At 62.2% G+C, this 56,266-nt stretch carries 53 protein-coding genes and 5 pseudogenes (1 of these 58 cut by a window edge); 36 read left to right on the top strand and 22 right to left on the bottom strand.

The window, feature by feature from the left end; all coding sequences use genetic code 11:
- From NWI01_RS06175 to NWI01_RS06190, 4 genes and pseudogenes are all read left to right on the top strand, one after another.
- Nucleotides 1–233 (top strand): annotated as a pseudogene (locus NWI01_RS06175) (hypothetical protein); the annotation flags it as partial.
- 9 nt (nucleotides 234–242) lie between these two features.
- Nucleotides 243–914 carry a hypothetical protein gene (locus tag NWI01_RS06180; protein WP_244613659.1) on the top strand — a complete coding sequence of 224 codons (672 nt, stop codon included), beginning with the start codon at nucleotides 243–245 and terminating at the stop codon, nucleotides 912–914.
- Between the two features lie 142 nt (nucleotides 915–1,056).
- Nucleotides 1,057–1,623, top strand: a complete 567-nt coding sequence (locus NWI01_RS06185) for a hypothetical protein (protein WP_141383048.1) — start codon at nucleotides 1,057–1,059, stop codon at nucleotides 1,621–1,623.
- Between the two features lie 24 nt (nucleotides 1,624–1,647).
- Nucleotides 1,648–2,352, top strand: coding sequence for a hypothetical protein (locus tag NWI01_RS06190; protein WP_141383049.1), 705 nt, complete (start codon nucleotides 1,648–1,650; stop codon nucleotides 2,350–2,352).
- Nucleotides 2,353–2,364: 12 nt separating this feature from the next.
- Here the strand turns inward: NWI01_RS06190 and NWI01_RS06195 are convergent, their stop codons facing one another.
- Together NWI01_RS06195 and NWI01_RS06200 are read right to left on the bottom strand one after the other, a co-directional pair.
- Nucleotides 2,365–2,610 carry a hypothetical protein gene (locus NWI01_RS06195; RefSeq protein ID WP_141383050.1) on the bottom strand — a complete coding sequence of 82 codons (246 nt, stop codon included), beginning with the start codon at nucleotides 2,608–2,610 and terminating at the stop codon, nucleotides 2,365–2,367.
- A 428-nt stretch (nucleotides 2,611–3,038) separates the two neighbouring features.
- Entirely contained in the window at nucleotides 3,039–3,341 is a 303-nt protein-coding gene (locus NWI01_RS06200) for a hypothetical protein (RefSeq protein WP_244613660.1), read from the bottom strand.
- Between the two features lie 1,222 nt (nucleotides 3,342–4,563).
- On the opposite strand from NWI01_RS06200, the gene NWI01_RS06205 reads away from it, so the two are divergent.
- Nucleotides 4,564–4,749, top strand: a complete 186-nt coding sequence (locus NWI01_RS06205; protein WP_141383051.1) for a hypothetical protein — start codon at nucleotides 4,564–4,566, stop codon at nucleotides 4,747–4,749.
- A 45-nt stretch (nucleotides 4,750–4,794) separates the two neighbouring features.
- Here NWI01_RS06205 and NWI01_RS06210 read toward each other — a convergent pair whose 3' ends face one another.
- The 3 genes from NWI01_RS06210 to NWI01_RS06220 are packed head-to-tail and all read right to left on the bottom strand — an operon-like array spanning nucleotide 4,795 to nucleotide 7,989.
- Nucleotides 4,795–5,799, bottom strand: a complete 1,005-nt coding sequence (locus NWI01_RS06210) for a tyrosine-type recombinase/integrase (protein WP_141383052.1) — start codon at nucleotides 5,797–5,799, stop codon at nucleotides 4,795–4,797.
- Nucleotides 5,792–6,757 carry a tyrosine-type recombinase/integrase gene (locus NWI01_RS06215; protein WP_141383053.1) on the bottom strand — a complete coding sequence of 322 codons (966 nt, stop codon included), beginning with the start codon at nucleotides 6,755–6,757 and terminating at the stop codon, nucleotides 5,792–5,794. The genes NWI01_RS06210 and NWI01_RS06215 overlap by 8 nt, the downstream gene beginning before the upstream one ends.
- The gene (locus tag NWI01_RS06220; protein ID WP_141383054.1) at nucleotides 6,754–7,989 is read right to left on the bottom strand and encodes a tyrosine-type recombinase/integrase; all 1,236 of its coding nucleotides are present in this window, start codon (nucleotides 7,987–7,989) and stop codon (nucleotides 6,754–6,756) included. Before NWI01_RS06220 ends, NWI01_RS06215 begins: the two co-directional genes overlap by 4 nt.
- Before the next feature lie 135 nt (nucleotides 7,990–8,124).
- On the opposite strand from NWI01_RS06220, the gene NWI01_RS06225 reads away from it, so the two are divergent.
- The 18 genes and pseudogenes from NWI01_RS06225 to NWI01_RS06310 all read left to right on the top strand — a co-directional run bounded on the left by NWI01_RS06225 (nucleotide 8,125) and on the right by NWI01_RS06310 (nucleotide 26,438).
- Nucleotides 8,125–8,496 (top strand): ArsR/SmtB family transcription factor, encoded by a 372-nt coding sequence (locus NWI01_RS06225; RefSeq protein ID WP_141383055.1) that lies wholly within the window; start codon nucleotides 8,125–8,127, stop codon nucleotides 8,494–8,496.
- Nucleotides 8,489–9,016, top strand: a complete 528-nt coding sequence (locus NWI01_RS06230) for an arsenate reductase ArsC (protein WP_141383056.1) — start codon at nucleotides 8,489–8,491, stop codon at nucleotides 9,014–9,016. The genes NWI01_RS06225 and NWI01_RS06230 overlap by 8 nt, the downstream gene beginning before the upstream one ends.
- An 8-nt stretch (nucleotides 9,017–9,024) precedes the next feature.
- Nucleotides 9,025–9,451 (top strand): annotated as a pseudogene (gene arsC, locus NWI01_RS06235) (arsenate reductase (glutaredoxin)).
- Nucleotides 9,452–9,460: 9 nt separating this feature from the next.
- Nucleotides 9,461–10,516, top strand: a complete 1,056-nt coding sequence (gene arsB, locus NWI01_RS06240) for an ACR3 family arsenite efflux transporter (RefSeq protein WP_141383057.1) — start codon at nucleotides 9,461–9,463, stop codon at nucleotides 10,514–10,516.
- On the top strand, nucleotides 10,516–11,238 hold the full coding sequence (gene arsH / locus NWI01_RS06245) for an arsenical resistance protein ArsH (protein ID WP_141383058.1): 723 nt from the start codon (nucleotides 10,516–10,518) through the stop codon (nucleotides 11,236–11,238). Before arsB ends, arsH begins: the two co-directional genes overlap by 1 nt.
- A gap of 384 nt (nucleotides 11,239–11,622) precedes the next feature.
- On the top strand, nucleotides 11,623–12,549 hold the full coding sequence (locus NWI01_RS06250) for a DUF3991 and toprim domain-containing protein (RefSeq protein ID WP_141383167.1): 927 nt from the start codon (nucleotides 11,623–11,625) through the stop codon (nucleotides 12,547–12,549).
- Nucleotides 12,550–12,914: 365 nt separating this feature from the next.
- Nucleotides 12,915–13,514 (top strand): DUF1419 domain-containing protein, encoded by a 600-nt coding sequence (locus NWI01_RS06255; protein ID WP_141383059.1) that lies wholly within the window; start codon nucleotides 12,915–12,917, stop codon nucleotides 13,512–13,514.
- 11 nt (nucleotides 13,515–13,525) lie between these two features.
- Complete coding sequence (locus tag NWI01_RS06260) at nucleotides 13,526–13,924, top strand: DUF3085 domain-containing protein (protein ID WP_141383060.1); 399 nt, start codon at nucleotides 13,526–13,528, stop codon at nucleotides 13,922–13,924.
- Between the two features lie 91 nt (nucleotides 13,925–14,015).
- The gene (locus NWI01_RS06265; RefSeq protein ID WP_141383061.1) at nucleotides 14,016–19,118 is read left to right on the top strand and encodes an Eco57I restriction-modification methylase domain-containing protein; all 5,103 of its coding nucleotides are present in this window, start codon (nucleotides 14,016–14,018) and stop codon (nucleotides 19,116–19,118) included.
- Between the two features lie 257 nt (nucleotides 19,119–19,375).
- Complete coding sequence (locus tag NWI01_RS06270; protein WP_141383062.1) at nucleotides 19,376–21,049, top strand: ParB/RepB/Spo0J family partition protein; 1,674 nt, start codon at nucleotides 19,376–19,378, stop codon at nucleotides 21,047–21,049.
- Between the two features lie 91 nt (nucleotides 21,050–21,140).
- Nucleotides 21,141–21,614, top strand: a complete 474-nt coding sequence (locus NWI01_RS06275) for a hypothetical protein (protein WP_141383063.1) — start codon at nucleotides 21,141–21,143, stop codon at nucleotides 21,612–21,614.
- Entirely contained in the window at nucleotides 21,611–22,486 is an 876-nt protein-coding gene (locus NWI01_RS06280; RefSeq protein WP_141383064.1) for a DUF7007 domain-containing protein, read from the top strand. The genes NWI01_RS06275 and NWI01_RS06280 overlap by 4 nt, the downstream gene beginning before the upstream one ends.
- A 3-nt stretch (nucleotides 22,487–22,489) precedes the next feature.
- Nucleotides 22,490–22,693, top strand: a complete 204-nt coding sequence (locus tag NWI01_RS06285) for a hypothetical protein (protein WP_141383065.1) — start codon at nucleotides 22,490–22,492, stop codon at nucleotides 22,691–22,693.
- Nucleotides 22,690–22,941: a hypothetical protein gene (locus NWI01_RS06290; protein ID WP_141383066.1), complete on the top strand. Its 252-nt coding sequence runs from the start codon at nucleotides 22,690–22,692 to the stop codon at nucleotides 22,939–22,941. The genes NWI01_RS06285 and NWI01_RS06290 overlap by 4 nt, the downstream gene beginning before the upstream one ends.
- The gene (locus NWI01_RS06295) at nucleotides 22,938–23,261 is read left to right on the top strand and encodes a hypothetical protein (protein WP_141383067.1); all 324 of its coding nucleotides are present in this window, start codon (nucleotides 22,938–22,940) and stop codon (nucleotides 23,259–23,261) included. Before NWI01_RS06290 ends, NWI01_RS06295 begins: the two co-directional genes overlap by 4 nt.
- Before the next feature lie 389 nt (nucleotides 23,262–23,650).
- Nucleotides 23,651–24,238, top strand: a complete 588-nt coding sequence (locus NWI01_RS06300) for a hypothetical protein (protein WP_141383068.1) — start codon at nucleotides 23,651–23,653, stop codon at nucleotides 24,236–24,238.
- Nucleotides 24,239–24,526: 288 nt separating this feature from the next.
- Nucleotides 24,527–25,453, top strand: coding sequence for an ArdC family protein (locus tag NWI01_RS06305; RefSeq protein ID WP_141383069.1), 927 nt, complete (start codon nucleotides 24,527–24,529; stop codon nucleotides 25,451–25,453).
- A gap of 631 nt (nucleotides 25,454–26,084) precedes the next feature.
- Complete coding sequence (locus NWI01_RS06310; protein WP_141383168.1) at nucleotides 26,085–26,438, top strand: DUF736 domain-containing protein; 354 nt, start codon at nucleotides 26,085–26,087, stop codon at nucleotides 26,436–26,438.
- 111 nt (nucleotides 26,439–26,549) lie between these two features.
- On the opposite strand, the gene NWI01_RS06315 is transcribed toward NWI01_RS06310, so the two are convergent.
- The 9 genes from NWI01_RS06315 to NWI01_RS06355 all read right to left on the bottom strand — a co-directional run bounded on the left by NWI01_RS06315 (nucleotide 26,550) and on the right by NWI01_RS06355 (nucleotide 37,239).
- Entirely contained in the window at nucleotides 26,550–26,738 is a 189-nt protein-coding gene (locus NWI01_RS06315) for a hypothetical protein (RefSeq protein WP_048758110.1), read from the bottom strand.
- Nucleotides 26,739–26,840: 102 nt separating this feature from the next.
- Nucleotides 26,841–27,344 carry a type II toxin-antitoxin system YhaV family toxin gene (locus NWI01_RS06320; RefSeq protein ID WP_141383070.1) on the bottom strand — a complete coding sequence of 168 codons (504 nt, stop codon included), beginning with the start codon at nucleotides 27,342–27,344 and terminating at the stop codon, nucleotides 26,841–26,843.
- A complete protein-coding gene (locus NWI01_RS06325; protein ID WP_141383071.1) occupies nucleotides 27,341–27,682 on the bottom strand; it encodes a type II toxin-antitoxin system PrlF family antitoxin in 342 nt (113 codons plus the stop codon). The genes NWI01_RS06320 and NWI01_RS06325 overlap by 4 nt, the downstream gene beginning before the upstream one ends.
- 119 nt (nucleotides 27,683–27,801) lie before the next feature.
- Nucleotides 27,802–31,587: an AAA family ATPase gene (locus NWI01_RS06330; RefSeq protein ID WP_141383072.1), complete on the bottom strand. Its 3,786-nt coding sequence runs from the start codon at nucleotides 31,585–31,587 to the stop codon at nucleotides 27,802–27,804.
- A 3-nt stretch (nucleotides 31,588–31,590) separates the two neighbouring features.
- Complete coding sequence (locus NWI01_RS06335) at nucleotides 31,591–32,823, bottom strand: exonuclease SbcCD subunit D (RefSeq protein WP_141383073.1); 1,233 nt, start codon at nucleotides 32,821–32,823, stop codon at nucleotides 31,591–31,593.
- A gap of 171 nt (nucleotides 32,824–32,994) precedes the next feature.
- Nucleotides 32,995–33,714 (bottom strand): DCL family protein, encoded by a 720-nt coding sequence (locus tag NWI01_RS06340; RefSeq protein WP_181410391.1) that lies wholly within the window; start codon nucleotides 33,712–33,714, stop codon nucleotides 32,995–32,997.
- A complete protein-coding gene (locus NWI01_RS06345; protein WP_244613661.1) occupies nucleotides 33,715–36,198 on the bottom strand; it encodes an AAA family ATPase in 2,484 nt (827 codons plus the stop codon).
- Entirely contained in the window at nucleotides 36,191–36,592 is a 402-nt protein-coding gene (locus NWI01_RS06350) for a hypothetical protein (RefSeq protein WP_141383074.1), read from the bottom strand. The genes NWI01_RS06345 and NWI01_RS06350 overlap by 8 nt, the downstream gene beginning before the upstream one ends.
- Nucleotides 36,589–37,239 carry an alpha/beta hydrolase family protein gene (locus tag NWI01_RS06355; RefSeq protein ID WP_141383075.1) on the bottom strand — a complete coding sequence of 217 codons (651 nt, stop codon included), beginning with the start codon at nucleotides 37,237–37,239 and terminating at the stop codon, nucleotides 36,589–36,591. The genes NWI01_RS06350 and NWI01_RS06355 overlap by 4 nt, the downstream gene beginning before the upstream one ends.
- 279 nt (nucleotides 37,240–37,518) lie before the next feature.
- On the opposite strand from NWI01_RS06355, the gene NWI01_RS06360 reads away from it, so the two are divergent.
- From NWI01_RS06360 to NWI01_RS06370, 3 genes are read left to right on the top strand one after another with little or no spacing between them, the layout of a single operon-like run.
- Nucleotides 37,519–38,523, top strand: coding sequence for an ABC-three component system protein (locus NWI01_RS06360; RefSeq protein ID WP_210242945.1), 1,005 nt, complete (start codon nucleotides 37,519–37,521; stop codon nucleotides 38,521–38,523).
- Complete coding sequence (locus tag NWI01_RS06365; RefSeq protein WP_141383077.1) at nucleotides 38,511–38,996, top strand: ABC-three component system middle component 2; 486 nt, start codon at nucleotides 38,511–38,513, stop codon at nucleotides 38,994–38,996. Before NWI01_RS06360 ends, NWI01_RS06365 begins: the two co-directional genes overlap by 13 nt.
- On the top strand, nucleotides 38,993–40,864 hold the full coding sequence (locus tag NWI01_RS06370; protein ID WP_141383079.1) for a hypothetical protein: 1,872 nt from the start codon (nucleotides 38,993–38,995) through the stop codon (nucleotides 40,862–40,864). The genes NWI01_RS06365 and NWI01_RS06370 overlap by 4 nt, the downstream gene beginning before the upstream one ends.
- A gap of 61 nt (nucleotides 40,865–40,925) precedes the next feature.
- Here NWI01_RS06370 and NWI01_RS06375 read toward each other — a convergent pair.
- Nucleotides 40,926–41,620 (bottom strand): annotated as a pseudogene (locus tag NWI01_RS06375) (IS5 family transposase); the annotation flags it as partial.
- A 99-nt stretch (nucleotides 41,621–41,719) separates the two neighbouring features.
- On the opposite strand from NWI01_RS06375, the pseudogene NWI01_RS06385 reads away from it, so the two are divergent.
- Nucleotides 41,720–42,988 (top strand): annotated as a pseudogene (locus NWI01_RS06385) (IS256 family transposase).
- A gap of 29 nt (nucleotides 42,989–43,017) precedes the next feature.
- On the opposite strand, the pseudogene NWI01_RS06390 reads toward NWI01_RS06385, so the two are convergent.
- From NWI01_RS06390 to NWI01_RS06410, 5 genes and pseudogenes are all read right to left on the bottom strand, one after another.
- Nucleotides 43,018–43,203, bottom strand: a pseudogene (locus tag NWI01_RS06390) (transposase); the annotation flags it as partial.
- Nucleotides 43,204–43,306: 103 nt separating this feature from the next.
- Entirely contained in the window at nucleotides 43,307–44,074 is a 768-nt protein-coding gene (locus NWI01_RS06395; RefSeq protein WP_141383081.1) for a hypothetical protein, read from the bottom strand.
- A 122-nt stretch (nucleotides 44,075–44,196) separates the two neighbouring features.
- A complete protein-coding gene (locus NWI01_RS06400) occupies nucleotides 44,197–45,306 on the bottom strand; it encodes a nucleotidyl transferase AbiEii/AbiGii toxin family protein (RefSeq protein WP_244613662.1) in 1,110 nt (369 codons plus the stop codon).
- Nucleotides 45,303–46,148 carry a DUF6088 family protein gene (locus NWI01_RS06405; protein ID WP_244613663.1) on the bottom strand — a complete coding sequence of 282 codons (846 nt, stop codon included), beginning with the start codon at nucleotides 46,146–46,148 and terminating at the stop codon, nucleotides 45,303–45,305. Before NWI01_RS06405 ends, NWI01_RS06400 begins: the two co-directional genes overlap by 4 nt.
- 99 nt (nucleotides 46,149–46,247) lie before the next feature.
- Complete coding sequence (locus NWI01_RS06410; RefSeq protein WP_181410394.1) at nucleotides 46,248–47,438, bottom strand: RHE_PE00001 family protein; 1,191 nt, start codon at nucleotides 47,436–47,438, stop codon at nucleotides 46,248–46,250.
- Between the two features lie 547 nt (nucleotides 47,439–47,985).
- Here NWI01_RS06410 and NWI01_RS06420 point away from each other — a divergent pair.
- The 9 genes from NWI01_RS06420 (at nucleotide 47,986) to NWI01_RS06465 (ending at nucleotide 55,449) form a co-directional block, all read left to right on the top strand.
- Nucleotides 47,986–48,264, top strand: coding sequence for a type II toxin-antitoxin system Phd/YefM family antitoxin (locus NWI01_RS06420; protein WP_141383083.1), 279 nt, complete (start codon nucleotides 47,986–47,988; stop codon nucleotides 48,262–48,264).
- On the top strand, nucleotides 48,261–48,680 hold the full coding sequence (locus NWI01_RS06425; protein WP_141383085.1) for a type II toxin-antitoxin system VapC family toxin: 420 nt from the start codon (nucleotides 48,261–48,263) through the stop codon (nucleotides 48,678–48,680). Before NWI01_RS06420 ends, NWI01_RS06425 begins: the two co-directional genes overlap by 4 nt.
- A gap of 81 nt (nucleotides 48,681–48,761) precedes the next feature.
- Nucleotides 48,762–48,995: a DUF433 domain-containing protein gene (locus NWI01_RS06430; RefSeq protein ID WP_141383087.1), complete on the top strand. Its 234-nt coding sequence runs from the start codon at nucleotides 48,762–48,764 to the stop codon at nucleotides 48,993–48,995.
- Entirely contained in the window at nucleotides 48,995–49,363 is a 369-nt protein-coding gene (locus NWI01_RS06435; protein WP_141383089.1) for a DUF5615 family PIN-like protein, read from the top strand. Before NWI01_RS06430 ends, NWI01_RS06435 begins: the two co-directional genes overlap by 1 nt.
- Nucleotides 49,363–50,538, top strand: a complete 1,176-nt coding sequence (locus NWI01_RS06440) for a site-specific integrase (RefSeq protein WP_141383091.1) — start codon at nucleotides 49,363–49,365, stop codon at nucleotides 50,536–50,538. Before NWI01_RS06435 ends, NWI01_RS06440 begins: the two co-directional genes overlap by 1 nt.
- 237 nt (nucleotides 50,539–50,775) lie before the next feature.
- Nucleotides 50,776–51,999, top strand: a complete 1,224-nt coding sequence (gene repA, locus NWI01_RS06445; protein WP_141383093.1) for a plasmid partitioning protein RepA — start codon at nucleotides 50,776–50,778, stop codon at nucleotides 51,997–51,999.
- Nucleotides 51,984–53,006, top strand: coding sequence for a plasmid partitioning protein RepB (repB, locus tag NWI01_RS06450; RefSeq protein WP_244613664.1), 1,023 nt, complete (start codon nucleotides 51,984–51,986; stop codon nucleotides 53,004–53,006). Before repA ends, repB begins: the two co-directional genes overlap by 16 nt.
- A 261-nt stretch (nucleotides 53,007–53,267) precedes the next feature.
- Nucleotides 53,268–54,500, top strand: a complete 1,233-nt coding sequence (repC, locus tag NWI01_RS06455) for a plasmid replication protein RepC (RefSeq protein ID WP_141383094.1) — start codon at nucleotides 53,268–53,270, stop codon at nucleotides 54,498–54,500.
- A 616-nt stretch (nucleotides 54,501–55,116) separates the two neighbouring features.
- On the top strand, nucleotides 55,117–55,449 hold the full coding sequence (locus NWI01_RS06465) for a single-stranded DNA-binding protein (protein WP_141383095.1): 333 nt from the start codon (nucleotides 55,117–55,119) through the stop codon (nucleotides 55,447–55,449).
- Nucleotides 55,450–55,523: 74 nt separating this feature from the next.
- Here the strand turns inward: NWI01_RS06465 and NWI01_RS06470 are convergent, their stop codons facing one another.
- A complete protein-coding gene (locus NWI01_RS06470; protein ID WP_024584973.1) occupies nucleotides 55,524–55,895 on the bottom strand; it encodes a transcriptional regulator in 372 nt (123 codons plus the stop codon).
- 109 nt (nucleotides 55,896–56,004) lie between these two features.
- Nucleotides 56,005–56,266, bottom strand: partial view of a helix-turn-helix domain-containing protein gene (locus NWI01_RS06475; protein ID WP_141383096.1) — the 3' portion only. Its footprint extends 50 nt past the window's final position; 262 of the gene's 312 nt are visible here — the last part of the coding sequence; its start codon lies off the right edge, out of view; the stop codon is at nucleotides 56,005–56,007.

Consider the following 56,266-nt stretch of genomic DNA (forward strand, 5'->3'; position numbering starts at 1 on the left):
AACAGACCGCGCGCGTGACACGCTACCGGGGCCCTGTCGTTCACTGTGCAACGGATTTTCTGGATGGCTCCGGACGGCGACTACACCGCGAAACCGCGAATTTTTATTACTACGCCTCAGTGTGGAACATGCAGTCCGTCTATCCGCCGCGTGTCGCCGCGTTGTGGCGCAATCGCGAACGGTCGCCCAAGGACTTCTGGTGGTGGGTGCCCGGCCGGCCTCGCTACGAATAGGAGGGGGGCGTGCGCGACGCGCTGACATCGATAAAACAAAGGCACTATATTAGATGTTGGCGCTTTTTGTGCGCATTTTTCCGAGATATCAGACGGCGCTTTGTACGCGCCTTGATCGCGATGATAATGATGGTCGATCTTTCCACTGGCGTTCATGCGCAATCGCTAACGCCCGACCCCGGGGCCTGGCGGCCGATGTCATATGCGGACCTTCAGAAGCCGTCACCGCAGACCGCGACCTATCTGGACATTTGGAAAGACGCCATCGACGTCAACAATCGCGCCTACAAGGCGCGTGGCGACCAGAGATTCACCGATGGTAACGCGCCCGCCACGGAAGCGCATTTCGTAATCTGGAGCTCCACGAAATCCGTTGTACTTTCAATCCTCAACACTGTCACCGGCTGCACGCTCAAGGAACTGCGCGCGGCCGCCGGCGCGACCGTAAAACTCTGCCCGCTGCGGATCGCCATCTACGAAGGACTCCAGGTCCGCACCCTCGACGGTGGCCGAGCCTGCTTTCTCGAACTCACTTCGCGCGGGGTCGGCACCAGCGGTGACGCGCAAGCTGCTTCCTATGCTTCCTACGATGCCGTCACCAAGACCGTGAAAACCGGTCTGATCATCGATCGCCAGGCCGTGGATGGCTGCTCACAAAAGATCGCTCTGTATCCGCAATGAAACGCTGCCCGCCTGTCCATCATGGTGTCCCGTCCGCTGACGGCGCCGTCAAGGCGACCCTCCGGGGCGCGCTGGCGCGCGGCCTGGACCGCGCTCGCGGCCGTGTCATGCTGGTCGGCCATCTCAGCATCAGGAGGCTTCGATGCTATTCAGGTTAACCCTTCCGATCATCGCGCTACTCGCGATTCCTTGGGTCGCAGCCGCGCAGGATCAAGCTGCCGGTCGTTGGCAGGCGATGAGCTATTATAGTTTCGAGACCCCATCGACGACCGACCCGTTACAGACGCTGGTCTGGCCCGACGTCATCCGCGAGGCCAACGCATACGTGACCACCGAGCTCAGGCGGCCCCTCGGCGGCAAAAACGCGCTGGTGACCGCGCTCGCCTCGACCTATCGCGACGGCAACCGGACCATCATCGTCAGCACGGCGCTATCGCGCGCTTGCGATAGCGGCGCCAATGACAAAGGGGCCGAGATCGAGCCGTCGAACTGCCCTCTGCGCATTGTCACGATCGAGAGCGGAAAGGTGATGTCCATTAAGTCGGACACCGGCTGCTACACGGATCACGCGGATCCCGACCTGCCGGCGAAGAACCGCAACGATAATTCCTACACACGCTACGATCCGGCGACCGGCACGATTAGCTTCCGCACCACGATCGGTGGCCATGACGTGCCAAGCTGCGCACGTGTCTATTCGCTCAAATGACGCTCTAGGATGCGGAGGAAATCCATGTTCACGCGCCTTAGCGGTCTTATGTTCTTCCTTTTTCTTTGCGCGAGCTTCCTGTGGCTCGGAGACGGTCAGGCAGTGGCGGGACAGTATTGCGAACGCACCAATTACTCCGCACAAGATATCACGGATGCCGTGAGAAACTCTCCATTGCGCGACGATCTTAAAGGGACGTCCTGCTCGCTTGGCGGATTGGGACGGTTCGAGTCGGGCGGCAACAAAGGCAACTACAATGGCAGCTGCTGCACCGGCATCTTCCAGCTCAACAATGCCAACGTCCAAAAATACGCCGGGACTGATCGGGCGGGCTACGGCTGTATGTCGCTGCAGGACCAAGTCGGCGCCTGGGCCAAGCTGACCAACGACGGTTACAATTCACCCGCCGTCAGACAGCTGGCCTCGATGACGACCTTCGACGGCCAGAAGGTCGATGCCAGCTTTATTGCCGCCTGCATTCAGCTCGGCACCGGCAATTGTCAGAAGATGCTGAATTCCGGCAAATGCTCCGGCTTCGCGGATATCAATGGAACCACCATCTGCCGCATGGCTAATAATGCGCGCGCGATGGCAGATCCAAATTGCCAGGATGGCCAAGCCGTCTGCGGCCCCTCTGGGCCAGGCGACTTTCCGACCTCGACGGGCATCGCCGCCAATCCGCCGACAGCTTCGAGCGCATCGATTATCGTCAACCCGACAGATGTTTAGGCGGCCGCGCGGTCAATTGACCTCGGACGGCTCGCGGATGATGAAGGGCGCGAAGAAGTTCAGCTGCTCCTCGATCGCGGCGCAGAGATCGCCGCCTCGGTAGTGCGCATGCACCAGCGCCCAAAACACGACCTCGTCCGAGCGGCCCGCGAACAGCGCTTTCTGCAGCGACCTACCGATCAGGGTGATCGCTCTCAGGTGGTCGTAGCGGGCGTGCAGCTCTCGGGCAACGATTTTGGTGTCGGCAGTCCGTATCACAGCCATTTCCTCTTTTTCGCACTCGTTTCGGTCATCGGGTGCGGGGCCACGCTGCGTCCGAAAGGCGGGTTTGCCCTGCCGGCCTGGATCGCGTCGAGTGTCTCGCGATTTAAGGATATCGGCAGCGCGACGACCGCGCCGCGCCGATGCGCTTCGCGAATCGTCGAGCTGTCGCGCTCGAGCCGTCCTCCTCCCGTCCCTTCTCTTCGACGAAGACCGCGTGGCGAAACGAAAAGCCCGGTCAATCAGCGCAACGTGACGGCAGATGTCCGGGTCGGGAATGACCTGAGCATCGGTGACTCCTGGGCTTGTTAGACAAGACGACATGGCCACGCATGACACGGTGCCGGTATGGTCAGAAAAGACCATTGCCAGCGAGAGTTCCGTATTGCAGACGCCGTGCCAAAGACCGCAAAGGCAGGCTTGGGCTAGCCGGCGCCGGAGGCCGATGGGCAACCCTCAGGCGGAAGAGCGACGCCGTGGCCGTCGGGCAGGTAGCCGAGCTCGTCGCATAGATCGCGGAAGACAACGCGCCGGCGCTCCTTCACGGCCTCGGCAGATGCGCAACGGAGAAGGTGCTGCTCCTCGGTTGTGCCCTCGGGCCAGCAGGCCGGGCAACTCGCTGTGTGGAGCGCGCGCTCCCATGACGCCAGCGCCTCGACGTAGGCGCGGTGGGCTGAGACCGCCTGCGACTCGAGCGCGCTGTCGCGTCGCTCCCCTGCCTTGGCCACTCGATCTCTCCCGGCGAAAACAGTGTCTGCGGTACGCCCCCGCAAACAAACTCGGTGACTCTTGGTGATCGGGGAGTTCGAAAACCGCTGTTACACGGCCCCGTGGCCTTTAGTTCGGGTGAACCTGTTGCATACGCCACAGGCTCCCCGACCCTAAGGTCAAGGAGTGCGGTGCCGTAACGGCCGGCACCAACCGGTAACAGAGGGGTTTCGACGCCCCAGGGCAGCGCGTACTGCCCCGCACGACTCATAACCCCTTGTGGCGGCGTGTTCCAGAGGGATTCGCTGAACAATCTGCCGCGAAGCGGATGCAAGCGCTTGAACCGCTAGAAGAATTAGTCGCGCACGGACGCAATGGATGCGCAACTGTTGTTAAGAAAGGCCCCGCGCTGGGGTCAGCAGGCTGCACCGTGATGCAGCGCCTCCCCTCGCGGCCAGTAACACCTCGACGACTCCGGGAGTGCGACGACGGGCATGATTTGATCGTGGCTGCGCTCGCGTCGGCAATTTCCGGCGCCGGTGGTTCCGATTCTCCGGCAGGCGTGGAGTGAGCACCGTCAAGAGCACGCAGCGCTTGGCGTGGTGCGAGATAGTCGCGGTGTGGCTGTGGCAGCCGCGCTTACGCGCGGGCGCGCGCTATCTTCGGCCGGGAAAGCCGGCCTCAGACCGAACCCGCGGCAAGCGGTTTCGGCCCATGCGGGTCACGATCGCTCTGCCAGAAGCGAGTAGAGCTTATGTCTAGCTTGGCCATCGCCATCAGCGGGAAGCCGACAGGTTACCCCATGGTGTGCGCTTGTTTTGTCTTTCCTGCCGAAGCTAGCGGCCATAGCGATCGGCAGAGCGCCAAAGCTCCCACCGGAAGACGCGAGAACGTCAGTCTCGTGTAATGTTGCTCGGCGTCAGGACAAGTGGCGCCCGGCGAGCAGTTGTCGACACAGCGAAGACACCACGAGGCACGCGTCGTTGCGCGTGAGTGAGGCAGCGACAACCTCGGGTCGGGACCGCGGCATTCGATTTGGCATGCGTCCGGGGAAGGACCACCCCGCTCTCAAATGGGCTTTCCTTGGTCCGGGTCACGGCCTTCCACGATCAACCCACGAGGGGTTCGCTACGCAAGCGTGCGACCTCTCCGGCTTCGCCTGCGAGGTGACCGCGGCCGCGCCCGGACACGTCGGCGCCTGTCGAGCGGGGATGGTCCCCGCCCCAAGACGGGAGCCTCACGATGTCGCAGAATCTCAACCTCGCCCAGGAGAACGCCTTCAATCTCGCTCGCACGCTGATGGTGCCCGTGGTGCTGTTTCAGGTCGACGAGGCGTTCGGCGTGATGGTCTCCAGCGAATACGACGGCGACGAAGACACCATCGTGCACGATTATGATCCGTGGGAGATTATGAGCAGCTCGGACTGAGGAAGCCGGATTCACGCAGCCCGACCGAGATCGGGCTGCGCATAATCATAGCGATTGCAGGAAGGCCATGAGTTGGTCCGGTGGCCGATACCGCATTGGCGCAGTGACGATCGGCTGGAGCCGGCTCAATGCCTGCTCCTTCATGGCGAGATCGGCCTCCATGTAAATGTGTGTCGTGCTCGGATGCTCATGGCCTAGCCACAGCGCGATGACCGTGATGTCCACGCCTGATTGCAATAGGTGCATTGCCGTGGTGTGGCGGATGGTGTGAGGCGAGATCGGCCGGCCGGCAAGAGCCGGAAGCGTGCACGCCGCGTGGGCAACTGCCTGTCCGAGCCGCTGAGTCACGCTCGATCGGGACAGTTGTTGGCCACGCCCGCTTGGGAACAGATGCGCCCGAGGGCTGGCATCTGCCAGGTGGGGTAGCCAGTGCCGGATCATGGCCGCGGTCGACTTCCACAGCGGCACGCTTCGGCGCTTTCTGCCTTTGCCGTGCAGGTGCGCGACCGGCGAGACATCGAGCACCACATCGCAGACCTTGAGGTCGATCGCCTCAGAGACCCTGGCACCAGTGTTGTACAAGAGCGTGAACAGCGCTTGATCGCGCCGGCCAGCCCATGTCGTGCAGTCGGGGGCTGCTATGATCGCCTCCATCTCGGGGCGGGACAGGAAGCCGAGCACGGCTCTGTCGTGACGCTTCTGCGGGACGGCCAGGCTGCGCTCGATGACCGCGAGCGCGGTCAGGTCTTGGTGAGCGGCATACTTCAGGAACGATCGGATGGCGCACAAACGCGCATTGCGGCTCCGAACTGCATTCTTCCGCTCGCGTTCGAGATGGTCGAGAAAGGCGAGGATCAGCGTTGCGTCAAAATCGGCCAGGGCGATATCGGTCGGCGTCTTTCGAAGCTGCTTCTCCGCAAAGGCGAGCAGTAGCGTGAACGTGTCGCGGTAGGCCGCGACTGTGTTGGAGCTGACGGCGCGTTGCTGACGAAGATAGTCGACGAAGAACCGCTGGAGCAGCATCGGGAACGAAGGTGTCGCCTCAACCATGGCGCGCCTCCCTGCGATGCGACGAGAGCGTCTCGAAGCGCACTCCCGCCAGCGCCATGATCTCTGGGACAGCCTGCATGTACCAGTATGTGTCGCCGAGATTGACGTGGCCGACATAGGTCGAAAGCGCCAGCATTGCATTGTCGATATCTGTACCGTCGGCCTGCCAGAGCATCAGGCGACGGCAGATAAAGGTATGTCGCAGATCATGGATGCGGATAAACCGATGTCCGCCGCGCGGTACGATGCCGAGGTCTCCCGTCAGGCGGAGCCACGCTCGACGCACGGCTGCGTAACGGAGAATCTCCCCGCTTCGCTCATCGAGGAAGAGTGGCGCGGAGCGGTACGTCGAACCGAGCCTTGCCCGCGCCCGGAGATATTCTCGCAAAGCCACCGCCGCCGTTGGATGCAACGGCACAATGCGTGTCCGCTCAAATTTGGAGCGTTTCACGGTGATGTGGGTGTTCAGATCGCTAAGATCGCCGCACCAAAGCCGCAGCGCTTCGGAGATCCGCAGGCCGGTTGCGGCAAGCAGTCCGAGCAATGTCGGGAGCGTGGCCGGGCCAGCACCAAACACAGCTGGAAGAGTGCCCGCTGCTGCAATGAGCCCGTTTACCTCGGCTGGTGTGAAGATATGTGGCGCAAGCCGGCGCTTTGACCGCCCGAATGGTGCGCCCTCCGGGAAGCCGGTCCTTGGCTCTGCGTCGGCTAGGTGGCGGGCGAACGGCCGGAGGACATTGAGCCGCTGCGCCCAAGTGAACGGGTCGGCATGTACCGCTTCCTCCTTCACCCATCGCAATACGATGGCGCTGGTGAGCGGACCTTCATGGCCGCTTCCATCGGCGAAGCGAGCGAACGCCAGCGTGAGACTGCCCGATCGATCCAAGACGAAGCCGAGCCGGCGGCGCTCGGAGAGGTAAGCCTCGGCGCGCGCGAGCATTGTAGCCGGCGCGCTCATGCGATTTCTCCCGGCCAAGGCAATGCGACGGATGACAGCCGTGCGACGTCAACCCTCGCATATGTCGCAGACGTGACGATGCTGCGATGGCGCAGAACGTCGGCGACCTGCTTCATCGGCACGCCGGAGTTAACCAGCCGACTTGCAAGCGTGTGCCGGAGGATGTGGACGCGGGTTCGGTCCCAGCCGAGCCGAGAGTAGGCTGCATGCAGGGTTTTCTGCACGACGCGCCTCCCGACCGGCTCGCCGAGAGGGGCAACATGACGAACGAACACCTCGCGCCGGGCTGTCGCTGGCCGCTCATTGACGATGTAATCGACGATCGCTTCGCCGGTCGACGGCGAGAGAGGAAGGATGTCGGATCGCCGGGCTTTCCCTGCCGGGACTTTCACGATGCCTTCTGTCCAATCGATGTCATCGAGGGTCAGTCGGATGACCTCGCTCGAACGCAAGCCGAGATCAGCCAGGCAACGCACGATGGCGTAGCCGCGCCGTCGCGACGGGCACGGCTTGTCGAACGCAGAGAACAATTGTTCGACGTCTGCCGCCGACAGAGCCTCCGGCAGGTTTGCAGCACGCCAGAACGCGGGCCGCGGCACCGCTTTGCCGAGGTGAGCGATATCGTCACCCATCAGCGCGCGATAGCGGAGATAGCAACGAACCGCGCCAGCCATGACGCGGACCGTGCTGGTGCTTCGGCTCGCGTCGCCAAGCACGAACGCCCTAACGGCGTTGCGGCTGATCGCACCGAGCTCAATCGGCCCGGTGCCGACCTCTTGCCGCAGCAGACGTCGGATGATGCGTCGGCGGTGATCGCGCGTGCCTTGGGTCAGCCCCCAGACGTCCCTCATCTTGGCATCGAACCGGACAAGCTCCAGCTCGATAGCGTCGGGTGCAGGTGCAGCGGCGATGTCATGCGTGCGCAGCACGCGCAAAAGATTGTTCAGCGCCGCCCTGTTAAGGATGACGCCGTGTGGGGTCGGATGATCGCAGGAACAGTTATGCAAATGGCTCGTGAGGAAGCGGCCAATGAGAACCTCGTCAATGTCACCTGGCCCAGCGCCAAGGCTTTGTAGCCAGTCGCCGAAGTGGAGAGCTGAGGCGGTATAACGGCGACGGCGCTTAGCTCCGTAACGGCTACGCGTAAGATAGTCGGTGTAGAAGCCTATGACGGGCCAGAGAACATTATCTGGATCTTGGATCTTCAACTGAAGGCGTGGGGGCGTCGGCATGCTCGATCTCCATTGTTGGGATCTCGAGCAGGACTCCGCATTATGAGCAGTTCAACGTTAGTTTGACCGTGGATGGGTCTGTCCGCACGACCAGTGCCCCTTGCGTTGTCTCCATATGTCTAGTAGTCTCGACATATGGAGACAAATGAAGCCATCCTCGCCTTTTCCGCGCTCGCCCAGCCGACCCGCCTGGAGGTGTTCCGTCTCCTCATGGTGCATGAGCCCAGTGGCTTGCCTGCCGGCGAGATCGCGCGCCGCCTAGCCGTGCCGCACAACACCATGTCGACGCACCTCGCGATCTTGACCCGGGCCGGGCTTATCGAGGCCGAGCGAGAGAGCCGATCTATCGTCTACCGCGCGCAGCTCGAGGCGGTGCGAAGTCTGGCCGGCTTCCTCGTCAAGGATTGCTGCGGCGGCCGACCAGAGTTGTGCGCGCCGCTGATCGCCGATCTTTCGCCCTGCTGCTCACCCCAAACGACCCCGTCGAAGGAAGTCATCCATGGCTGACCGTATCTATAACGTGCTGTTCCTTTGTACGGGCAATTCTGCCCGATCCATTCTGGCCGAAAGCATCTTGCGTAAGGATGGCGCCAGTCACTTCCGTGCCTTCTCGGCCGGAAGCGATCCGAAAGGCCGGATAAATCCGCTCGCGCTGAAGGTGCTCGACAGCTTCGACTATCCGACCGACGGCCTCCGCTCCAAGAGCTGGGAGGAGTTCGCCAAGCCCGACGCCCCGACCATGGATTTCGTGTTCACCGTTTGCGACAACGCCGCTGGCGAGACCTGTCCCGTTTGGCCGGGTCAGCCGATGACGGCGCATTGGGGGATCGAGGATCCGGCTGCGGTCGAAGGCTCCGACGTCCAGAAGGAAGCCGCCTTCGTCACCGCGTTTCGCTATATGAAGACGCGCATCGGCGTGTTCGCGGCGCTGCCGCTGGACAGCCTCGACAAGATCGCACTCGGCACGAAGCTGCGCGAGATCGGCCAAAGCGAAGGCACGACGTCGCCTCGCACGAGCGCCGCATGAGGCACATCATGGACGTCATCATCTACCACAATCCCGACTGCGGGACCTCGCGCAACACGTTGGCGATGATCCGCAATGCCGGTATCGAGCCGCATGTGATCGAGTATCTGAAGACGCCGCCTTCGCGGAGGATGCTCGAGCAGCTCATCGCGCGCATGGGCATCTCATCTCGCGCGCTCCTGCGCGAGAAGGGCACGCCCTATGCGGAGCTTGGTCTGGGCGATCCGAACCTTACGAATGACCAACTCCTCGATGCGATGATGGCGCATCCGATCCTGATCAACCGGCCGATCGTTGTGACGCCCCAGGGCGTTCGGCTCTGCCGTCCTTCCGAGGAAGTGCTCAATCTGCTGCCGCCGCAGCAGGGGCGAGTTCATCAAGGAGGATGGAGAGCGCGTGGTGGACCAAGACGGCCGCCGCGTGGCGACGGCGTGAGGAAGAGCTATGTCCACATTTGAACGGTATCTCACCCTCTGGGTTGCTTTGTGCATCGTCGTTGGCATCGCGCTCGGGCACGTCATGCCCGGCACATTTCAGGTGATCGGTGCTGCGGAGATCGCCAAGGTCAATCTGCCCGTCGCCGTGCTGATCTGGCTGATGGTTATTCCGATGCTGCTGAAGATCGATTTCGCCGCGCTCGGCGAAGTCGGCCGCCATTGGCGCGGGATCGGCGTCACCCTGTTCATCAATTGGGCGATCAAGCCATTCTCGATGGCGCTGCTCGGCTGGCTGTTCATTGGATACCTGTTCCGACCGTACCTGCCGGCCGGCCAGATCGATAGTTACATTGCCGGACTCATCATCCTTGCCGCCGCGCCCTGTACGGCAATGGTGTTCGTCTGGTCCAACCTGACCAAGGGCGAACCGCATTTCACGCTGAGCCAGGTAGCGCTTAACGACGCGATCATGGTCGTGGCCTTTGCGCCGATCGTCGGCTTGCTGCTCGGGCTCTCCGCGATCACCGTGCCGTGGGGCACGCTCGCCCTGTCGGTGGTCCTCTATATCGTCATTCCGGTGATCATTGCGCAGCTTCTCCGGCGCCAACTGCTGGCGACCGGCGGGCAAACCGCGCTCGACCGGCTGTTGGCCAGGCTCGGCCCGGTCTCCCTCGTGGCGCTGCTGGCAACGCTTGTGCTGCTGTTTGGCTTCCAGGGCGAACAGATCATCGCACAGCCGCTGGTGATCGCGCTGCTCGCCGTGCCGATCCTGATCCAGGTTTATTTCAATGCTGGTCTTGCATATCTGTTGAACCGGATTTCGGGCGAACAGCACTGCGTTGCCGGCCCCTCCGCTCTGATCGGGGCCTCCAACTTCTTCGAGTTGGCGGTCGCTGCCGCCATCAGCCTGTTCGGCTTCCAATCCGGCGCGGCGCTGGCCACCGTGGTTGGCGTGCTGATCGAAGTGCCGGTGATGCTGACTGTCGTCTGGATCGTGAACCGCTCGAAGGGGTGGTACGAGCGCGGCCAGCCAGCGCCTCGTGTCATCGAAGAGGCGCGTTGATGCCCGCTTCTAAATTATCGGACTTACCGAACATCGATCCTGTTGCTTTCGAAGCTCCAGCCGCAGACGAACTTGGTTCGCAACCGCCCGCGCACCCACCGCGCATCCTGCTGCTTTACGGCTCCCTCCGCGAGCGCTCTTTCAGTCGGTTTCAGGCACAGGAAGCCGCGCGCCTGCTGAAGGCCTTCGGCGCCGAGACCCGCATCTTCAACCCCAGCGGCCTGCCGCTTCCGGACGATGCGCCCGTCGATCATCCCAAGGTCCAGGAACTGCGCGAGCTGTCAGCTTGGTCGGAGGGGCAGGTCTGGTGCAGTCCGGAGCGTCACGGCGCCATGACGGGCATCATGAAGGCCCAGATCGACTGGATTCCCCTTTCTATCGGGGCAGTCAGACCCACACAGGGCAAGACGCTCGCGGTCATGCAGGTGAGCGGCGGATCGCAGTCCTTCAACGCCGTGAACCAAATGCGCGTTCTCGGTCGCTGGATGCGTATGATCACGATCCCGAACCAATCCTCAGTCGCCAAGGCTTATGAGCAGTTCGATGAGGACGGCCGGATGAAGCCGTCTCCGTATTATGATCGCGTCGTTGATGTCGTCGAAGAGCTGATGAAGTTCACTCTGCTGACGCGCGGCCCCTCCGCCTACCTCACCGACCGCTACAGCGAGCGCAAGGAAGCGGCGGAGAAGCTCGCCGCGCGTGTCAAACTGTCGGCGATCTGAACTCCACCTCCTGTGGGTGATGGTCGGTGATGCGTAGCGCAATATGCGCGCTCGACCATCGCTGCCGCTTCGGTCGAGCGCCAAGCAAAGCTGCTCAACTGTCCATAATCTCCCACGGATCATAATCGTGCTTATACGCACCTGCTCATAATCACGAGTATGACCCGTGGTCACCGGCTCATTGAGCCGGGCGACCGGTGCCGCTGGCGCTGTGCCGGATGCAAGGGAAGCTGCGCCGCGGCCGAAGCGAAATCATCGCAATGACTTGCCAGCGCGCCCTTGCATCCGGCACGCTTCGCGGCAGGCGGGTGGCGTCCCGTCGCGGTGTGGCGATGGGCACCAACCGAAGAAAGGACCGGGCGGGATGCCCGCGTGGTGAAGAGCATGGAGAAAAGTGAAATCGAAGAATTGAGAGACAGGGTCGGCTGTGCCGCCCTGCTGGAAGACGACGGCTGGAAAGTCGACGTGAAGGAAAGCACCCGACGCGCGGTGAAGTACCGCCGCGATGCGAAGATCGTCATCGTGATCCACGACGGTCGCGGTTGGTTCGATCCGTTGTCCACGGCGAAAGGCGACGTGTTCGACCTTGCCGAGCATCTGGGCGCTCATGGTTTCCCCGAAGCGTCCGCCCGCGTTGCCGCCCTCGTGGGTTTCGTTCCCGAAGCGCCCGCGTGGGAGCGGCAGAGCCGGCCGGCGCCGGTCCATTCCGTCGCCGACCGCTGGGGACGTCGCGCCAGGCCTCGGCCCGGTTCGGCGACCTGGCGTTACCTGACGGAAGAGCGCGGAATCCCCGAATCGATCGTGGCCACGGCAGTCCAGCAGGATCTGCTGCGCGAAGGACCGCACGGCAGCATGTGGGCAGCACACCGCAATGGCGACGGCGCCCTTCTCGGCTGGGAGGAGCGTGGCCGGCAGTGGCGCGGCTTTGCCACCGGCGGCGACAAGGAGCTTCTCCGGTTTGGTCCATCGGCGGCGCCGCGGATCTGCGTCACCGAGGCAGCAATCGACGCCATGAGTCTCGCGGCAATCCAGGTGCTGCGCCCGGACACGCTCTACGTCAGCACAGGTGGCGGCTGGTCGCCCGCAAGCGAGAAGGCTATCCGCCGGCTCGCGGAGCGGCGGGGAACCCGTCTTGTCGCCGCGACTGATAATAACCGACAGGGCGACGTCTATGCCGACCGCATTCGCGCGATCGCGGAGGAGACAGGCGCCGGGTACGCACGCTCGCGACCGCGTGCCGGCGACTGGAACGATGACTTGAAGACGCTCCTCGCGCGCATCGAAAGCGAGCCGTTGGCCAAAGCGGGATGACGGCGCCGGACGTCTCTGTTGCTGGCGGCGCGCGTCTGACCAAAGAGCGTGGACAGGAAATCGCTTGCATCCTGCTCGCTCGCTTGCGGCGGCGCCACGCTCATCGATCCGCCAACCTGTGGCTGGTGAGGCGGACACACACATCGCGGATCGGACGGATGTGGAAGGAGGAAAATAAGAAAGGAGCTGAACCCTGCTGCCGCATGCCCGACCGTCGCGTCAAGGGAGGCTTCGCCCGCTGCGCGGCCCTTGACCCGCCGGACCGGAGAGGCGGCCGCGAAGGAGGGGTCTGAAGGGCTGAAGAGGATGGTGAGCCGAAGGGGTGAGCCGCGCTCCGGCCCGACGAGGCTGAAAGGAGCCCGCTCATGACCCCCTTATCCGTCCGCAAAGTCTTTCAAGGAATCGCCGACCGCCGGCAAATGTTTCGGATGTTCGATCGGCACGCGCAGCGCCCGAACCCTTCACCAGACGATGCACATCTTTATCGCGGGGAGTGGTTCGAGGTCGGTCAGCCCGAGCACAACTACATGTTCGAGATCCTGCCGCCGCTCTGGATGCGTGGCGATGCATTCGCAATGCGCGAATACCTCACCGGCAGCATCACCAGCGTCTTCTTCGCGCTGACGGTCGACAACAATCTGCGTTTCTTCCACGCCTATTGTGACCTGTCGGATCGCGCCTCCTCAGAGCGCATGCGCACGGCGATCGCCGAGCGGGAATCACGGCCCGTGAAAGCGATGACGCGCGAAGAGCGGCTCGAGCACATCTGGTCGAGTACGCACGACGACTATCGCGGTTACGCCGGCGAGCGCTTCTCCAAGCATCTGTGGGGCAAGCGCACGGTGCTGTTCTACGGCGGCCAAAGGGGAACCGTGCTGAAGCTGCTCGACCAGCTCACCGATACGGAGATCTTGGCGAAGCTGCCCGTGCATCTGCGATATCTGCCCGATGCGATCGCTGCGTAAGGGAGGTGACGATGTTCACGTTCCCCATCCCGGCCGTCCGCACGGTGATCGAGCGCGGTCAATCCGATGCCGCCGCCAATGGCGGCTTCCGCAATCCCTATTACGGCCTCAAGCCCGGCGAAGGTGAGAAACCAGGCCTCTGGCTGGTCGGCGACAGCGGTGTCTACATCATGGCGAACGGTAAGCTCGCTAATGGCAATCGCCCGCTTGTCGTCTATTCCGAGGAATGTCATCCAGTCGGCAACCCGGACTGGTTTGACTACAAGCGCCGCCATTTCGGCGGTGACGACGGCATCGAGTTTCTTGATGCCGAGCAGATCCTTCCTCTCATCAAACGTGACTTCCGGTTCACCCATCTGCGCGTGCAGCTGAGCGAAGCCGAAGTCTCGCTTTCGCTCATCGCGCGCTAGCGCCCCTTCAAACCGCATCACCGTGATCATCAACGCCGCCGCCCCAATCGGCGGAAGGATGACGCGCGCCCTCACCACAAGGAGAACTTCCATGGCGCAAGACGATCCCTTCACCCTCGACCTTTTCGGCAACACGGCGCTCTCATCGGGCCTCGGGTTCGGCGTCACCGCGTTCGCCGGCGGTATCATCGCCGAGCAAGCCGATGACGATAATCCCGATCCGTCGTCACCTTCCCCCGCGCTTTCGGTCGCGGCGGTGGCGCGGTACGGATCAACTGCTGGTCGAGAGCGAGGAACGAACTTCCACCTCGTCGGCGATCGCGCTCTGGCGAAGAGCTGGAAGGAGCGTGCACGCGACAACATCGCCGCGATCCGCCTCGCGGCAACCATCCAAGCCGAGGAGCGGCCGGCCACCGTCGAGGAGCAGGAGCGGCTGATCCGCTTTCTTGGTTTCGGCGCTTCCGAACTCGCCAACTTCGTCTTCCGCCGCCCCGGCGAGGCAGAATTCCGCCAAGGCTGGGAAGTGATCGGCGAGAACCTGCAGGATGTGGTCGACGACCTTGACCACGCCTCGCTGGTGCGCTGCACCCAATATGCGCACTTCACGCCGGAGTTCATCGTGCGGTCGATCTGGGCGGGGCTCCGGCGCCTCGGCTGGCGCGGTGGCCACGTTCTCGAGCCTGGTATCGGCACCGGGCTGTTTCCGGCGCTGATGCCCGAGGAGTTTCGCGAGGCCTCGTACGTCACCGGCGTCGAGCTCGATCCGGCGACGGCGCGCATCGCACACCTCTTGCAGCCGCGTGCACGGATCATCACCGGGGATTTCGCGCGCGCGGAGTTGCCGAGGAGTTTCGATCTCGCGATTGGCAATCCGCCTTTCTCCGATCGAACCGTGCGGTCAGATCGCGCCTATCGGTCGATGGGCCTGCGCCTGCATGATTATTTCATTGCCCGGGCGATCGACCTTTTGAAGCCAGGCGCGTTCGCCGTCTTCGTGACGAGCTCGGGCACGATGGATAAGGCAGACACATCGGCGCGCGAGCACATCGCGAAGACGGCCGACCTTATCGCCGCGATTCGCCTGCCCGAGGGCAGTTTCCGCGCCAGCGCCGGTACCGATGTCGTCGTTGACCTCCTGTTCTTCCGCAAGCGCAAGATCGGCGATCCGGAAGATGATCTGTCTTGGCTCGAGCTCGATGAGGTGCGGCCGGCGACCCCGGACGAGAGCGCGATACGCGTCAACCGATGGTTGGTGCGCCACCCTGACTTCGTGCTCGGCACGCACGCGCTCGCATCGGGACCGTTCGGCGAGACCTACACATGCACACCGCGTGAGGGCGAGGAACTCGAAACGACGCTCGCCGCCAGGATTGGTCTCCTTCCGGAAACGGTCTACGACGGCGAGCCCGAGGTGATCGACATCAATCCAGATGATGACGGCGACGTGGCCGACCTCGACCTGCCTCAAGATGGGCATGTGCGCGAGGGCAGCTACTTCTTCGACAAGGCGCACGGCTTGATGCAAGTCCTCGACGGCGAACCCGTTCCGGTGACGGCGCGAAAGGGGCGCAGCGCCGACGGCATCCCGGAGAAACACGTCCGGATTATCCGCAAGCTGATCCCGATACGCGACGCCGTCCGCGAGGTGCTCAAATGCCAGGAGCTCGACCGGCAGTGGAAGGACGCGCAAGTCCGACTGCGCATCGCATGGTCGAACTTCGTCCGAGACTTCGGCCCGATCAACTTCACGACCGTCTCCATGACCGAGGAGGAAGAGACGGGCGAAGTGCGCGAGACGCACCGCCGGCCGAACATCCAACCTTTCCTTGACGACCCCGACTGCTGGCTCGTCGCCTCGATCGAGGACTACGACCTGGAGACGAACACCGGGAAGCCCGGACCGCTTTTCACCGAGCGGGTGATCGCGCCGCCGGCGGCGCCTGTGATCAACAGCGCGGCCGATGCGCTCGCCGTCGTGCTCAACGAGCGCGGTTACGTCGACATCGATCACATCGCCGAACTTTTGCATCGAGACCCTGAGGTCGTGATCGCCGAACTTGGCAGCGGTATCTACCGCGACCCGGCGGATGGATCGTGGCAGATGGCCGACTCCTATTTGTCCGGTCGTGTGCGCGAAAAGCTGAAGACGGCTGAGGCCGCCGCGGCGCTTGAGCCGGAGTACGAACGCAATGTCAACGCGCTCGCCGCCGTGCAGCCCGCCGACCTCAAGCCGTCGGATATCACCGCGCGTCTAGGTGCGCCATGGATACCAGCCTGCGACGTTGTCGCCTTCGTCAAGCAGACGATGGATGCCGAGATAAGGATCCACCACATGCCGGAATTGGCGTCATGGACCGTCGAGGCGCGGCAGCTCGGGTGGACCGCTGCGGGCACGTCGGAGTGGGGCACAGACCGCCGGCATGCGGGTGAGCTCCTCGCGGACGCGCTGAACAGTCGCGTCCCGCAGATCTTCGATACTGTCAAGGACGGCGATAGCGAGCGGCGCGTGCTCAATGTCGTCGACACCGAGGCCGCGAAGACAAAGCTCCAGAAGATCAAGGATGCCTTCCAGCACTGGATCTGGTCCGATCCCGACCGCACGGATCGACTGGCCCGTGTTTATAATGACCGCTTCAACAACATCGCGCCAAGAGCGTTCGACGGCTCCCATCTGAAGCTTCCGGGCGCCTCTGGCGCCTTTGTTCTTTACGGGCACCAGAAGCGCGGCATCTGGCGCATCGTCTCGGCCGGGTCGACCTATCTCGCCCACGCTGTCGGCGCCGGCAAAACCATGACGATGGCGGCCGCCGTCATGGAGCAACGTCGGCTTGGCCTGATCGCCAAGGCGATGCTTGTCGTCCCGGGGCATTGCCTGGCGCAGGCAGCCCGAGAGTTCCTCGCTCTCTATCCGAACGCGCGCATCCTTGTCGCCGACGAGACCAACTTTTCGAAGGACAAGCGGCATCGCTTCTTGTCGCGCGCGGCGACGGCGACATGGGACGCGATCATCATCACGCATTCCGCCTTCCGCTTCATCGCGGTGCCCTCGGCCTTCGAGCAGCAGATGATCCAGGACGAGCTGGAGCTTTATGAGACGCTTTTGACCAAGGTCGAGAGCGATGATCGCGTGTCGCGTAAGCGGCTCGAACGGCTGAAGGAGGGTTTGAAGGAGCGGCTGGAATCGCTGGCGACCCGCAAGGACGATCTCCTCACCATCTCAGAGATCGGGATCGACCAGATCATCGTCGACGAGGCACAGGAATTTAGGAAGCTCTCCTTCGCGACCAACATGTCGACCTTGAAGGGCGTCGATCCGAACGGGTCGCAGCGTGCCTGGGATTTGTTCGTCAAGTCGCGCTTCGTCGAGACGAAGAATCCCGACCGCGCGCTCGTCCTCGCCTCCGGCACGCCGATCACCAACACGCTAGGCGAAATGTTCTCCGTGCAGCGCTATCTCGGTTACGCCGCGTTGTTCGAACGTGGTCTGCACGAGTTCGACGCATGGGCCTCGACCTTCGGCGACGTCACGACCGAGCTCGAGCTTCAGCCGTCTGGCAAATACAAACCGGTGACGCGCTTCGCCACCTTCGTCAACGTGCCGGAGCTGATCGCCATGTTCCGGTCCTTCGCCGACGTGGTGATGCCGGAAGATTTGCGCCGATACGTCAAGGTGCCCGCGATCTCGACCGGCAAGCGCCAGATCCTCACCGCGAAGCCGTCGGATGCCTTCAAGCGCTATCAGACCCTGCTCGGCGAGCGCATCAAGGCGATCGAGGAGCGCGACCGCGCGCCGGAGCCCGGCGACGACATTCTGCTCTCCGTCATCACCGATGGCAGGCACGCCGCGATCGATCTACGTCTGGTCGATCCAGATAACGACAACGAGGCCGCCAATAAGCTGAACATGCTTGTCAGCAACGCTTTCCGTATCTGGAAGGAGACGGCCGAGAACGGATACACGCGTACGGACGGCAAGCCGTTCGACTTGCCCGGCGCCGCGCAAATGATCTTCTCCGATCTCGGCACGATTAGTGTCGAAAAGAGCCGCGGCTTCTCCGCCTATCGCTGGGTTCGTGATGAGCTCGTCCGCATAGGCGTGCCTGCGTCCGAAATCGCCTTCATGCAGGAATTCAAGAAGTCCGAGGCCAAGCAGCGCCTGTTCGGCGACGTGCGTGCTGGCAAAGTGCGTTTCCTGATCGGCTCGTCCGAGACGATGGGCACCGGCGTGAACGCGCAGTTGCGCCTCAAGGCCCTGCACCATCTCGACGTTCCGTGGCTGCCGTCGCAGATCGAACAGCGCGAAGGCCGCATCGTGCGCCAGGGGAACCAGCATGACGAGGTCGATATCTTCGCCTACGCGACCGAAGGCAGTCTCGATGCGCAGATGTGGCAGAACAACGAGCGCAAGGCTCGCTTCATCGGCGCCGCGCTCTCGGGCGACACATCGATCCGGCGGCTCGAGGATATGGGTGAGAGTCAGGCCAACCAGTTCGCCATGGCCAAGGCGATCGCGTCAGGCGACCCGCGTTTGATGCAGAAAGCGGGCTTGGAGGCCGACATCGCGCGGCTGGAACGCTTGCGGGCCGCCCATATCGACGATCAGCACGCCGTGCGGCGTCAGATGCGCGACGCCGAGCGCGACGTTGAGCTCTCGATCCGGCGCATCGGCGAGATCGGACAGGATATCGAGCGGCGCACACCGACGTGGGGCGATGCCTTCTCCATGGCAGTCGCGGGCGAATTGTACGCCGAGCGCAAACTCGCTGGCCGTGCGTTGCTGAAGGAGATCCTGACGATGGTTCAGCTTCAGCAGGAAGGCGAGACGGTCATCGCCTCAATTGGTGGCTTCGACATCGAGTATAGCGGCGAGCGGATCGGCCGCGACGGCTATCGCTACACCACGATGCTCCTGCGAACCGGCGCCGAATACGAGATTGAGTTGCCCGTGACGGTGACTCCGCTCGGAGCGGTCGCCCGTCTTGAACACGCGGTGGACGATTTCGAGGGCGAGCGCGAACGCTACCGCCAGCGTCTGGCCGACGCTCGCCGACGGCTTGCGTCCTACGAGTCGCGCGACGGCGATGAATTCAGCTTTGCTGGGGAGCTTGCCGAAAAGCGCCGCCAACTCGCCGGGGTGGAGAAGGCCTTGTCGGAGGAGAGTGAGGGCGCAGGAGAGATGGCTGTGGCTGCCTGAACCAAAGAGGGAGGAATGAGAAATGAAAAGGTCCGCTCGCAGAGCGGGCGGACCGCCGACGCGAGGGCTCAACCGCCGCCTGCGCGATCCCGGCCCGTCGTCCTGCGCAGGGCTTAGGCCCTGCTCGTCCTGCCGGGCAGGGATGCTCGGCCGCAGTTGCACCGGCCCGCCCGCTCCGCGGGCTGGGGGACGTCTTCGGGAAGAAGACGAGAAAAGGCCGGCAGTGCCGGTCCACAACCCCCAACAGGAGCAATCCCATGCAACTTCTCAAGGTCGATCCGCGGGCGCTGAAGGAAAATCCCGACCGCACGCGCCAGACGAAATCCACGCCGCAGGCCGATGCGCTGCTGCTCGCCACGATCAAGGCCGTCGGTATCGTACAGCCGCCCGTGATTACACCGGAATCCGGTGGCGGCAACGGCTACGTCATCAATGCAGGCCATCGCCGGGTGAAGCAGGCCATCGCCGCCGGCCTGGAGGAGATCGACGTGCTCGTCGACGAGGCGGCAAACGATAATGGCGCCATGCGCTCGATGATCGAGAACATCGCCCGCGAGGCGCTGAATCCGGTCGACCAATGGCGTGCGATCGAACGCCTCGTCGCGCTCGGCTGGACCGAAGAAGCGATCGGCGTCGCGCTCGCGCTTCCGGTGCGCCAGATCAAGAAACTCCGCCTGCTCGCGAACGTCCTGCCGGCGATGCTCGACCATATGGCGAAAGGCGACATGCCCGACGAGCGTCAGCTGCGCACGATCGCGGCGGCTTCGCCCGACGAGCAAAAGGAGGTCTGGAAGAAGCACAAGCCGTCGAAAGGTGATCCGCAGGTTTCGTGGTGGAGCGTCGCGCAGGGATTGCAGAAGACGCGGATGTATGCGCGCCACGCCAGTTTCGGTGACGATCTCGCTCAGGCTTATGGCATCCAGTGGGTTGAGGACCTGTTCGCTCCCGCCGACGAGGACAGTCGCTACACCAACGATGCCGAGGCCTTCCTCGGCGCGCAGCAGGAGTGGATGACGGCAAATCTGCCGAAAAAGGGCCTCATCGCCGAGGTGACCAACTATGGGGAGGTGAAGCTGCCGCCGAAGGCGGAACGCGTCTACGGCAAACCGGCGAAGTCCGACTGTACGGCGATGTATCTCGATCGTGACGGCCGCGTACAGACCGTTCACTTCCGCATGCCCGTGGCGAAGAAGCCGAAGGGAAAAGGCGCGGCGGCTTCGGATAGCGGCGCCGACGACATCGGTGTCGTTTCGAAGACGCGTCCCGACGTCACGCGCAAGGGCGTCGAGATGATCGGCGATTACCGCACCGATGCGCTGCGCGAAGCGCTCGGCCGCGCACCGATCGAGGACGACATGCTGATGGCGCTCTTGATCCTGGCCTTCGCAGGTCAGAACGTCTCGGTGACGGCGGGCGGCGGCGGTGTCTACTACGGCCATAGCCGACTGGCGAAGAACGCGGTGGTGCTGTTCGACGCCGACGGTAAGCTCGCCTTCGACATGGACACGCTGCGTGTCGCGGCGCGCACGATGCTGGTGGACGTGTTCTCGTGCCGGGAAAACGCCACCAACAGCGGCATCGTCGCGCGTGTCGCCGGCGAGACGATCGGCGCGGATACCTTCCTGCCGAACATGGGCTCGGAAGACTTCCTCTCCTGCCTGTCGCGTCCTGCCCTCGAAACATCCTGCAAGGACACGCCGGTGCTGCCGCGCCAGCGGGTGAAGGACACGCGTGCCGCGCTCGTAGAGCACTTCAAGGAGGGACACTTCGTTCATCCTTCCGCGCTCTTCGCGCCTGATGCTTCAAAGCTTTCCGAATGGTTGTCGTCGGGCGCGACGTCGGCAGACGACGAGGCTGAAGACGACATCGCGGCCAACGGTGATGACCTCTCCGACCAAGAAGCCGAGGCGTTCAGGGAGGCAGCCGAGTAACGACACGCACCGTTCCTTCCGAACCGTTCGCCGCCGCCGGTCGTCCCGGCGGCGGTTTCGTTTCCATGCACGCGCACACAAGGAGGACTCGATGTCCGCGCACACCATCATCGACAACGCACCCATCGGCTCGATCGTCACCTGGTCCGACGGGACGCCGCAGCCACCGACGCGCTTCAGGAAAAAGCTCGCCTCGTGGCAGACCAACAACAGCCGAGGCCGTCTCATTCGCAAGCAGGGTGGTCGCAGCGTCGGCTGTGTCCCCCTGTCGGGCTGTTTTACCCTGCACGAGGCGGACTACGGCGCCGGCGGCGTCATCGCCATTCGTGTCCACCGGTCGTTCTCGTTGGACTCGAAGCTTCAGTTCACAATCGTCGAACGTCCGGCCATCGGTTGGGTCCGCGTGTTCGACCGCGCCGGCGACGACGCCGAGCTCGTCTATCTCGCGACGAACGAACGCGACGCAAAAGAATGGCTGACACGCCACGGTTATCCGCACGCTGTGCTGGAAGAAGTGACGGCCGACGAGGTCGGCGCAGATGCCGTCGAAGGGAGGGCAGCATGACCGCCCCCTTCCCCGCTGAAAGTTCGGCCGCGCAGGCTGACCCGTTCCCGAGAACTGAATTCGGCCGCAGCGGCGACGGACTTGTCGTCGCGTGTGTCGCCGATACCGCCTTTGCCATGTTGCCGGCGCGTGACGGCCGGCATTATCTCGCGACTGCCTGGCGCATCGGCCGGGCGTTGACGGAATGGCGGCGCTCGGATTTCTACGGTCATTCCGGTGAACTCGCCGACGAGGCGGCGTTCCGTACTCGCGTCCTTGAAAATGCCGAGCACCAACGTGAGCGCAAGATGCTGGCTCGCGTCGAGCAACACTCGCGCGCGCACACGCCTTGGGGTGCCTCGCAGTGTGCGACGGTCTACGCCGAAGGCGTCACGGCGCACTCCACTGCCGGGCATGGCGGTTTCAAGCTCTCGGCCGAGCGGAACCGCAAGGTCCACCCCATGCTGCGCGCGACGGGCGGTTGGTACGAAGAGGACGCCGCATGGGCGATTGTCGCGACTACCTTTCCGCATCTCTTCACATCCTTCGAGCGGCGCTGCGCCGAGCGAACCGTCAAGGACAGCTGGCCGGACGCATGGGAGACGATCTCAGGCACAATCCTGCAACCGGGCGAGTCCCATGAGAAAGACCGCCGCGCCTTTGTGAAGGCGCACGCGCAGGACTGGATCGTCGTGTCGGCGATCACCTCCAAGCACGTAGGCGGCTTCGTGGAGACCGTCGCCACACCTGGCGGCAAGCGCGGCCCGGGGACCGAGGAGCGCCGCTTCCTCGTCCCCGTCGACGAATACGACGTCGGCCGCTTCGGCTTCGTCATCGACGAGGCGCGACACCAGGTCTACGGCGGTCCCTCCGACTTCATCGGATGGAGGTGAGCCATGCCCTGGCGCCTCATTGCAAAAGCCTTCGGCTGGCAAACCGCCACAGATGGGGACGGCGAAATGCCGTTCCTCATCGTCTGGCATCCGCGGTTGAGACGACATTTCGCCGGCTCCGGCGCCTGGAGACGCGCCGTCCGCCTCTCCATTCACGCGCCGAACTCTTATCCCCCGGACGCCGGCAGAAAGGAGGTCCAGACATGAAAGCCTATCTCGTCGCCGTGAATCTCCTGGTGCACGCACACCACAATGCTGAGAGCGCCATCGCCGATGCGCTCGAAGGCATCCTCACGCCTGACATGCGCAAGAACGCCGGCGCCGATTCCGCACTTGTCGACTGGGCGATCGCTGGTGACGACATCGCCTCTTCGATTGCAGCGGTGCCTCTCCAGGACGACTACGTACCGTATGAATTCCCCTTTCCGTTATGGCCTTGTGGGCTGGTGCGATGAGTCAATCCTGGGATCGGCGTATCCTCACGCGCATCGAAGCGGCGCAAGCCCAGACACTGCGCCACCTCGGCGTCATCGAGCGTCAAATTGCGGCACGCGCCGCACGGCTGACGATCACTGATCGTGTCAAACGCAGGCAATTCGGCCGCAGCGCGACGCGTTGGACGAATGCGGATGAGCGGCTGTTTCAGCAGCATGTCGCGGAACTCACCCTTGCACGATGCGGTGAGATCGACGCCCTCTTGTACAAGCTCGATCGGCAGGAGCGGACGATAGCCGAATTTCGGACGCTCAACGACGGTTCTTCTGCGGGGCCATGAGCGACGAAGGGCCTGTCTGATCGCTGGGAGCGGGAAGCAAACGCCGGGTCCCCACGTGGTGTGGTTGGTGGATTTGGTGTGACCTTCCAGGGTTTCGGCAATGGACTGTCCCTTATCCGTCACTCCCTCGGTTTGTGCTGCGGTCTGAACCGTCCGCGAACCGCTTCAAGGGCAAGTCGCGAAGCGATCGGCGGTCGCCGTCTCGCGATAGGAAGGATGCGTCCTTCGCAGGCCTGAAGGCCCGCTCGCCCGCAACCCTCCCATGCTCGTCCTGGCAACCGCCGCCCCCTGATGCGGCCCGCTGGGGCCGGTTCTGGTCGACCGCACCCGAGGGAGCAACGGCAAAGGGCCAATCGCTTCCCAAGGTGAAACCGAGAAAGGATCTCATCATGACCAAATCCGCCCGCTCCCCTCGCGCCGCCGCCCGGGTTATTCCGCTCCGCCGCGGCACGACGCTCGAAATGGTTCGCCTTGCCTGTCCCGACTCCGCGCAGACGTTGCGCATCTCCGAGAGCTTCGGTCTTGCGATCCTCGACAGTGACGGCATCCGCGAATTGCACGAGCGGCTCGTCGTCGAGACCGCCGACGCGCTCAAGGACGGACTTAGCGAGCGCGCGATGCAGATCCACCTGCAGCGCATCGTCGGCGCCTATGTCGGCTCGGCCCATGGAGCCGGCCAATTCTATTCGAGGGCCGTGACCGAGGCACGTGAAGTCACCGCCAAGCTCGCCAACGATGTCCGCGACGAGGACCTCGACGGCCCCGTGGGCTTCGACAGCCAGGCGCAGCGCAAGCGGGAGTTCGCGGCCGACATGGGGCTTCAGGCGCACGGATTGCGCATGGCGGCCGAGGGTGCCGTCGCTGCTTACGAGCAGGTCATCGGCGAGGCCTGGAAGCCCTTCGAACGACCGGTCGAACACGCCGGTGAAACGGTTTCGAAAAAGGCCGCCGCGGTCCAGATGGCGGCTTTCGGATAAGCCGCGCGGCGGGGCTTCGGCCCCGCCTTGGACATGCTGTCCCTGTGGGGCCGGTCGCGCGACCGGCCCTTTAGCGTGTTGACGGCAAAACCAACGCAAAGAGCGTCGCGCCGCGCCAGCGGCCCCTCCCGGTTCGTGGTCCATGCGGCCGGATACGACGCACGCGCAACGGCTACGCCGTCCTCCGCTGCGCTGCGGCCCGAGCGGGTGCGCGAGCGCGAGATACCGCCTCTCCGGACGCCGTGAGGGGCCACAAAAGGCGCGGCCTCCGAGATGGAGTTTATAGAAATGAGCAGGAAAGAAGAAAAGCCGCGTGCCGACGTTTACGCGCGTATCACCGATCGCATCGTCGCCGACCTGGAGCGCGGCGTGCGGCCGTGGGTCAGGCCGTGGAATGCGGCCAACGCCGCCGGGCGCATTACGCGACCGCTGCGATATAACGGGATGCCCTACCAAGGCATCAACGTCGTGCTGCTCTGGTCCGAAGCCGTGTCGCGTGGTTTTGCGTCGTCGACATGGATGACCTTCAAGCAATCGCTCGAGCTCGGCGGCCACGTCCGCAAGAGCGAGACTGGAACGATGGTGGTCTACGCCAACAAGATCACCAAGACCGAGACGGACGACAAGGGCGACGATGTCGAGCGGACGGTGCCGTTCCTGCGTGCCTACACCGTGTTCTGCGTTGACCAGATCGACGGCCTGCCGGACCAGTACTACACATCGCTCGCTCCAAGCACCCCGCCCGAACGACGCCTCGCATACGCCGACGCATTCTTCGTCAACACCGGCGCGACGATCCGGCATGGCGGCGACAAGGCGTACTACGCGCCGTCGCTGGACCTCATCCAGATGCCGCCGTTCGAGAGCTTCCGCGACGCCGAGAGCTACACCGCGACGCTCGCGCATGAGTGCGTGCACTGGACGGCGCCGGCGCATCGCGTCAATCGCGACCTCAGCCGTTATGCGAAGGACCGCAGCGAGCGCGCCCGCGAAGAACTTATAGCCGAACTCGGCGCATGCTTCCTCAGCGCGGACCTCGGCGTCGTGCCTGAGCTCGAGCCGCGCGCAGATCACGCGAGCTATCTCGCCTCGTGGCTGGAGGTTCTTTCCAATGACAAGCGCTTCATCTTTTCGGCGGCCGCGCACGCGCAGCGCGCCGTGACGTACTTGCACGATCTCCAACCGAAGGCGATCGAGATCGGCGAAGCGGCGTGACGCGCACCAACATCCTCGCGATCGACGCTTGCGTTTATCGCCCGCTTTCTTCGTCATACGTAGGCCTCGTCATTAGGCGGGACCTTTCTCGTGTTTTTCGTCAAACGCGTGCTAGCGACCGGAGGCAGGAGGGCCTTCCTTCCGCCTTTCGGCCGCGGCGCCAAACGGGCCGAGTGCGGGTCGCACGGCTGTGCGAAATTGCAGTTCGTTGTTAGGAGGGCAATCTTCCTGTGGCCGTCGTGACGCGCGCGCCGCGATCTTGTGTCCAATTGTCCTGTCCTGATCACCGACAGGGAAGGCCTTGGACGGTGTGGGCGAGTCTACTTCCCAGGTTGTGCGCAGAACACTGCCGCGTGGTATGGCTTGCCGATCGCTGCTGCCTTTCCTCATCGTTCGGTCTGACGCGTCCACTGCGTCCTCGATTTGGCATGTCTATCCGAAGGCCGGCGTTCGCTGCGCTCCTTCTCGATCTCAAGACCGCAACGGCCGTTCTCGGCTTTCTTCCCCTGGCCGCTGCGCGCCCATTCCTCGCGCGACAAGAAAGCCTCGCCCTGTCCGTCCTCCACTGCGTTGCGGCCCTTCGGGTGATCGGTCCGATCGCCTCCGGCTGACGACAGCCATCGAGGTCGCGATGGTCGCGGCCCGAGAAACGAAAGAGGACGTGAACATGGCTACCATCGGCAACTTCACCGCGAACGGCAACGGCTTCGTCGGCACCGTCAAGACCCTCGCTCTCGGCACCGTCAAGACCAAGATCGTCCCGGCCGAGCGGACCTCGGACAAGGCCCCGGACTACCGCATCTTCGCAGGCGCGAACATCGAGTTCGGCGCGATGTGGAAGAAGAAGTCCCAGGACACGGGCCGCGAATACCACTCGGTCAAGCTGGACGACCCGAGCTTCCCGGCGCCGATCTACGCGACGCTGGTCGAAGTCGAAGGCGAGGAAGGCTTCTCGCTCATCTGGTCTCGCCCGAGCCGCGACTGAGATGGTCGCGACGAAGGCCTCGCCTAATGGCGAGGCCTTCGAGCATGAGCGGAAAAAATGCGGACCGCGTGTCACGGCGATGTCGTCGTCGACCTCGCCAACGGGCTCTGATCAACCGCCCGTTTGATCCAATCTTGCAAGGCGTTCAGGCATGTCGAGCAGTTTCATCGCGGCGGCGGCAATGGCTTCGCCGATCGTCGGATAGGTTTCCGCCGAGTTGATCGAGACGCCGTCAGGAAACGTTACCGTGGCCTGATAGCCGTTGCCTTTTGGCGTGGCCGAAAGCTGGATGGTGGGCATTTCGCGGGTACTCCCTGTCCGATGACATCTCCCGTTGAAGTCTGGCGGCGCCGCCGTGAATTATATCCATCGGCGCTTGTGGTGGAACGGCAGCGGCTGACCTCATCTCCCGCGTGTTGAGCGCGACAGGCGCCGCCTGGATTCGCCACTCGAGGCTGCCGATAGGAGTTCGTTCCACGTGTCTGGCGGGTTTCCACGGTCCAACATCTTCGTAAATACTGCGTAGGCGTCGTTCGAGCTCTCGTAAGCGCGCAGCGTCGAGTCATCGTTCACCCATGCGAGAACGATGATCTTGGCGTCTGCTGATTGCTGGTAGCGGAAGAATAGGCGGAATTGCTGAAGGAATTTGGCGCGGAACCAGTGTTTGTAATTCTCGCCGAGCGTGCTTCCCTGCCGGTAGACGTCGCGCGTCGGGTCACTTGGGATGTCTTCGAACGCCACCTTCAGCACGGCCGCGAGTAGCTTTGTCGCGCGCTTCCTTTTGTATCTTGTTGGGTCCGTCTTACGCGCCTTCTCGACGGTCTCGATCATCGACTCGAGTTGATCGAGAAAGAGGGGATGCGCGTAGATCGTCCAACCGTTGATCTCAAGGATGTCGTCGCTCACGCCTCATCGTCCGAGAGAGCTGCGTCGAGGTCGATCTTAACGCCCTTGACCAGCGCCTTGCCGCGTGTGAGCGTCGATTTCGACACCGGCCGAATCCGCGCAGGCTCTTTCGCCATGTCGCGCGCCAGGAAGTCGAGGAACTTGCCGATCACGGGATCGTCCTGGTTCTCGCGCGCCTCCTTTTTCGAGATCATGACGGTGCCGTCGGCCAACCCGCGGAACACGACCTGGTCGCGTTTGCCAAGTGCAAGCATCTTGCGGATCGCTGCGGGCACGGTGGTCTGGCCGCGGTCCGTGATGGTCGCGGGGATCTCGAGGATTTCAGCCGTCTTGGCCATCGGAGACTCCTTGCGTCGTCATGCCATCCTATGTAATGCATTTGCATTGTAAGTCAAGGCTTGCCCTGATCCCGTAGTTCTCTTCCGACTTGAACACTCCGAGGCCACTTCTCCTGATATTATTGCGCGCTACTCGGCGCAGGCCATGCGGCTTCCATGCCCTCGGAAACTCCAATCTCCGATCGCCCACCGCCACGCTTTTCTACGCGAACCTGCACGGCGATCCGCTCGATCATGGCGGCCACATGCGTGATGACGCCAACTTTCTGACCTTTGCTCTGCAACGTCTCCAGCGCATCTACTGCTAAATCGAGCGTCTCCGCATCGAGCGATCCAAAGCCTTCATCGATAAACAGTGTGTCGACAAAGGACGATCGGCCTTCGAGACCCGACAGCGCAAGCGCAAGCGCAAGCGAGACTAGGAAACGTTCACCGCCTGATAGGCTTCGGGTCCCACGGACCTCGTCGTCCATGTCGCTATCGACGATATGCAGCGTAAGATCGGACGCGGTCCCCCGCGCGAGCCTATAGCGAGGGGTCAATGCGTGAAGGTGGTCATTCGCCAGTTGCACCATGTGGTCGAGCGTAATGCCCTGCACAAAGCGACGGAAACGATCACCGCTGGCTGAGCCTATAGCATCGTCGACTGCTTGCCAGATTACGAGTTCGGCTTTCGCAGTGTCGATTTCCGCAGATAGGCTTGTCGCCGCGCGGCGCGCCTCGTCGTCTCGCGCAAGCGCAGCGGACAGCACGCCTATACGCTGTTGCAAGTCGCCGATTTCAGTCGCCAGCGCGGCAATGACCGCGGTCAACGCATCGGCATCGGTGGTCTCGTCGAACCCTGCCAACGCTCGGTGTAAGTCATTCTGACGCAGAACGACCGCAGCGCCGGCATCGTTCACACCCCGATCGATCTCCTGAAGTCGGATCCGCAACGCTCTGCTCAACGCTGGGTCGGTTTCGATCAGAGCGGCGACCTGATCCGACGAGCGGGCAACATCCAGGCAGGCCGCGTTGAATGTCTCTTCGGCTGAAGCGTTACGGCCGTTGGCCGTCTCCAATCCGTCGGCAGCCTCGTCGCAACGAGCGGCGGCCGCCTGGAATACTGCATCGTTGGCTGATTTCGCCTCGCGCGCACGAGCGAACGCCTCACGGGTGGTTCGGCAAGCCTCGTTGATCCGTGCCCGGTGGGTGGCTGTCACCTCGCCACCGAGGAGTTCGGCTCTGGCGCGCGCTTTTTCTCCCTCGGCTATACGCCGTTGATCGAGAAGAAGTGCGGTCGCCGTCACCTGCGCCCGCGCGTGCTCCAGCGAAGCGTCTGCGGCCGCACGCTCTGGCGCCAGACGCCGGAGTGTCATTTCAAGTTCACCAACCTGCTCGCGCAGAGCTCTATATTCAGTCGCGACCGCTGACAGCGTAACGCTAACACTGGAAGGATCGACATCGAGGGCTTCAACGGTCAGACCTGCCGCAGCAAGAAACGGCGTGATTTCACGACCGATGGAGATGAGGCGCTCAGCGAGCGCCGCCGCCTGGACCGTGTACTCAGTCACCTTCAGTTGCGCAGCGTGGAAATCAGAACGTTTTTGATCAATGGACCGCGTGATTGTCTCGACAGCCTCACCGCGCGCGTCGTGCTCCCGCTGTAGACCGTCGATCTCCGCCCGAAGACGCCGAGCGTCTGCGAGTGGAGACGCAATAGCCATCCGTTCCACGACTGCGACAGAGATGAGCGCTGCCAGCTCCGCCCCTGCTCGGTCATTGAGACCGGGAGGTACACTCCCCTCGATCCCAGCCTTCGTGCAGAGATCGTTCAACGACAACCACTGTTCGCCATAAGCGCTGTTGGCAGCCAGAACTTGTCCGCGCGCCACATCGATTCCGCGATTTGTCTCCGCCTGGCGCGCCTCTCCAGCGGAGAGCGCGCGCGTTGCAGCGTCCAAACGCTGGCTCGTCGCGGACAACACGGTATCAAGTTCTTCGCGCCGGCGGCGAAGCCTAGCAGCTATTTCGTTCAGCGCGCTGGGATGTGCAAGATGGGGATGGTCAGTGCTGCCGCACACCGGACAGGCCAAATTTGGGCCCAGCAGGCTGCGCAGATGAATGGCCTCAGATGATACCGCCTCGTCGGCGAGCTCTGCGATTGGAACAATTTCTGCACGCGCGGTCCGATCGCGGAGCTGGTCCGCTTCGACTTCAACGATTTGGCTTTTCGCCGTGCTTACCTCCTGCGCCGCCAGCGTGTGTTCCGATTCCCGTCGTGTTAGATCTGTCGATGCCCGAGTATACTGGTCGCAGACGGTACATGCCTCGCGCAGAGCCTCGAGCGCGCGCTGCAGATCGATGTCTCGTTCGTGGAGCGTCGCCTCGTCGATGCCGGCGAGACCGGCTCTACGATCACCGATTTCACGACTTAGGCCATCCTTTCGCTCGCGATCCTCGGTGACCTTTCCCAACAGCATGGTTATTGCACTTTGCAATCGGGTAGCTGTTTCTTCCGCTCCAGCGGTCGCCACCGTGGCTGCAGCGTGCTCCTGTTGGAGAGCTCCCCGCTTCGTCAACAAGTCCATCGCATCGCTAAGACGATAAGCAAGGAGAACGCGATCCGATTGTCTGTTTAATTGCGCCGCGGTGGTGCGGTACGATTCTGATGTCTGACCGAGAGTCTGATCAATCGTTGCCAGCGCATCGGCTTTGTCGCGCAGTGTCGCTTCCGCTTGCTGCGATTTTTCTATCGCATCATTGAATTCTGTCCGAGCTGCCTCCAGCTCAGTATCGAGCCTTTCGGCCTCGCTCCAAAGGGGACCGAATTTCTTGAGGACGTCTTCTGCCGCTACGCTGGCGGTTGCCGCGCCCGCCAGTTGCGTTGCAGACGCCGCGTCCAGCGTCCGCGCTTCTTCGCGAGCAACAAGCAAACCGTCGAGGCGGGACTTGGCCTCCGCTGCCGTTCGCCGTGCATTTTGCAAATCAACCGCTAACGGTCGAAGCGGCTCGACCAGATCGAATTCGGCAAGAGACCGATACTCATCAGCGGCTGCCTCGCGTGTCGCGCGCGCTGCGACCTCCTGGGCCTCAGCCAGTGCGAAGTCGCTGCGAGCGGCAGCCACGCGCTTGAAGTGATCCAACCGCCCGGTGTGTTGATCGCGCTCCGCGCCTTTTCGAGCAACAATTGAAACAAGCTGATTTTGCTCGTTCAGCAGTGCCTGCCTGGCTTCGTCATCAAGCAGTCCGATGTCGTTTCGGCGCTGCTCCAATTGCTCTACAATTCTTCGTCGTGCCTCCGTGCCATCATGAACGCGGATCGAGATCGCTGCGTAGATTTCGGTGCCTGTGATCTTCTCGAGCAATTCCGCACGCTCGCTCTCTGCGGCGAGCAGGAAGGCGTCGAACTCGCCCTGTGCGAGGAGCACCGTTCGCCGGAACTGATCGAATGTGAGGTCGGTTCTCGCCTCCACGGCCTCGCGAACCTGAGTCTTGCCAGTCGCCACGGCGCTGCCGTCGTCAAGTCGATACAGCGCGCGCTGCTCATTCTGAAGCCGCCCATTTGCCCGACCCCGCGCGCGATTGGCCTCCCAGCGGACGCGGTAGCGCTCGCCATCCTGCCCGACAAAATCTACCTCGGCATATCCGCCGCCGGCGCCTCGGCGCAGGATTGCCCGACCATCATGAATTGAAATCGCTTCTCCGCTGGGGTCGGGGGTATTTTCCCGACGGTTGACGGAGACGCGCGGATATTCGCCATAGAGCGCGAGGCACAACGCATCGAGGATGGTGGATTTCCCGGCGCCGGTCTCGCCTGTGATGGCGAAAAGGCCGGAACCAGCAAGAGGCCCTGCCGCAAGATCGATCTCGAACGGAGCCGCAAGACTTGCCAAATTTTCGCCGCGGATAGCCAAGATGCGCATGGGTTATGCCTCCGCCCGCGCTCGGTGGAAAACATCCAGATGCGCGGCATCCGGCGCGACGCCGAACGCGCGTTCAAACGCAAGCTTGAACAAATCCTCCGGATCTCGCTCGGCCAGCCGGATCATAGCATCGGCAAGGATCACTGCATGTAACGCCCCGGGTATCGTAGCTACGCGGGCATCGACGATGCGCACCGGAAAGCTCTCGGCGATACGGTCGACCTCCTCCCTGAATCCAGGCGATAGCCCTTCGCGGGCAAGCCTGACCTGGACGAATGGCCGTTCATGAATTGCCAAATCCGACGGGAGACCCAATGCCGTCAGATGATCGCCTAGTTCGGTCAAGCGCATATCACCCGCCTCCGGAAGGCGGAGGAAAGGAACTGGCCGGTCGATCGGGATATGCTCGGATACGACCTGTGTGCCATCCATACTCACAAGCGTGACGCCATGCGCGTAAGGCTGCTCCGTCGCCGACAAGGGGATCAGTGATCCCGAATATCGAACGGTTTCGCGACCGATGGCCTGGGCCTTGTGCAGATGGCCGAGCGCCACGTAGCTCGCTTCCGAAGGGAATACGCCGTGCGGCACGGCATGCTGACCACCGACCAGGATTCGGCGCTCGGCGCCCTCCGACTCGATGCCGCCCGCGACATGCAGGTGCCCCGTCAAAACGAACGGCAAACCATCCAGTTGCCCCAGTAGCTTATCGACCAATTCCGCGTAGAGACTTCGTACCCCGGCGATGACGGGCGAGCCCGCCTCGCCATCCAGCCGCGTCAAATTTGGGAGGCACGCTGCGGTTGGGTAGGAGACTGCCAGCACATGAGCGGCCACCGCACCGCTTACGTCAGCGATAGGCACGAGATGCCGTGCTGCCTCGATCCGCCCGTCATGCCGCCGAACATTGCCCACGACGCGGATGTTGAATGCCTCCAACAGAGGCCGCGGCGCTTCCAACCGACCAGCGGCATCATGGTTCCCGGCAACGATCACCGTAGCCATGCGCGGCTGTGCGCGGCTTAGCCGCACAAGCGCATTGTAAAAGAGCTGTTGCGCTTCTCCGGAAGGGTTTTGACTATCAAATACGTCGCCGGCGATGACGAGCGCATCGACATCCCGCTCCACGACAATCTCTTCGAGCCGCTCAAACACCCTGCGGTGCTCATGCTCGCGAGAAAAACCGCGCAGCGTTTGACCGATATGCCAATCAGCCGTGTGCAGAATACGAATCATTTCGCCATACCTTACTTGGCTAGGGCGTCCCCAAATACTCGCCCTTCCCTGTCTTTTTCGGACTTTGGCTGATGCGCGCCGGATGGCGACAGTGTCAACGCCGACCTTTCTTTTCCTCGGTGCATCGATGAGACGAGAAAGTGCGGCGAAACTCTCGTGGCTGTCAGCGGGCTATCCTGCCAGGGTGATCCGGCCGTCCTTCAGCCGATGCCGACTAGCTTGAGCGAGGTTGACCGAATTTCGCACAAAATCGAGCCGCGCTATTCCAGCGTGGTAGGCCCGGAATGCCTCGCTCAAGGCGTGATCCATCACCTCGGGCGAGACCTGGTCATCCTTGCCTGTCGTGAGCGGCACATTGTCGAGCGATAGACCGCGGCCGCAGAGAAATGTCGTCACGATGACCTCGAACGTCATTGGTGGACGGTGATCCATATGTGCCTCGTCCCGCGTGATGCGTTCGCCTGTCACGGCGCAGGAAACCAGGCCGTCCGAACCGCTATGGGTGGCGAAGAAATTATCGCGGGCCTTGTAGAGATCGAAGCGCACCGCACGTCGAAAGGCTTGAGCAACCTCCTGCTTACGGCTGGGTGGTCGCTGGGAGATGCAGTGTGGATAGGAAAAATCCGTGCCGCTGCCATCGGTGCGGATGATCCGGAAGCATTGGGTCCCATGCTCGGTTATCATGACTTGGAAATGACTGACGCCGCAGCCCACCTTGGCGACGTATTCGGTGTGGCGTTCGAGAAGGGCAGCAACGTCGAGGCCATCCTCGTCACTCACTCGTTCGCCAGGCCGGTAGCGGTTCAGCATGGCCTTGAAGAATGTCGTGGCGTCGCCTTGCTTCTCGAAGCTGCGTGTCGCCAACTCTACGGGTTTCGAACGCCCTCCCATTCAAGCCACCCCTACTGATGCAGCCGCAAACTTGAACTGCGCCTCGCACCCATCATGCGCACATACTGGCTTATTGAGGGTAAAGGGCCGCTGGAATTTAGTTCGGCTGCACTTCTTGCAAGCGAACTGGCTGCGGAAAGCCTTGAATTCCTCCCAGCGCGCCTTCTCGTCACCAATCGAGCCGTCGCCATACGGTCCGTCTTGGAAGTGGCTGCCGAAATTCTCGATCTCGCCCTTCACTATACTGTCGAGGAACCGGTTGTTGACCCCCGGCACCAACGCCGGCGCCAGCTTGGCGTCCTTGAGCAGTCCGGCGAGCGCCGAGGCCAACTCGCTACGCTCGTAGGAATACGCCCTCTCAAGTGGTCGGATGCGCACACTAACCCCGAAATCCCGACAGATGCCGAGAAGCCATTCCTCCTCGGCCTGGCGCATCTCGTTGGCCGCCGACTGGCCCGCCGCCCAACGTGCCTCGATCATCTCATCGCTGACCTTGTGATCAGCGAAACGCGGCCCGTAGGCTGGGTCGAGACCAATGATCCGGGTGAAGTGCCACGTCTTCATCTGAAGCTGATCCTTCAAATAATTGAAAAACCGCTCGTCGTGAGTGGTGATCAGGATTTGGCAGTCGTCGAACACGGTGGCGATGAGTCCGGCGATGGTGCGCCGATGATCCGCATCATAGGAGGTCACGATGTCATCCAGCGCGATGATGGGCGCGCCTGCATTAAATTGCTTGATTGCCGCCATCCGCAGCGCCAGCGCCACCGAATGGATTTGGGAGTCACTCAAATAGCCCCCCGGTTGCACGCCGGTGCGGTTTTTGGCGAAATCGATCAGGAGATTGAGGCGCTGCTGGTTCGCGTCGTCTTCCGCCGGCAGTTCCAGCCGGATTGGTGTGGCGCCAATGCCCTGGATCAGCTTGTAGATATCGTTCATCGGCGCCTGAACCTTGTCGAGCAGGGCCTGTACTTTCTTGCGGATCTCAGCCGAGATTATCGTCGCCTGCGCCGTCAAGGCGTTGGAGAGTTTGCCGAGCTCATCTCGCGTCCGCAGCGCAAGGTCCCGCTCTGTCTGTAGCTCCAGCAGTCGATCGATCTTCGCCTTGGCCTTAATATACGTGTGGTCGCCTTGCTTCGATTCGATATCGGCGATGGCCTGATCGAGCGTGGTGAGCAGTTTGGCGATTTCCACAACAATACCAGCCGAGGCCGGAACGGCGGCCTGAGGCCAGCCGGCGATGTCGGTTTGATACGCGATAAGACCAGCTTTCAATGCCGCCTCGCCGTCGCTGAGGTGGCCAATCAGCCCCGGCACCGCCGCCCCCAACTGAGTATGGGCCTTGATCGCCGCAGTCTTGGCGTGGTCGAGCGCCTTCTTTGCGGCTGCGTAGTCCGCCAACTCCTCGAGGTGCTGGGCAATGTGGTCCCGGATCGTCTTAGCGCTACCCGCCGCGGTGTCCGCGACAGGTGTTGCACAGACGGGGCAAATGTCAGGTGCCGCCACTCCTTCGGCAAAAAGCGGCTCTGCGGCTTTCCACAAAGCCTGAAACACTGTGCTCGCCGCTTTGCCGCGTTCTTCCGTTTCCTTACTCTCTGCCGCCGCCAGCGCCGCGACAGCCGCGTCAAAGGTCGGAATCGCACCGCTGACGATAGTCTCGCCGTTCTCCGCGTCCGTCACCTCCGCCCGCAAAGTGGCAGCCGCATTGCGGATTTGGAGCAGGCCCGCAAGCCCGATTTTGTTTTCCTCGGCCTTGGCGCGCGATTCCAGTTCGAGATAGGCCAGATCGCCGGCGGCCAGCGCCGCCAGCACCAGCGCCGGATCAAGTGGCGCCAGGACCGAGGTGTTGGCGTGGGAGAGCACCGCCGCCCCATCCCAGGTCTTCACCGCCTGGGCCGACTCTTTGGCAAGCTGGGTATCCACGCGCTGCAGCGCCGTCTCGTCCTCGGCGGCGGCCTTCACCTGCGTGCGCAGCGAACGAACATTCTTCTGCACATCAACCAGCGGGCCGAGCTGCAGCCAATTGGCGACGTCCGTGTAGCGCTGTTCGGGAGTATGGATTTCGACGAACGTACGCAGCACATGCCCGCGGATGATCGGCGGCACTGCGAAGCAGGCGTTCACAGCCGTGCCCACCGCCGGTATCGGTCGCTTCGCCCCCGTCGCCAGCCGGCTGCCGTTGGTGGTATCCTTGCCCGACACCACGCTGATCGTAACCGCCGATGTAATCTTCGTCTCCGCAGCCAGATTGTGCGCCAGCGCCACGGGACCAGCCTGGTTGTTGATGGCGCGCTGCCCGAGCCTTTCGAGCGTTCCGTCCTTGGAGAACATGAATTCCAGCGCATCGATGACGCTGGATTTGCCGCTGCCGTTCGGCGCGAAGATCGCCAGGCAACGCTTCTTGCTGAAATCGAAAGTCTTTGGTTGGAGATATGCGCGGAATCCGGAAAGTCCCAAAGACTGGAGGAAATAAGGGTCAGCCATTAGCCACCTCCGGCTGCGGAGGATTTGCACGTTCGCTTGCGAGTTTCAGGATCGCGTCCTTGGCCTGGGCGACGGCGTTCTGCGCGGGCGCCGTTTTCAGGAGGTGCGTCTTCAGGATGGTCGCCAGATCAGCATCGACGCCTTCCTTTCCCTTTAGGCTCTCTCCCAAGGCTTTAAGGAATGCGTCTGGCGTATCTGCCGCCTCTGTTTCACCTTCCACGCGCCTATCCCCCCGGTTGTTTGCATTCAACAGTACAACGGGAGCGCCAAAGGGAGAATGGCTTACATTTTCGAGATGATGGGCGCCGGGTTTCAATCGGCTCCTTCCCCCGCGACGGAGGAGGACCGGAAGCTGTCCGTTGATTCCGTTGACGTTGTAGGTCGCAATTTTCATCGCCGGCCCTGACCGATGAGTTCGCTGGTCCAGGTTGCGACGCGATTTGCCATCGTGAGAAGGTGGTCACCGGCAGTGAAGCCGAAGATTGCCTTGCGAGGTTTGAGATCATGATCACCGTCTTCGAGCCAGGCGATCTCGATCGCCTTGGAGAGCGCGTAGGTGGCAACCTCGTCACGCGTGCCGAAAGAGTCGCGCGTCCCCTGCACAATGAGGGTGGGAGTCTGCATTTCGAGGAGATGCGCCGTGCGCAGCTGATCCGGTTTGCCAATCGGATGGAACGGATAGCCAAGGCACAACAACCCGACGATCCTGCTGGAGGCGTGGAGCTGGTCAGCTATCATGCTCGCGACGCGTCCACCCATCGATTTTCCGCCGATAACGAGCCCGCCCATCGGGTTCAGCGCATCGATTGCGGCGATGTATTCGGATTTGAGGGTCGCCGCCCGTGGAGGCGGCTTCCTGCCGGAAGAGCTGCGGCGGGATGCCATATAGCCGAATTCGAAGCGTGCGACGCGCAGGCCCGCGGTGGTGAGCGCCATCGTAGCGGCGTTCAGCGACGTGGAATCCATCGGCGCGCCAGCCCCATGAGCCAGCAATATGGTGAGCTTCGCATCATCAGGGCCGTCGAACAGAAACTCAGTCATTGTCTCGACTTATCATGTGATATCGGTCAGCCGGGGCCAAACGGCTCGCGCATTTTTCCTCCACCCGGTTATGGTGCGGCCATACTATGAAGGGCAATGGGCAAAGCCTGGGTATTCTTGTAGAATCCAGCCGTGGCAGGGGGAGTGAAGGATTCGTGGCGAAAAAAGCAAAAAAAAACGAATTGGATGACTGTCGAGAGAACAATATCGGGGGGCTTGGTCCCTGTTGCCGTTTGCGTTGCTCTTCTATCCACGACATCAGCTAAGCAGTGAATTAACGTGACGAGCCTCGCTGTTCGGCTGATGGAGATCGATGACACGCAGCTTGAGGAGTTCATCGAGCTGTGGATCGAACGTGCCTCCCAACAATATCATCGCGTGGAGAGAATTGGCGCGGCCAACGACAAGGGCCGTGACGTGATCGGCTTCCTGAGCCCTTCGAGGCATGAAGGCCTGTGGCATCTCTATCAATGCAAACGGAAGACGCGGGGCGGAAAGCTCGGAAAGGGCGAGGGCCTTGCCGAGCTGGGCAAGGTTTTTTTCCACTATTGTCAGGGCGCCTATAAGACCCTGCCCGACAAATATGTCTTCGTCGCTCCTCGTGGGATCGTTGGATCGCTGATGGATCTCATCAACAACCCGACAACCCTGCGGACCGCTTTGATCGACGGTTGGGATGAGCATTGTGCCAGCAGCATCACCCGGCGCCAGACAACTCCACTGAGCCCCGAGATCCGCGCGGCCATCGACGGGTTCGACTTTTCGAAGGTCGAGCACCTCACAGCGCCTATGCTCGTGAAAGACAAGGCGGCGGGACCTGCCTTGTCGAAAGTGCTTGGGTTAATGCCGGATGAGGCCCCATCTGGGTCGGCGCCTATAACGATTCAGGCGGAAGAAGCCGTCTATGTCGACCAGTTACGCCAAGTCTACGGTCAGGCGACTGGCAGCGCATTCGTGACCGCCGACGATGTGCTGGCAGACGCTGATCATGGCGAGCATTTCCGTGATCAGCGTACCCGCTTTTTCGAAGCGGCGTCGTTCAAGAGATTTCACCGCGATAATACGGCGCCCGGCGCTCTGGGCACCTTCGAGGACGACGTCTATCACGGTGTCATCGAAGTACACCGTGACCGGCATGAAACGCTGTTGCGCCGCGTTGATGCGGTCATGAAACACGCATCGATCTTGCCGGCCAGCTTGATCGGCCGAAGCGTGCGTGTCCCTGTTAAACAGGGGATGTGCCATCACCTCGCAAACGACGGGCGGCTCAAATGGGCGCCCTAGGCGAGAGTGAGTTCGGAGGGCTGTTCAACTCACCACTCGAGGCCGGAATCCGGGCCGTGGTCGTGCTTGAGCATCTGCGACCGCAGGCCTTAGATCTGGCCGAGATGGTCCTTTTTGATCACGTCGTGGTGCATACGGCTGATCTGGGCGGGCCGCCGAGTCTGCATCCCGATGTGCCCGGCCGCAAAGGCGAGCTTCTGGTCAGGCGACGCCTGGTCGAGGCAAGCCTACAGCTGATGCAACGCTGTCACCTTGTCGATCAGGAAAGCGCCGATGAGGGAATCATTTATCGGGCTTCCGATGAGGCCGCAGCTTACGTTGAATTGCTCGAGACCGACTATTCGGTGCAGATGAAAACCTGCGCGCGATGGGTCGCCGAGCAGGTCAGAATTCACGGCAAGGCCCAATTCAAGCGGTTGGTTCGCGAGCACATAGGTGACTGGACCGAAGCATTCCAGACAGGCGCGCCATGAGCACGCCAGAGCCCGCACGCTTCCTTCTCCTCCGCCTGACCATTACCGGCCCCGGCAAAAAGCCGGTGGCACTCTTCTTTGAAGAACGCATCAACGTCGTCTGGGGCGCTTCGAACAGCGGCAAATCCTACATAGTCAAGGCGCTCGACTTCATGTCTGGCGGCAAGACGACCCTTCCCGATATCAAAGAAGCCCAGGGCTACGACAGGTGCTGGCTGCAGCTCACGCTTCCGGTCAGCGGTACCGTGACCCTGACACGCGCTATGAAAGGCGGTGACTTTGGCCTGCATTTAGGCGCCGTGGATCCAGAAACGGCCGGGCGCCCAGATCGCGCGCTCGCGTGGGACCATCGCGCAAAAGGAGAGAGTCTCTCCGGATTCTTGCTGAGCGAACTTGGTGTCGCCGATAAGGAGATTGCGCGGACGCTGACTGGCGACAAGAACGCATTCACGTTCCGGCACTTCGCAGCCTTCGTCTACACAGAAGAGACCAATATGATGGGAGAGTGGAGCCCGATCAGGATCTCGGAGCACAGCGGTGAGACGTTCGATAAGAACGTGTTGAAATTTATCCTGACGGGTGTCGATGACTCCGCTGTGGTCACGACCCCGAATGTCGGCTCGCAGCGAACGGCGAATCTCGGCAAGGTCGAGATCATCGACGAGATGATCGCGGCCGCGCAGCAGGAATGGGATCGGGATTTCCCGGGCAACCCCGATCTGAACGAGCAAAGCGATCGCCTGACAGCGTCCATCAATGAGTTGCAGGAGGCGATGTCGGTCCGACAATCCAGGTTGGACGAGCTGCGATTGGACCGCAGATCGAGAGTGGAATCGCTTAGAGACGCGCAGGAGAGGCGAACTGAGATTTCCTTGTCGCTCGAACGTTTTGCATTGCTGAAAAGCGTGTATGAAAGTGATCTTCAGCGGCTCGCTTCCTTGGAAGAAGGCGGCGCGGCGTTGTTGGCGGGAGCACGGCGTCCCTGCCCCTTATGCGGAGCGGAGCCGTCCCACCAACTCCACGCGCACGGGATCGACGAGGTCGAACTGACCCAGCGCGCTGTTCGTGCTGAGATGGCAAAAATCGTTTTGGAGCGTGCCGATCTTGCCAAGGCCACACGATCTCTGGAGGCTGAGCAAGAAGGGTTGCAGCGGCGGGTCGAACGCCTGTCAGTCGAGATCGACGGGCTGGATGTTGAACTGGAAACAGTGAAACCCCTCGAAGCGGCGACGCGCCGCTCCTACGAGGATCTCGACGCCACCCGCCATCGTATCAGGCAAGGATTGGCTTTGCGGCAGCGGATGGACGAGCTCCTGCGGCGAAAAACGCAACTTGAGGCGTTCAAACCGAAATCGTTGCCACGGGGCAGCGTGACGGCTGGCATCGGTGGCGTGACTGGGCACGAGTTTGCAACGACAGTGCAATCGGTGCTCCATGCTTGGCGCTTTCCTGGCCTTCCGACCGTTTCGTTCGACGACAAGACGCACGACATCCTTATCGACGGCAAAAGCCGCCGGGCCAACGGCAAGGGCGTCAGGGCATTGATGAACGCCGCGTTCAAGATCGGCGTGCTGTTGTACTGCCGGCAGAAGGAGTTGCCCCATCCCGGAATCGTCGTCCTCGACAGCCCATTGCTGAGCTATCGCGATCCGCTTACCTCGCGGCACGGCGAACTAGATGCGGACGAGAAAGAGGTGAAGGATAGCGGCCTCAAGGACCACTTCTACAAATTCTTGGTAGACCAAAAAGATAGTGCGCAGTTTGTGATCATAGAGAACGACCCGCCGCCGATTGAATTGGGCGATAAGTCGAAGGTAACGTTGTTTGTCGGGGCGCTTGGTAGAGGTGAACGCCAAGGCTTGTATTGATATGGAATGTCCGTCGATCGCGCACTGACAGGCATAAGAGCTAAGAGCCTATCCAAGAAGATTAGATTCGGGAGCATTGGGTTGAGCGTGTGAGGCGTTTGAGCATGATACGGACCATAGCGAGGCGGACGAAGGCTGCGACGGTCCTGGTGTAGCGCTCGAAATCGCGCATCAGGCGACGATTGCGGCTGATCCAGGCGAAAGTCCGTTCGACGATCCAGCGCTTGGGCAGGACGACGAAGCGATGGAGATCGGAGCGCTTGACGATCTCGATCTTCCAACACTCCGTCGCGGCGACAGTCTTCGCCATTTTTGGTCCCTGATAGCCGCCATCGGCGAAAATCCGCTCGACGAAGGGAAAGCGCCGCCGCGCCCGGCGTAGCAAGTCATGCGCGCCGTCGCGGTCTTGAATATCTGCGGCATGGACGCTCACGCCAAGCAAGAGGCCGAGTGTGTCGACGAGGATGTGGCGCTTGCGGCCCGTGATCTCAGCGCAACGTCTTCGTTGTCGCTTCTTGCCCGCATCAAAGCCTTGCGGGTCGAGTGCAGGGCCCCTTTTTGCGCTGCCTTGCTGCTTTGGGAGTCGATGATTGCAACCGTGGGACTCGCCTCGCGTCCGGCCGCTTCGCGTGTCGCTACATAGAGTACGTCGTGAATACGATCGAACGTGCCGTCCCATTCCCATAACATGAAATAGAGATGCGCCGTGCTCTTGGGCGGTAGATCTTTCGGCATCGCCTTCCATTGGCAGCCGGTGAGCTAAGGCGGAATCTGGGTGACGACGATTGATTGAAGGCGGCGTATCGAGGCGGGTGTCCAAGCCTGCCAGAACCTCCCCGAAAGGAGCGATATGCCATGTCGATAGATAGCACTGTCATTGCCTTCCGCCAGCCTGACGCCATCGACGATCCACTGACTGAACTTGCACGCGAAGGTGCCCGCCGAATGTTGGCTCAGGTGCTGATTGCCGAAGCCGACGCCTTCGTCGCCATGTGGAAGGACGTAAAGTTGGCGGATGGTCGCGACCGCATCGTGCGTCACGGCCACGGTCCGCATCGCGCGATCCAGACCGGAGTCGGACCTGTCGAAGTCCGTCGCGCCAAGGTGCGCGATCGGGGCGACGTGGAGGCGGAGGAGAAAATTCGATTTTCCTCGGCGATCCTGCCGAAATGGGCGCGGCGGACGAAGAGCCTCGATGCGCTGTTGCCGGTTCTCTACCTACGCGGAGTGTCGACCGGCGATTTCCAGGAGGCCCTCGCTGCCCTATTAGGCAAGGACGCGCCGAACCTGTCGCCGGCCGTGATCTCGCGGCTGACGGCGGAGTGGCAGGCGGATTACGACGCCTGGCAGAAGCGCGATCTCTCGGCACGGCGATACGTGTACGTGTGGGCGGACGGGGTCTACCTTCAGGCCCGGATGGAAGATAACGCCGAATGCATGCTGGTGCTGATCGGCGCAACGCCTGAAGGCAAGAAGGAACTTGTCGGCTTTCAGACTGGAGTCCGCGAGAGCGCGCAGAGCTGGCGTGAGCTGCTCATCGACATCAAGCAGCGTGGGGCTCGAGATCGCGCCTGACCTCGCGGTCGGCGACGGTGCGCTCGGCTTCTGGAGGGCGATCGAGGAGGCCTTTCCGAGCACCAGGCACCAGCGCTGTTGGGTTCACAAGACGGCCAACGTGCTGAACAAGGTTGCGCTCTCGGTCCAGGTCAACATGAAGGCAGACCTTCGTGAGATTTACGGCGCGCCGACCCGCGCGGCAGCCGAGGTCGCGATCGACGTATTCGCCGAAAAATACGGCGCCAAGTACGACAAGGCGGTTGTCTGCCTGACGAAGGACCGGGAAACTCTGCTTGCCTTCTTCGACTTCCCTGCCGAGCACTGGGACCATCTGCGCACGTCAAACCCGATCGAGAGCGTATTCGCGACAGTGCGTCATCGAACCGTGCGGACAAAGGGCGCGCTATCGGCAAAGACCGCCAAGCTCATGGTGTTCAACTCGTCAATGCCGCCGCGAAAACATGGCGCCGATTGAACGGCGAGAACCAGTTGCCAAAGGTCGTTCAAGGCGTCAAATTCAAAAACGGAATCGAGGTCACTGAAATGCCGGCTCACCACGCCGCCTGATCAATCTCGTCACCCAAAATCCCGCATAGCTCGCAGCCGGTCGATAGCACATAGAAGATTGCGTTCAACACCTCGCGTACATCGACCGAACGGTGGCGTCCGCCTCGTCGCGCCGGCGGGATCATCGGAGCAACAAGCACCCACTCCGCATCACTCAAATCACTGGGATAGCGAAAGAGCAGGTGCGCGCGATCCGCGACCTTGCGATTGATCACTCGGTTGAGACTATCGCCGAACGTATCGGTGCGCGGAATAAGGAGCAGGTTCAGCGAGTCATCGACGGCGAGACATACTCGCGCGTGATTTGAGAACTGCGGACTATGGCTGGGCCTTGCGGTCGACCTGGATCGCCTTTCCAAACCAGTCAGGCACCTCCGCTACTTGAGCACTGACGACATTTTCGGGCAGTTCCTGCCAGAACGCTACAATCGCCTCCGAAAACGCCTGAAATTGCTCGTCGGTCACTTTGAGATGTGTGTGATCCAGAAAATTCATTCTTGACGATTGCCCCGACGAATCGCGAAATGGATCGTCAAGGTACTGAGGATAGTTCTGCTTCAACTCATCAAACGATTTTCCCGCGCCATGTTTGTAAACGTTGACCACTAATCGACACGCATCGAGCGTGGAGAAGTAATCGGTGCTGCGGAGTTTCCAGCCCAAGCTCTCCAAGAGGTCGGCAATTTTGATAAAGTCCGCCGACCAGACCCTCGAAAATGCTGTCTCTCCACGATGCCAGTGTTGCATTTCGCGCACTAGCCAATCTCGCAGCTGTTTATCCCACTCGTGGAACATCCCGGCGATGACGCTGCGGTGGGTTTGGTCACGCATGTCGCTTAGGAGTTGGTAGAACTCAATACCGGCATCGTGGGCCGCCTCGTAGAATTCTCCGGGATCGTGTCGGTCAGGGTCGAACCGGTCGCTACTTTGCTCCAGCCAGTCTTCTGCTGCCTTGTCAGCTTCCGCTTCCAAATTGTCGAACTGTGAGAGAAGGCGCTTGCGCGCCTGATCCACGTAGAAAGCGTGACGTTTGATAAGTGACTGCCGGAAGGGGCCCCACATCTGAAACAATACGTAGTCGCTCATGCCGGGCCTCTCTCATCGCGTTCACTACCCTTTTTGGACGGGATAACGAAGAGCTAGCCGCGGCTGCGCTGTTTGAGCTGCATCATAACGTTCGCCTCGTCCCCACCGTCCGTGTCTGCTTTTTACTTCGTTGGTGGTGACTTGTTTTTGTGCTTCCGCGTCGGCCCGCCTTCGTTCGCGATATCCTTGTTTAGCTGCGTCTCAAGCGAGTTGATGCTCTTGAGCACTGCCTCGAAACTTGGAGGGTAGCCGAAGATCATGCCTTGCATGGCCCTGTAGTCGGTGCGCAACAGCTCGATCATCTCGTCATGAGGCGCGAGCGCGAAGGAGCCGGGTGCGGCGGTTGCGAGGTCGTAATCCGGTCGATTGAAAAACATCCTGGCGTGCGCAACGCAGTCCGCGCCGAGCGCGGCGTCGTCAATGGCGGCGGTACCCACGGACGCTGCGGTGAGCCGGTGCAGGTCATAGTAGTGACGGGACACTCGCTGTCCCCCGCCGCGCAGTTCGCTGCGCTGGTCGAACCAGCGCCGCAGGCCATGGAGGATGACGACCTTGTCCCAGAAGGTGCGTTCGGGATCGACGGTCCGGACAGCCGGCACTGTCAGGTCAAGCGCCGGCAAGTCATCGTCGACATAAGCTTTGATTGGCACCTCGCTGTTCGGGTCCAGCGCGGACTTCGCACCCGACTCAATTTTGATCGCCGCCCGGACATAGTCCGACCGAGGTGTGGCGGCAGGATACCAGATCAATAGGGTCTGTTCGTCGGAATCGGCGTCGTCCGCTTCCACCCGAGCGTCGCCGGCGCTGAGGCCGGCGGTCTGTAGCCGCTTCTGTAAAATCGCCGTCAGTTCAGCCCGCAGAGGGCCGTTGATGTAGGCTTGGCTGGCTTCCTTTATGGCGTCGAGGCGCGCCCGGCGTTTGTTGCGGCTCAAGGCGTTGAGCTCCTCGATGGTCGCCGGTTCGCCGATGTCGTCGCGAAACACCGTGACGTCGATGTCTTCGGAGAAGCGGTTGATCAAGCCGAACCCCTTGGACAATGAAGTACCGCCCTTGAAAAGGAGCCGGGGTCCACCTTCACTCAGGCCGTTGAACAGAGCATCCAGCGTCCAGCAAACCCAGAAGTCCTTCTCGATGTTCTGGGATGCCGTGCCGAGGCGCTGCGCCGTCGTGTCGAAGGCGCTCAGCATCGCGGCAGGTCCAGCTGCGAGAACTTCATCGAATGCCGGGTTCATGCCTTTGCCGCCTTGTTCGTCGTGCGTTTGGTGGTCCGAGGTTTCAGTGGCGAGTGCGGTTTCGGGTTTGACTGCGCTCTGATGGTCTTGTGGTGACCATCATCAGCTACCTTGTGGCGTCGCTGGCGATCTTGGTCGGCGGCAGCACGGCCATCGTCAGGATGTTGACTACGACCGTCAGGACCGGTCCCGATCAACGGCTTGAGGAAGACCAGCATCCATGTCGGAAGCGCCGTCATGCCCGCGGCGAGATCGGCCCTGAGCGGCGGTCCCATGGCCGGATCTTCGAAGAGCTTCGCGAGCTTCCGTTGGATCTGCTCGCTTTCGCCATCGCGAACCAGGACATCGCGTAGCCAATGAAGCGCCTGGACGAGGCGCATTGCGGGCCGCCCGGCCCAAAACAGCTTGCTGGCGGCGGTCGGACGAAAGGCAATCGTCACGTTGCCGAGCTTGATTGCACGGCGACGGGCATCGGTGTGGACAATGATTTTGGCGGGAACGGCGTCGGTGAGACCCAGATCGTTTGCGGCGGTCATACCGTCGACAAGCATCCGCGTTTGGTCTCGTCGCCCGACGGCATCGATGACGGAGCGCGGATCGGGCGGATTTAGCTTCTGGGTGAGTTTGTTGAATCCGGGCTGGTCGTAAAGGCCGCGATCGATCCGTCTGAGGGCTTCGGCCTTCGTCAGCCGCTGCAGCGTCTTGTCGACGGCATCCCGCGATGCCAGATCGACGAAATCACTGGGCGTCCAAACCTTGCGCGGCGCATCCGCACGGATGCGGCCGAGCATGGCTGTTTTCAGATCGGGCGAGTCGCTCTGCATGTCCGAAAATTGTAGCACTTTTTCGGACGGACCGCGAGTCGCTGTCCGAAATTCTTATACAAATTTCGGACAGTCTCACGCCCTACCCTACCCCCTCTATCCCCCGCTATCAGTCTTTCAAAGGATTCCCCAGGCCCGGTATCGCCCTCGTCCCGTCGCCTCGCGCAGCCCGAGCTCGCCGACCAGGTCCTGCGCGGCGCGCGGCGTGATCTTCAGCTCCTTCGCGATCATGCCGGCCGAGACGATCGGGCGGGTGAGCACATAGTCGAGCAGCGCCGGCAGCCGGGAGGTCGAGCGGCGGCCGTCGAGCTTGCGGGCCAGCAGCGTGCGGGCGGTCAGCCAGCGATCATGATCCTTGAGCCCGCCCTCGGCGGCTGCCGCCATCGCCTCGAGCTGGACGACGAGGCGGCTGGCCGCGTCACGCGGCCGTCGCCGCTCGCGCGGAATGGCTTTGAGACCGTCATGGAGACAGGCCAGATGCCAGCGTGTCTTGCTGCGCTGGCGCAACACGCTGGCTGCGAGCAGCCGGCCGATCCAAGGGGTGTGCTGCAGCGGTTCGAGCGCGGTCCAGGCGTCGGCGGCGATCGCCGCCGCCAGCGCCGGCGGCAGGTTGCGGGTCCGATCGACAACGTCGCACCAAGCATCGAGGCGCTCGTCTTCGTCCCAATCGAGGTCGTAGACCAGCGGGTCGCGCTCGGGAGATCGCTTCGCTTGACTGGCGATCTCGCCGGCGATGGTGCGGTCCGCCTGGGCGATCGCGGCGTCGACCGCGGCGAACACATCGGCCATCCGGTCGTCGACGGGGGTCTCGCGCATCGGCTCGGCGGCATCCGCCTCGCCGTCTTCGCCGATGCCAAGCCGATCGTCCCCCTCATCCCGGTCGCCCTGCCCTGTCCGGCCGCGCAGCCCCGCGAGGCCAGCCGCCGACAGCGCCCAGTCGGGCTTGGCGTCGGCAATTCGCCGGCGCGTGCGCAGCACGGCATGGGCGCGGGTGAGCTCAAAGGTCGGGGCGCGGACATCCATGCCGGCGTCGTGGAGGACGAGATCTTCGAGATGGACGAGTTCGCCCTCGAGCCACAGGCCGGCGCAGGCGTCGGTAAAGTGGGTCCGCGCGGCCCAGCCGTCGCGGATCGGGCTGTTGGCCAGCCGCTCGTCGAGCCGGGCAACGGCATCTTCGGCGGCCGCAAGCGGCCCGGCGATGGATGCCCAAGGCAATGGGTCAGGGAGTTGGTAGCTGGAATGCAAGGTCTTGATAACCTTAACGGGAATCGGTCTAACGGAAGCTAACACAGGCTTGGCTTCCGTCATAGCGATGCCTTTTGGCGCACCCTTCTCACTATCGATAACTTGCCCTTATCGATAGGGTTGGACACCGACTCGCAAATCAGCGAGTCTGGCAGCCCGCAGCCCGGCAAAATCACCCCCGCCCGGGCCTCCGATCGTTGAGAGGACGCAGCGCGTGCCCAGCCCCTCCCCTCTTCCGAATCTTCCGAACGCCTTCCTTCGGCCGCCGTCGGGGTCGCGATCACCCTCGGGCACCGTAGAGTTCGGGCATTGAGGTGCTCGGAGCCAGGCGCCATTTCGCTGGCCTCGATTGCGGCGATCTCGTCATCGGTCAGATTCGCGGCGCGAACGACCCGGCGATCGCGTGCGACCGCCTGGTTCCGCTCCGCCGAATCGGCCTTATCACCCGCCGCCGGCGACGTGATGTTCCTTTACGTGGCTGCCATGGACGCCTTTCTTTCCGTTCCCTCTGGATCATAGCGGAACGTCGCCCTCGCCGCGCGGCCCCTGTTGAAAATCGTCGGATCGCCACCTATAGTCACGATGGTCATTATAGTCACAGGAGCAGAGCGTGACAGCATCCCGAAAGATCTCGGCGAACGAATCAGACCATTGGACCGTGGCCGGCGCCAAGGCGCGGCTGTCCGAGGTGATTGAGCGCGCCCAGACCGACCCGCAAATCATCACCCGCCACGGCAAGCCCAGCGTCGTCATGGTCTCGGCCGAGGAATGGGCCCGCAAGACTGTCCGCAAAGGCTCGCTGGCCGCGTTCCTGATGGCCTCGCCACTGCGGGACGCCGAGCTTGACCTCGAGCGGCTCCGCGATCAGCCGCGCGACTTCGATCTATGAAGGTGCTGCTCGACACCAACGTGCTGTCGGAGGTTCGCCGGCCGGCGCCCGAGCCCAAGGTGCTTGCCTGGCTTGATGCGATCGACGAGGACCGGGCCTTCATCAGCGTGGCGTCGATCGCCGAGCTCAAGCGCGGCATCTCCCTGATGGATGCCGGCCGGCGTCGTGAGGCGCTGGCCGCCTGGCTCGCCGAGGATCTGTCGGCGCGCTTCGCCGGGCGGATCCTCCCGATCGATTCGGGAATCGCCGAACGCTGGGGCGATCTGATGGCGCAAGCCCGCCAGAGCGGCATTGCGCTCTCGGTCATGGACGGGTTTTTCGCGGCCACGGCCCTTGCCCACGAGCTCGTGCTCGTGACCCGCAACACCAAGGATTTCGCGCCGCTGGCTGTGCCACTGTTCAATCCATGGGACTGAGGCACCCGACCCCCTGTCCGCGTCTCGGATATCGCGGAACGGCGAAAAAATATATGCTAGACTGTTAATCGAGGTGACCCAATGACCGATTTTGCCCGCATCAGCCAAGACCCCGCCGTGATGGGCGGCAAGCCCTGTATTCGTGGCCAGCGTGTCACCGTCGGCATGATTGTCGGCCAAATTGGCGGCGGCCGTAGCATCGAAGCGCTGCTTGCCGACTATCCCTACCTTGAGCGCGAGGACGTGCTGGAAGCCCTCCGCTATGCGGCCTGGCGCGCCGAAGAGCGGGAGGTCGATCTTCAGCGCGCGTCCTGATGCGGTTCCTGATCGACATGAACCTGTCGCCAAACTGGGTTTCTTTTCTGCAGGAAGCCGGGCTTGAGGCGACACATTGGTCGAGCGTCGGCGCGGCCAACGCGCCCGATCGCGCGCTCATGCAATGGGCCGCCGCCCATGACCATGTCGTCCTGACCAATGATCTCGATTTCTCGACAATCCTGGCGGCCACGGGCCGCCGAAAGCCGAGCGTCATTCAGATTCGCGCTGACCTCCTGACGCCGACGGCGATCGGCAGCGCCCTCCTCCGCGCTATCGCACAGACAGAGCGCGAGCTCGCTGAGGGTGCATTGGTGTCGATCGATCCGCAGCGTGCGCGTGTGCGCATTCTTCCCCTCGGTTCGTGATGGACGACCTCCTCACCGATCGCCACCCCCACTTTGACTCCGCGACTCGTCGCGCGCTGCAACTCGACACGCTATCGGCGATCCTGCCGATGGAGCGGCGCGACCGGTTGGCCGAACTGCTGACCGACGATGACGTCGCGACGCTGAAGCATCTGGCGCGCGAGGGCATGGGCGAGAACACGCTGCGGGCGCTCGCTTCCGATCTGGCTTACCTCGAGGGTTGGGCGAAAGCCGCGACCGGCGCGCCACTGCCGTGGCCGGCGCCGGAAAGCCTGGCCCTGAAATACGTCGCGCATCACCTCTGGGATCCAGCCGAGCGCGAAACCGATCCGCTGCACGGCATGCCGGCCGAAGTTGCGACGGAGCTACGGGAGGCCTTGTTGCTTCGCACTGAGGGACCGCACGCTCCATCGACAGTCAAGCGCCGGCTGGCCAACTGGGGCACGCTGCACCGCTGGAAAGGGCAGGAGGGTCCATTCCACGCACCCAGTCTTCGCGCGGCATTACGGCTCGCGGTCCGGGCCAGCACCAGGCCGCGCCAGCGCAAGAGCAAGCGGGCGGTGACTCGAGACGTGCTGGACCGGCTGCTTGCGACCTGCCGCTCCGACCGGCTCGTCGACACCCGGGATCTCGCAATCCTGCTGCTGGCCTTCGCCTCCGGCGGACGTCGGCGCAGTGAGGTGGCGCGGCTCCGAGTCGAGCAGATCAGCGACGAGCCCGCGGTGCCGCTCGATCCCCAGGACCCAAAGTCACCAACTTTGCCATGCCTGGCGATCCAGCTCGGCCGGACCAAGACCGGTATCGCGGATGAGGCGAGCAGGGTGCTTCTGGTCGGGCCGCCGGTCGAGGCGCTACGCGAATGGCTTGAGCGCGCCGACATCTCCAAGGGGCCGGTCTTCCGCGCCATCGACCGCTGGGAGGCCATCGAGGAACGGGCGCTGACCCCGCAGTCGATCAACCTGATCGTCAAGCGGCGCTGCGCGATGGCGGGGCTCGAGCCGCAGGAGTTTTCCGCGCACGGGCTGAGGTCGGGATATTTGACCGAGGCAGCGCGGCAAGGCGTGGCGTTGCCTGAGGCCATGCAACAGTCACAACACAAGTCGGTGCAACAAGCTGCAAGCTACTATAACGAGGCAGAGCGCGCGCAGGGCAGGGCAGCTAAGCTCGGCCTTTAGTTAGGCACTCGCCGATCCGCCCCGCGAAGTTGATCGATGTCAACTCCAGCGACCTTTGGAAAGTTGACACCGGTCAACTCTCGGACGAGGCCATTGATGATTCGGCTGAGAAGCGCGGGCGAGACGCGTTAACACCTCGTTAACCCTTAATTTCTTGCCGAGTGACTCCGAATCGGACTTACTAGCCACGCTTTGCAACCGTAAGTGCGAAACAATGCGTAACTGGGCGAGTGGGCCGTGGATAAAACACTAGATCAGACCACCCTGCAGCAGGAGTCCGGTCGACTTGCGATCCACGAGCTTATCGCGGCGGACGCACGAGAGCTATCTGCAAAACTGCAGGCTCACCGACTCAAGCTGTTTCCCCCAAAAGCTAGGAAGAAGCTTCGGCCATTCTCCTCAGGAGAGGCAGCCAAGCTCATCGGCGTCAACGACGGCTACCTCCGACAGCTCTCGCTCGAGGGCAAAGGCCCACAGCCAGAAACGAGCTCATCCGGACGGCGGTCCTATACATTCGACGATATTCAGGCGCTCCGGACCTACTTGGATGAGACCGGCAAAAGTACGCGCCGTTACCGTCCTTGGCGCGCCGAGGGCGAACACCTGCAAGTTGTCGCCGTCGTCAACTTCAAGGGAGGCTCAGGAAAGACAACGACGGCGGCGCACCTAGCGCAACATCTGACCCTTCAGGGATACCGCGTACTGGCAGTCGACCTCGATCCCCAGGCATCGCTTTCGGCGTTGCATGGGTATCAACCGGAGTTCGACATCGAAGAGAACGGGACGCTCTACGGCGCCATTCGCTATGACGACGCCCGCCGCGATCTGTGCGACATAATTCGTCCCACATACTTTTCGGGGCTCGACATCATCCCGGGCAACATCGAGCTCATGGAATTCGAGCATGAAACCCCAAAAGCCCTAGCGTCTCGGCAGACGGGTGATCCGCTTTTCTTTTCGCGTGTCGCGCGCGCTCTTGCTACGGTTGAAGACAAGTACGATGTCGTGGTGATCGACTGCCCGCCACAGCTCGGATTCCTAACACTGTCGGCGCTCTGCGCCGCGACAGCGCTTTTGATCCCGGTGCACCCGCAAATGCTCGACGTGATGTCGATGTGTCAATTCCTCATCATGACGTCGGACCTGATGGCCGTCGTGGCCAAAGCTGGGGGGAACACGAACTACGATTGGATGCGATACCTGGTGACGCGTTACGAACCCAGTGACGGTCCGCAGACGCAAATGGTTAGCTTCATGCGCTCGCTCTTTTCTGACAGGGTTTTGACCAATATGGTGTTGAAGAGCACCGCCATCTCCGATGCGGGCATCACCAAACAGACGCTGTATGAGGTGGAACGCCAGCAATTTACGCGCGCCACCTACGATCGCGCGATCGAGTCACTCGATAGCGTAAACGGCGAAATCGAGAAGCTCATTGAAGAAGCATGGCGGAGGGATTGATGGGACGAAAAAACCTCCTTGCTGACCTTATCGAAGACAGCCGCGCCGAGCCGGACGTTCGAGTGACCGTCGCCACAGAAAAAGAACCCACACCAACCCTCGGGACACGGGGCGCTGTCGGGGCCATGAGCCGTTCGCTTGAACATCTCTCTGCCGAGCGCGACGCCGCGAAGGCTTTATCGGAACAACTGGCAAGCGGCGAAGCCGTCTTGGAGATCGACTCTGGTCTCATCGATGATTCGATCGTCCCGGATCGCATGACAGGTACGGACGCTGGCTTTGCAGCGCTTACTGAGTCGATCAAAGCGAGCGGCCAGCTGGTCCCAGCACTACTTAGACCGCACCCGTCGCAGTCTGGCCGCTATCAGATCGCATATGGCCATCGTCGTGTCCGAGCACTGAGGGAGCTAGGTCGCTCGGTCCGCGCGGTCGTCCGTTCTCTCTCCGATGACGAGCTTGTCATCGCTCAAGGAAAAGAAAATGGCGAGCGAGAGGACCTCTCCTTCATTGAGCGCGCGCGGTATGCCACGTTGCTTGAGGATCGCAACTTCAAGCGCGACACCATCATGGCTGCATTGTCCGTCGACAAGACAGAGCTATCGCGCCTGATATCGGTCTTTCGTGCGATCCCTGCAGAGGTGAGTGACGCGATTGGCGCCGCACCGAAAGTGGGTCGCCGGCGATGGACGGAGCTTGTCGATCGACTCGGCAGCGCGAAGCGAAGCAAAGCCCTAGAGACGGTGCTCTCGAGCCCGCGGTTTCTCGCGGCGCCGTCGGACGAACGGTTTGCTATAATCCTGTCCGCGGTGACAGTGCGCGACACCAAACCTTCTAAGTCGACGACCTGGACTGCAAGCGACGGCAAGAAGGTCGCAAAGATTGAGAGAAATGCAGACCGGTTCGTTCTTGCACTAGACGAGAGAGCCGCCCCGCTATTCGGCGACTTTGTCTTAGACAAACTGCCTGAGCTCTACGATGACTTCAGGCAATCCAAGGGGGAGACATGATTTCTTCCCATGATCGAATTGCAGCTGCCACCCCGCGGGCTTCGCCCCCTGGTAGCGCTGTAATGCGTAAACCGCGTTTCCGACAACTACGAAAGGAATCATAAGGCAAAGAAAAGGCCCCCGAAACGTCACCGTCCCGGAAGCCCTCTCATCTCTTTGGCGATTGATAGAGAATCACTTCCGCGAATCGTAGTCAAGTGTCTCGTGCGAGACGGCGTCGTTTTGACGAGCCGACTTCCTTTGCCCTGAAGAGGCAAAGACATGCAATCACACCCTCCAACGACGCCCTTTGGGCGGCGACCGTTGACGCTTGCCCATGTGGCAAGCCAAATGCTGGCCACCGCGCGGCCACCCGAGAAGATCGTGCACAAATGGAAAATCTTCCACGCCATCTGCACGGCGCGGCCCCGCTTGGGAGTCTCCGAACGCTCGCTATCGGTATTGAATGCGCTTCTCACCTTCCATCCTGAGACCGCGCTCACCGGCGAAGACGATCTGATAGTCTTTCCGTCGAACCACCAACTGTCGCTGCGGGCGCATGGGATGCCGGCATCGACGCTCCGGCGCCATCTCGCTGCACTCGTCGATGCCGGCCTGGTGGTTCGGCGGGATAGTCCGAACGGCAAGCGCTATGCCCGCAAGGGCAGCGCCGGCGAGATCGAGTTCGCCTTCGGCTTCGATATCTCCCCCCTGGTTGTGCGATCCGAAGAGTTCGAGAGCCTGGCGGCCGACATCGAGGCAGAAGCGCGGGCGCTGAAGCTCGTCCGTGAGCGGATCACCCTTTGCCGGCGCGACATTGCCAAGATGATCGCCACCGGCATCGATGAAGGTGTCCCGACACGTCAGGGAGGGCAGGGGCCGGCCGATTGGCAGGAAGTCCATGCCGCCTTCCGCTCGATCGTCGACCAGATTCCACGCACAGCGACGAGGCAAGAACTCGAGCCGATCGCCGAAGAGCTGTCACAGCTTGCGGACGACGTGCTCAATCTTCTGGAAACACACATCAAAACCAAGAATCCGAGCGCCAATGAGTCCCATTCTGAGCGCCACATACAGAATTCAAATACAGATCCCCTTATTGATCTTGAACCTAGCCTTCGCAAAGGCAGGGCGGCGAGCGCTGAGCCGAAACCTCAAACACCGAGGGTGGCGGAAGGGACCTATCCGTTGGGAATGGTGCTGAGCGCTTGCCCCGATATCGTCGATTACGCCAAGGGCGGGATTGGGAACTGGCGGGATTTCCTTGCCACCGCCGCGGTGGTTCGATCGATGCTCGGGATCAGCCCCAGCGCCTGGGAAGAGGCGCAAACGGTTCTGGGCGAAACGCCGGCTGCGATCGTCGTCGCATGCATTCTGCAACGCGGTGCCGCGATCAGGTCTGCCGGTGGTTATCTGCGCGGTTTGACGCGAAAAGCCGAGGCCGGAGAATTCTCGCTCGGCCCGATTTTGATGTCTCAGATCAATTCGCGCCTCCATGAAAAGCGACGGGCGTGACGTGATGGCAACCTCACGTCCACGTCCTCGCTTTGCTCGGCGTTCTCAAGCTTGGGCCGCGGACGCACCTGGCTGCGAACGGATCATTGCGCAACCCGAGAGTCGCGGAAACTCAAACTGTGCGGCCGTTCGGCGCTGCTGGGTCTCCCCGCCGTGGGTCGCACACGTCCTGGAAATCGCTAAGTCGATCGTACCCGTCAGTGCAGGTCGACGCTTCCGAAATGTCATCCACCGGGTGGGTGCGCAAAATGCCGCGATGATCACATGGCCGCCCTTTTGTCTCTCTCCGACCGGAGATCCGGTTGTGTGCGGCGATCGCACGCCTTTCTCCCGTCCGGGTTGTCGCTCCCGGTTGCATGGCTGGATACCTATGGCCGTCGACGACACGTCGGCCCCTGGAGCCAAGAATTTTCCCCTGCCGGTTTCCCCCGCACGCGGGGACCCCGACCGGCATTCCTCGCGCATGCGCCTGCGGCGCCAAATTCGTGGCTCCCGCCGGGGCGCAGCGCTGCGCTTGCCCTCCGCGCGCCTCTGGCGGCTCCGGCTCTGTTTCGTCTTTCCGGCCATACGGAAAAGCCATCGCAACGGGGCACAGCCCACAAGATGGAGAAAGACAATGCGCAATATCGCCGAATTCACCCTCGTCGGTCGGGTCGGAACCATCAAGCAGGTCGGCAAGACCGTTCGCGTCAGCATCTGCGCCAACTACCCCTTCAAGGACGACAAAGGCCAATGGAAGGACGACGCGCACTGGAACGAAGCCACGATCTTCACCAACGCGATCCAATCCTACGTGAGCGAGCACGTCAGCAAGGGCGACCTGGTCCACGTGCGCGGACGGCTCCGGCAGAACAGCTTCGAGCGCGACGGCCAGCGGGTCTACACCGTCGATCTCATCGCTCTGGAGCTCGGCCGATTGGCGCAAGCCAGCGAACGCGCCGCGGCATAGCGATACCGGGGAGGCTTCGGCCTCCCTAACGCTCACGGTTCAAGTCTCAGCGCCGCACTCGAATCTCCGGAGCGCTATGAAGGAAGTTTTCGCGATCGGGTCTGCCGCGCGAGACCGCGGTCGGCCCGATTTTTCTTGCCGATCGCCGAGACCAGCTCGTCGTAGTCGACGCCGCTTTTCTTGAGAGCGCGGCGCGCATCCGCGGCCTCGAAACCTAAGAGCTCGAGCACGCTCATGTTCAGGCTCGAGGCAATCCGCTCCATCGTCCTCAGTGTTGGATTCCCGATGCCGCGCACGATCGTGTAGTAGGTGCCGCGCGCCAGTCCTGTCTTCGGCAGGAAAGCTTCCATGCCGCCGTTTTCGATCTCGAGCTGTTGCAGTCGGATCGCCAGCATCTCATTCAGGATCGAATGATCGACGGGCAGCGGCTTGCGAACAGGCGGCATCGGTGACTGGCTTTCGGGTCCATAGCGAAAAACTGCAGGACCATACACCAAGCTCGAGGTCCAGTATATTGGACGTTAGAAACTTCAACAGGCAAGTCCTTGAAACGACTCACCTTGCCGCGCGGCTATCCCTGATGTCCGGGCGGCGCGCGCCGGTCGGACTAGGCAACTGGAGAAGCAATCTCAGCGGGTCGACGCCGGCACGCTCGGCTATGCGCTCGATATAATCGAGGCTCGGGTTGGCGGCCGACGTCATTAAGTGGAAATAGCTCGATCGCGGAATGCCAAGCTGCTCGGCGAATTCCCGCCGGGTGAGGCCCGATTCGAGCCGCAGCCCCTCCAATCCTGCCTGGAACGCGCGCCGTAAGATG

It is taken from the genome of Nitrobacter winogradskyi, from assembly GCF_006539545.1.
Taxonomy (GTDB): domain Bacteria; phylum Pseudomonadota; class Alphaproteobacteria; order Rhizobiales; family Xanthobacteraceae; genus Nitrobacter; species Nitrobacter winogradskyi_A.

Excerpts from the sequence above, each read along its gene's own strand:
- NWI01_RS06185 (WP_141383048.1), top strand. The coding sequence starts at position 1,057 with ATGCTATTCAGGTTAACCCTTCCGATCATCGCGCTACTCGCGATTCCT.
- NWI01_RS06190 (WP_141383049.1), top strand. The coding sequence starts at position 1,648 with ATGTTCACGCGCCTTAGCGGTCTTATGTTCTTCCTTTTTCTTTGCGCG.
- NWI01_RS06205 (WP_141383051.1), top strand. The coding sequence starts at position 4,564 with ATGTCGCAGAATCTCAACCTCGCCCAGGAGAACGCCTTCAATCTCGCT.
- NWI01_RS06210 (WP_141383052.1), bottom strand. The coding sequence starts at position 5,799 with ATGGTTGAGGCGACACCTTCGTTCCCGATGCTGCTCCAGCGGTTCTTC.
- NWI01_RS06215 (WP_141383053.1), bottom strand. The coding sequence starts at position 6,757 with ATGAGCGCGCCGGCTACAATGCTCGCGCGCGCCGAGGCTTACCTCTCC.
- NWI01_RS06220 (WP_141383054.1), bottom strand. The coding sequence starts at position 7,989 with ATGCCGACGCCCCCACGCCTTCAGTTGAAGATCCAAGATCCAGATAAT.
- NWI01_RS06225 (WP_141383055.1), top strand. The coding sequence starts at position 8,125 with ATGGAGACAAATGAAGCCATCCTCGCCTTTTCCGCGCTCGCCCAGCCG.
- NWI01_RS06230 (WP_141383056.1), top strand. The coding sequence starts at position 8,489 with ATGGCTGACCGTATCTATAACGTGCTGTTCCTTTGTACGGGCAATTCT.
- arsB (WP_141383057.1), top strand. The coding sequence starts at position 9,461 with ATGTCCACATTTGAACGGTATCTCACCCTCTGGGTTGCTTTGTGCATC.
- arsH (WP_141383058.1), top strand. The coding sequence starts at position 10,516 with ATGCCCGCTTCTAAATTATCGGACTTACCGAACATCGATCCTGTTGCT.
- NWI01_RS06250 (WP_141383167.1), top strand. The coding sequence starts at position 11,623 with ATGGAGAAAAGTGAAATCGAAGAATTGAGAGACAGGGTCGGCTGTGCC.
- NWI01_RS06255 (WP_141383059.1), top strand. The coding sequence starts at position 12,915 with ATGACCCCCTTATCCGTCCGCAAAGTCTTTCAAGGAATCGCCGACCGC.
- NWI01_RS06260 (WP_141383060.1), top strand. The coding sequence starts at position 13,526 with ATGTTCACGTTCCCCATCCCGGCCGTCCGCACGGTGATCGAGCGCGGT.
- NWI01_RS06265 (WP_141383061.1), top strand. The coding sequence starts at position 14,016 with ATGGCGCAAGACGATCCCTTCACCCTCGACCTTTTCGGCAACACGGCG.
- NWI01_RS06270 (WP_141383062.1), top strand. The coding sequence starts at position 19,376 with ATGCAACTTCTCAAGGTCGATCCGCGGGCGCTGAAGGAAAATCCCGAC.
- NWI01_RS06275 (WP_141383063.1), top strand. The coding sequence starts at position 21,141 with ATGTCCGCGCACACCATCATCGACAACGCACCCATCGGCTCGATCGTC.
- NWI01_RS06280 (WP_141383064.1), top strand. The coding sequence starts at position 21,611 with ATGACCGCCCCCTTCCCCGCTGAAAGTTCGGCCGCGCAGGCTGACCCG.
- NWI01_RS06285 (WP_141383065.1), top strand. The coding sequence starts at position 22,490 with ATGCCCTGGCGCCTCATTGCAAAAGCCTTCGGCTGGCAAACCGCCACA.
- NWI01_RS06290 (WP_141383066.1), top strand. The coding sequence starts at position 22,690 with ATGAAAGCCTATCTCGTCGCCGTGAATCTCCTGGTGCACGCACACCAC.
- NWI01_RS06295 (WP_141383067.1), top strand. The coding sequence starts at position 22,938 with ATGAGTCAATCCTGGGATCGGCGTATCCTCACGCGCATCGAAGCGGCG.
- NWI01_RS06300 (WP_141383068.1), top strand. The coding sequence starts at position 23,651 with ATGACCAAATCCGCCCGCTCCCCTCGCGCCGCCGCCCGGGTTATTCCG.
- NWI01_RS06305 (WP_141383069.1), top strand. The coding sequence starts at position 24,527 with ATGAGCAGGAAAGAAGAAAAGCCGCGTGCCGACGTTTACGCGCGTATC.
- NWI01_RS06310 (WP_141383168.1), top strand. The coding sequence starts at position 26,085 with ATGGTCGCGGCCCGAGAAACGAAAGAGGACGTGAACATGGCTACCATC.
- NWI01_RS06315 (WP_048758110.1), bottom strand. The coding sequence starts at position 26,738 with ATGCCCACCATCCAGCTTTCGGCCACGCCAAAAGGCAACGGCTATCAG.
- NWI01_RS06325 (WP_141383071.1), bottom strand. The coding sequence starts at position 27,682 with ATGGCCAAGACGGCTGAAATCCTCGAGATCCCCGCGACCATCACGGAC.
- NWI01_RS06330 (WP_141383072.1), bottom strand. The coding sequence starts at position 31,587 with ATGCGCATCTTGGCTATCCGCGGCGAAAATTTGGCAAGTCTTGCGGCT.
- NWI01_RS06335 (WP_141383073.1), bottom strand. The coding sequence starts at position 32,823 with ATGATTCGTATTCTGCACACGGCTGATTGGCATATCGGTCAAACGCTG.
- NWI01_RS06340 (WP_181410391.1), bottom strand. The coding sequence starts at position 33,714 with ATGGGAGGGCGTTCGAAACCCGTAGAGTTGGCGACACGCAGCTTCGAG.
- NWI01_RS06345 (WP_244613661.1), bottom strand. The coding sequence starts at position 36,198 with ATGGCTGACCCTTATTTCCTCCAGTCTTTGGGACTTTCCGGATTCCGC.
- NWI01_RS06350 (WP_141383074.1), bottom strand. The coding sequence starts at position 36,592 with ATGAAAATTGCGACCTACAACGTCAACGGAATCAACGGACAGCTTCCG.
- NWI01_RS06355 (WP_141383075.1), bottom strand. The coding sequence starts at position 37,239 with ATGACTGAGTTTCTGTTCGACGGCCCTGATGATGCGAAGCTCACCATA.
- NWI01_RS06365 (WP_141383077.1), top strand. The coding sequence starts at position 38,511 with ATGGGCGCCCTAGGCGAGAGTGAGTTCGGAGGGCTGTTCAACTCACCA.
- NWI01_RS06370 (WP_141383079.1), top strand. The coding sequence starts at position 38,993 with ATGAGCACGCCAGAGCCCGCACGCTTCCTTCTCCTCCGCCTGACCATT.
- NWI01_RS06395 (WP_141383081.1), bottom strand. The coding sequence starts at position 44,074 with ATGAGCGACTACGTATTGTTTCAGATGTGGGGCCCCTTCCGGCAGTCA.
- NWI01_RS06400 (WP_244613662.1), bottom strand. The coding sequence starts at position 45,306 with ATGAACCCGGCATTCGATGAAGTTCTCGCAGCTGGACCTGCCGCGATG.
- NWI01_RS06410 (WP_181410394.1), bottom strand. The coding sequence starts at position 47,438 with ATGACGGAAGCCAAGCCTGTGTTAGCTTCCGTTAGACCGATTCCCGTT.
- NWI01_RS06425 (WP_141383085.1), top strand. The coding sequence starts at position 48,261 with ATGAAGGTGCTGCTCGACACCAACGTGCTGTCGGAGGTTCGCCGGCCG.
- NWI01_RS06430 (WP_141383087.1), top strand. The coding sequence starts at position 48,762 with ATGACCGATTTTGCCCGCATCAGCCAAGACCCCGCCGTGATGGGCGGC.
- NWI01_RS06435 (WP_141383089.1), top strand. The coding sequence starts at position 48,995 with ATGCGGTTCCTGATCGACATGAACCTGTCGCCAAACTGGGTTTCTTTT.
- NWI01_RS06440 (WP_141383091.1), top strand. The coding sequence starts at position 49,363 with ATGGACGACCTCCTCACCGATCGCCACCCCCACTTTGACTCCGCGACT.
- repB (WP_244613664.1), top strand. The coding sequence starts at position 51,984 with ATGGCGGAGGGATTGATGGGACGAAAAAACCTCCTTGCTGACCTTATC.
- repC (WP_141383094.1), top strand. The coding sequence starts at position 53,268 with ATGCAATCACACCCTCCAACGACGCCCTTTGGGCGGCGACCGTTGACG.
- NWI01_RS06465 (WP_141383095.1), top strand. The coding sequence starts at position 55,117 with ATGCGCAATATCGCCGAATTCACCCTCGTCGGTCGGGTCGGAACCATC.
- NWI01_RS06470 (WP_024584973.1), bottom strand. The coding sequence starts at position 55,895 with ATGCCGCCTGTTCGCAAGCCGCTGCCCGTCGATCATTCGATCCTGAAT.